Source organism: Halomonas terrestris (assembly GCF_049166755.1).
GTDB lineage: Bacteria > Pseudomonadota > Gammaproteobacteria > Pseudomonadales > Halomonadaceae > Halomonas.
This window is the reverse complement of the sequence record NZ_JBMHFZ010000008.1, coordinates 109,774-166,955: the sequence shown is the minus strand read 5'-3', so window position 1 is coordinate 166,955 and position 57,182 is coordinate 109,774. Positions and strand designations below refer to the sequence as shown.

At 68.1% G+C, this 57,182-nt stretch carries 46 protein-coding genes and 5 tRNA genes (2 of these 51 only partly in view); 18 read left to right on the top strand and 33 right to left on the bottom strand.

Annotated features, from left to right (window positions below; genetic code table 11):
• Together ACOMD9_RS10345 and ACOMD9_RS10340 are read right to left on the bottom strand one after the other, a co-directional pair.
• Positions 1 to 330, bottom strand: the 5' end (the start) of a protein-coding gene (locus ACOMD9_RS10345; RefSeq protein WP_421414442.1) for an aspartate aminotransferase family protein. It extends 1,074 nt beyond the left edge of the window; 330 of the gene's 1,404 nt are visible here — the first part of the coding sequence; it begins with the start codon at positions 328 to 330; its stop codon lies off the left edge, out of view.
• A 28-nt stretch (positions 331 to 358) separates the two neighbouring features.
• Positions 359 to 1,126, bottom strand: coding sequence for a gamma-glutamyl-gamma-aminobutyrate hydrolase family protein (locus ACOMD9_RS10340; RefSeq protein ID WP_421414440.1), 768 nt, complete (start codon positions 1,124 to 1,126; stop codon positions 359 to 361).
• Between the two features lie 261 nt (positions 1,127 to 1,387).
• On the opposite strand from ACOMD9_RS10340, the gene ACOMD9_RS10335 reads away from it, so the two are divergent.
• A complete protein-coding gene (locus ACOMD9_RS10335; RefSeq protein ID WP_421414437.1) occupies positions 1,388 to 2,764 on the top strand; it encodes a glutamine synthetase family protein in 1,377 nt (458 codons plus the stop codon).
• A 70-nt stretch (positions 2,765 to 2,834) separates the two neighbouring features.
• Here the strand turns inward: ACOMD9_RS10335 and ACOMD9_RS10330 are convergent, their stop codons facing one another.
• From ACOMD9_RS10330 to ACOMD9_RS10320, 3 genes are all read right to left on the bottom strand, one after another.
• Positions 2,835 to 3,410 (bottom strand): glycine zipper 2TM domain-containing protein, encoded by a 576-nt coding sequence (locus ACOMD9_RS10330; protein ID WP_421414435.1) that lies wholly within the window; start codon positions 3,408 to 3,410, stop codon positions 2,835 to 2,837.
• A gap of 264 nt (positions 3,411 to 3,674) precedes the next feature.
• On the bottom strand, positions 3,675 to 4,592 hold the full coding sequence (locus tag ACOMD9_RS10325; protein ID WP_421414432.1) for a methylenetetrahydrofolate reductase: 918 nt from the start codon (positions 4,590 to 4,592) through the stop codon (positions 3,675 to 3,677).
• 3 nt (positions 4,593 to 4,595) lie between these two features.
• Positions 4,596 to 5,792: a glycine cleavage T C-terminal barrel domain-containing protein gene (locus ACOMD9_RS10320; RefSeq protein ID WP_421414429.1), complete on the bottom strand. Its 1,197-nt coding sequence runs from the start codon at positions 5,790 to 5,792 to the stop codon at positions 4,596 to 4,598.
• Positions 5,793 to 6,084: 292 nt separating this feature from the next.
• Here ACOMD9_RS10320 and ACOMD9_RS10315 point away from each other — a divergent pair, with 292 nt between their 5' ends.
• The gene (locus tag ACOMD9_RS10315; RefSeq protein WP_421414427.1) at positions 6,085 to 8,652 is read left to right on the top strand and encodes a GcvT family protein; all 2,568 of its coding nucleotides are present in this window, start codon (positions 6,085 to 6,087) and stop codon (positions 8,650 to 8,652) included.
• A gap of 136 nt (positions 8,653 to 8,788) precedes the next feature.
• On the opposite strand, the gene ACOMD9_RS10310 is transcribed toward ACOMD9_RS10315, so the two are convergent.
• On the bottom strand, positions 8,789 to 9,835 hold the full coding sequence (locus ACOMD9_RS10310) for a GlxA family transcriptional regulator (RefSeq protein WP_421414425.1): 1,047 nt from the start codon (positions 9,833 to 9,835) through the stop codon (positions 8,789 to 8,791).
• A 193-nt stretch (positions 9,836 to 10,028) separates the two neighbouring features.
• Between ACOMD9_RS10310 and ACOMD9_RS10305 the strand changes: the two genes are divergently transcribed.
• Positions 10,029 to 11,762, top strand: a complete 1,734-nt coding sequence (locus ACOMD9_RS10305) for a formate--tetrahydrofolate ligase (RefSeq protein WP_421414423.1) — start codon at positions 10,029 to 10,031, stop codon at positions 11,760 to 11,762.
• A gap of 2 nt (positions 11,763 to 11,764) precedes the next feature.
• Here ACOMD9_RS10305 and ACOMD9_RS10300 read toward each other — a convergent pair whose 3' ends face one another.
• The 13 genes from ACOMD9_RS10300 to hemA form a co-directional block, all read right to left on the bottom strand.
• The gene (locus ACOMD9_RS10300) at positions 11,765 to 13,057 is read right to left on the bottom strand and encodes an NAD(P)/FAD-dependent oxidoreductase (protein ID WP_421414421.1); all 1,293 of its coding nucleotides are present in this window, start codon (positions 13,055 to 13,057) and stop codon (positions 11,765 to 11,767) included.
• A gap of 37 nt (positions 13,058 to 13,094) precedes the next feature.
• Positions 13,095 to 13,925, bottom strand: a complete 831-nt coding sequence (locus ACOMD9_RS10295; protein ID WP_421414419.1) for an ABC transporter permease subunit — start codon at positions 13,923 to 13,925, stop codon at positions 13,095 to 13,097.
• Position 13,926: 1 nt separating this feature from the next.
• Positions 13,927 to 14,838, bottom strand: a complete 912-nt coding sequence (locus tag ACOMD9_RS10290; protein WP_421414417.1) for an ABC transporter permease subunit — start codon at positions 14,836 to 14,838, stop codon at positions 13,927 to 13,929.
• A gap of 33 nt (positions 14,839 to 14,871) precedes the next feature.
• On the bottom strand, positions 14,872 to 16,047 hold the full coding sequence (locus ACOMD9_RS10285) for an ABC transporter ATP-binding protein (protein WP_421414416.1): 1,176 nt from the start codon (positions 16,045 to 16,047) through the stop codon (positions 14,872 to 14,874).
• 62 nt (positions 16,048 to 16,109) lie between these two features.
• Positions 16,110 to 17,213 carry a polyamine ABC transporter substrate-binding protein gene (locus ACOMD9_RS10280; protein WP_421414413.1) on the bottom strand — a complete coding sequence of 368 codons (1,104 nt, stop codon included), beginning with the start codon at positions 17,211 to 17,213 and terminating at the stop codon, positions 16,110 to 16,112.
• 154 nt (positions 17,214 to 17,367) lie between these two features.
• Entirely contained in the window at positions 17,368 to 18,714 is a 1,347-nt protein-coding gene (locus tag ACOMD9_RS10275) for a glutamine synthetase family protein (protein ID WP_421414411.1), read from the bottom strand.
• A 50-nt stretch (positions 18,715 to 18,764) separates the two neighbouring features.
• Positions 18,765 to 20,057, bottom strand: a complete 1,293-nt coding sequence (locus ACOMD9_RS10270; RefSeq protein WP_465249809.1) for an NAD(P)/FAD-dependent oxidoreductase — start codon at positions 20,055 to 20,057, stop codon at positions 18,765 to 18,767.
• Positions 20,058 to 20,239: 182 nt separating this feature from the next.
• The gene (locus tag ACOMD9_RS10265) at positions 20,240 to 21,157 is read right to left on the bottom strand and encodes a LysR family transcriptional regulator (protein ID WP_421414407.1); all 918 of its coding nucleotides are present in this window, start codon (positions 21,155 to 21,157) and stop codon (positions 20,240 to 20,242) included.
• Between the two features lie 4 nt (positions 21,158 to 21,161).
• A complete protein-coding gene (locus ACOMD9_RS10260; RefSeq protein WP_421414406.1) occupies positions 21,162 to 21,914 on the bottom strand; it encodes a HesA/MoeB/ThiF family protein in 753 nt (250 codons plus the stop codon).
• Positions 21,915 to 21,945: 31 nt separating this feature from the next.
• Positions 21,946 to 22,446: an Lrp/AsnC ligand binding domain-containing protein gene (locus ACOMD9_RS10255; protein WP_421414403.1), complete on the bottom strand. Its 501-nt coding sequence runs from the start codon at positions 22,444 to 22,446 to the stop codon at positions 21,946 to 21,948.
• A 180-nt stretch (positions 22,447 to 22,626) separates the two neighbouring features.
• Positions 22,627 to 23,475: a peptide chain release factor N(5)-glutamine methyltransferase gene (gene prmC, locus ACOMD9_RS10250; protein ID WP_421414401.1), complete on the bottom strand. Its 849-nt coding sequence runs from the start codon at positions 23,473 to 23,475 to the stop codon at positions 22,627 to 22,629.
• Between the two features lie 16 nt (positions 23,476 to 23,491).
• A complete protein-coding gene (prfA, locus tag ACOMD9_RS10245; RefSeq protein WP_421414398.1) occupies positions 23,492 to 24,583 on the bottom strand; it encodes a peptide chain release factor 1 in 1,092 nt (363 codons plus the stop codon).
• Positions 24,584 to 24,591: 8 nt separating this feature from the next.
• Positions 24,592 to 25,860 (bottom strand): glutamyl-tRNA reductase, encoded by a 1,269-nt coding sequence (hemA, locus tag ACOMD9_RS10240; protein ID WP_421414395.1) that lies wholly within the window; start codon positions 25,858 to 25,860, stop codon positions 24,592 to 24,594.
• 170 nt (positions 25,861 to 26,030) lie between these two features.
• Between hemA and ACOMD9_RS10235 the strand changes: the two genes are divergently transcribed.
• The 8 genes from ACOMD9_RS10235 to ACOMD9_RS10200 all read left to right on the top strand — a co-directional run bounded on the left by ACOMD9_RS10235 (position 26,031) and on the right by ACOMD9_RS10200 (position 33,272).
• The gene (locus ACOMD9_RS10235; RefSeq protein ID WP_421414394.1) at positions 26,031 to 27,815 is read left to right on the top strand and encodes a tetratricopeptide repeat protein; all 1,785 of its coding nucleotides are present in this window, start codon (positions 26,031 to 26,033) and stop codon (positions 27,813 to 27,815) included.
• 17 nt (positions 27,816 to 27,832) lie between these two features.
• Complete coding sequence (lolB, locus tag ACOMD9_RS10230; protein ID WP_421414391.1) at positions 27,833 to 28,453, top strand: lipoprotein insertase outer membrane protein LolB; 621 nt, start codon at positions 27,833 to 27,835, stop codon at positions 28,451 to 28,453.
• A complete protein-coding gene (gene ispE, locus ACOMD9_RS10225) occupies positions 28,446 to 29,306 on the top strand; it encodes a 4-(cytidine 5'-diphospho)-2-C-methyl-D-erythritol kinase (protein WP_421414388.1) in 861 nt (286 codons plus the stop codon). The genes lolB and ispE overlap by 8 nt, the downstream gene beginning before the upstream one ends.
• A gap of 153 nt (positions 29,307 to 29,459) precedes the next feature.
• Positions 29,460 to 30,401 carry a ribose-phosphate pyrophosphokinase gene (locus ACOMD9_RS10220; protein ID WP_421414386.1) on the top strand — a complete coding sequence of 314 codons (942 nt, stop codon included), beginning with the start codon at positions 29,460 to 29,462 and terminating at the stop codon, positions 30,399 to 30,401.
• Positions 30,402 to 30,502: 101 nt separating this feature from the next.
• The gene (locus tag ACOMD9_RS10215) at positions 30,503 to 31,144 is read left to right on the top strand and encodes a 50S ribosomal protein L25/general stress protein Ctc (protein WP_421414383.1); all 642 of its coding nucleotides are present in this window, start codon (positions 30,503 to 30,505) and stop codon (positions 31,142 to 31,144) included.
• 163 nt (positions 31,145 to 31,307) lie between these two features.
• Complete coding sequence (gene pth, locus ACOMD9_RS10210; RefSeq protein WP_421414381.1) at positions 31,308 to 31,892, top strand: aminoacyl-tRNA hydrolase; 585 nt, start codon at positions 31,308 to 31,310, stop codon at positions 31,890 to 31,892.
• 157 nt (positions 31,893 to 32,049) lie between these two features.
• Positions 32,050 to 33,141, top strand: coding sequence for a redox-regulated ATPase YchF (gene ychF / locus ACOMD9_RS10205; RefSeq protein WP_421414378.1), 1,092 nt, complete (start codon positions 32,050 to 32,052; stop codon positions 33,139 to 33,141).
• A gap of 54 nt (positions 33,142 to 33,195) precedes the next feature.
• Positions 33,196 to 33,272 (top strand) — tRNA-Met (locus ACOMD9_RS10200).
• Positions 33,273 to 33,333: 61 nt separating this feature from the next.
• Here the strand turns inward: ACOMD9_RS10200 and ACOMD9_RS10195 are convergent.
• The gene (locus ACOMD9_RS10195) at positions 33,334 to 34,632 is read right to left on the bottom strand and encodes a M18 family aminopeptidase (protein WP_421414376.1); all 1,299 of its coding nucleotides are present in this window, start codon (positions 34,630 to 34,632) and stop codon (positions 33,334 to 33,336) included.
• 145 nt (positions 34,633 to 34,777) lie between these two features.
• Between ACOMD9_RS10195 and ACOMD9_RS10190 the strand changes: the two genes are divergently transcribed.
• Entirely contained in the window at positions 34,778 to 36,838 is a 2,061-nt protein-coding gene (locus ACOMD9_RS10190; RefSeq protein ID WP_421414374.1) for a carboxy terminal-processing peptidase, read from the top strand.
• A 102-nt stretch (positions 36,839 to 36,940) separates the two neighbouring features.
• Here ACOMD9_RS10190 and ACOMD9_RS10185 read toward each other — a convergent pair whose 3' ends face one another.
• The 5 genes from ACOMD9_RS10185 to ACOMD9_RS10165 all read right to left on the bottom strand — a co-directional run bounded on the left by ACOMD9_RS10185 (position 36,941) and on the right by ACOMD9_RS10165 (position 38,031).
• A complete protein-coding gene (locus ACOMD9_RS10185) occupies positions 36,941 to 37,285 on the bottom strand; it encodes a hexameric tyrosine-coordinated heme protein (RefSeq protein WP_421414372.1) in 345 nt (114 codons plus the stop codon).
• Between the two features lie 209 nt (positions 37,286 to 37,494).
• A tRNA-Asn gene (locus ACOMD9_RS10180) sits at positions 37,495 to 37,570 on the bottom strand.
• A 33-nt stretch (positions 37,571 to 37,603) separates the two neighbouring features.
• Positions 37,604 to 37,679 (bottom strand) — tRNA-Asn (locus tag ACOMD9_RS10175).
• Between the two features lie 43 nt (positions 37,680 to 37,722).
• A tRNA-Asn gene (locus ACOMD9_RS10170) sits at positions 37,723 to 37,798 on the bottom strand.
• 156 nt (positions 37,799 to 37,954) lie between these two features.
• A tRNA-Met gene (locus ACOMD9_RS10165) sits at positions 37,955 to 38,031 on the bottom strand.
• 220 nt (positions 38,032 to 38,251) lie between these two features.
• Here ACOMD9_RS10165 and betI point away from each other — a divergent pair.
• The 4 genes from betI (at position 38,252) to ACOMD9_RS10145 (ending at position 44,966) form a co-directional block, all read left to right on the top strand.
• On the top strand, positions 38,252 to 38,857 hold the full coding sequence (betI, locus tag ACOMD9_RS10160) for a transcriptional regulator BetI (RefSeq protein WP_421414371.1): 606 nt from the start codon (positions 38,252 to 38,254) through the stop codon (positions 38,855 to 38,857).
• An 11-nt stretch (positions 38,858 to 38,868) separates the two neighbouring features.
• Positions 38,869 to 40,356, top strand: coding sequence for a betaine-aldehyde dehydrogenase (betB, locus tag ACOMD9_RS10155; RefSeq protein WP_421414369.1), 1,488 nt, complete (start codon positions 38,869 to 38,871; stop codon positions 40,354 to 40,356).
• Positions 40,357 to 40,591: 235 nt separating this feature from the next.
• Positions 40,592 to 42,283, top strand: coding sequence for a choline dehydrogenase (gene betA / locus ACOMD9_RS10150; protein WP_421414367.1), 1,692 nt, complete (start codon positions 40,592 to 40,594; stop codon positions 42,281 to 42,283).
• Positions 42,284 to 42,518: 235 nt separating this feature from the next.
• Positions 42,519 to 44,966: an acyl-CoA dehydrogenase gene (locus ACOMD9_RS10145; protein WP_421414364.1), complete on the top strand. Its 2,448-nt coding sequence runs from the start codon at positions 42,519 to 42,521 to the stop codon at positions 44,964 to 44,966.
• Between the two features lie 217 nt (positions 44,967 to 45,183).
• Here ACOMD9_RS10145 and ACOMD9_RS10140 read toward each other — a convergent pair whose 3' ends face one another.
• The 5 genes from ACOMD9_RS10140 to ACOMD9_RS10120 all read right to left on the bottom strand — a co-directional run bounded on the left by ACOMD9_RS10140 (position 45,184) and on the right by ACOMD9_RS10120 (position 52,024).
• Entirely contained in the window at positions 45,184 to 45,960 is a 777-nt protein-coding gene (locus ACOMD9_RS10140; protein WP_421414362.1) for a DUF6647 family protein, read from the bottom strand.
• 245 nt (positions 45,961 to 46,205) lie between these two features.
• Positions 46,206 to 48,017, bottom strand: a complete 1,812-nt coding sequence (locus ACOMD9_RS10135; RefSeq protein WP_421414361.1) for an SLC13 family permease — start codon at positions 48,015 to 48,017, stop codon at positions 46,206 to 46,208.
• A gap of 127 nt (positions 48,018 to 48,144) precedes the next feature.
• Entirely contained in the window at positions 48,145 to 48,963 is an 819-nt protein-coding gene (locus tag ACOMD9_RS10130; protein ID WP_421414359.1) for an enoyl-CoA hydratase-related protein, read from the bottom strand.
• Positions 48,960 to 51,158, bottom strand: a complete 2,199-nt coding sequence (locus ACOMD9_RS10125) for an acetate--CoA ligase family protein (RefSeq protein WP_421414357.1) — start codon at positions 51,156 to 51,158, stop codon at positions 48,960 to 48,962. Before ACOMD9_RS10125 ends, ACOMD9_RS10130 begins: the two co-directional genes overlap by 4 nt.
• A gap of 59 nt (positions 51,159 to 51,217) precedes the next feature.
• Positions 51,218 to 52,024, bottom strand: coding sequence for an enoyl-CoA hydratase/isomerase family protein (locus tag ACOMD9_RS10120; RefSeq protein ID WP_421414356.1), 807 nt, complete (start codon positions 52,022 to 52,024; stop codon positions 51,218 to 51,220).
• Between the two features lie 245 nt (positions 52,025 to 52,269).
• Here ACOMD9_RS10120 and ACOMD9_RS10115 point away from each other — a divergent pair, with 245 nt between their 5' ends.
• Positions 52,270 to 53,187: a MurR/RpiR family transcriptional regulator gene (locus ACOMD9_RS10115; protein ID WP_421414354.1), complete on the top strand. Its 918-nt coding sequence runs from the start codon at positions 52,270 to 52,272 to the stop codon at positions 53,185 to 53,187.
• Positions 53,188 to 53,276: 89 nt separating this feature from the next.
• Here ACOMD9_RS10115 and ACOMD9_RS10110 read toward each other — a convergent pair whose 3' ends face one another.
• Entirely contained in the window at positions 53,277 to 54,254 is a 978-nt protein-coding gene (locus ACOMD9_RS10110; protein ID WP_421414353.1) for an NADPH:quinone reductase, read from the bottom strand.
• A 103-nt stretch (positions 54,255 to 54,357) separates the two neighbouring features.
• Positions 54,358 to 54,924: a hypothetical protein gene (locus tag ACOMD9_RS10105; protein WP_421414351.1), complete on the bottom strand. Its 567-nt coding sequence runs from the start codon at positions 54,922 to 54,924 to the stop codon at positions 54,358 to 54,360.
• Positions 54,925 to 55,055: 131 nt separating this feature from the next.
• On the opposite strand from ACOMD9_RS10105, the gene ACOMD9_RS10100 reads away from it, so the two are divergent.
• Complete coding sequence (locus ACOMD9_RS10100) at positions 55,056 to 55,811, top strand: glycerophosphodiester phosphodiesterase family protein (protein WP_421414348.1); 756 nt, start codon at positions 55,056 to 55,058, stop codon at positions 55,809 to 55,811.
• A gap of 64 nt (positions 55,812 to 55,875) precedes the next feature.
• Here ACOMD9_RS10100 and ACOMD9_RS10095 read toward each other — a convergent pair whose 3' ends face one another.
• On the bottom strand, positions 55,876 to 57,182 hold the 3' portion of the coding sequence (locus ACOMD9_RS10095; RefSeq protein ID WP_421414346.1) for a xanthine/uracil/vitamin C permease. The gene runs 106 nt beyond the window's last position; 1,307 of the gene's 1,413 nt are visible here — the last part of the coding sequence; the start codon falls outside the window, past its right edge; the stop codon is at positions 55,876 to 55,878.

Genomic DNA, 57,182 nt, shown 5'->3' with positions numbered 1-57,182 from the left:
GAAGACGTGATTGAGGTGCGCCGGCGCCAGCGCACAGAGCGTCTCGGCGAGCTTCACCGCCGGCGGGTGGGTGGTCTTGAAGAAGGTGTTGTAGTAGGGCAGCCGGCGCAGCTGCTCGGTGGCGGCCGTCACCAGCTCCTCGCGCCCGTAGCCCAGGTTGACGCACCACAGGCCGGCCATGCCGTCGAGGATTCGATGGCCCTCGGCGTCGTGGATGTAGACCCCCTCGGCGCGTTCGATGATGCGGCTGCCCTCCTCGCCCAATGCCTTGAAGTCGGTGAAGGGGTGCAGGTGGTGGGCACGATCCAGTGCCTGAAGCGAATGCGACATGATGACTCTCCGGGTCGGGACGACGGCCTCAGGCGTCGACGGCGGGTGACGGGATGCGGGCACCGCGATGGACCTGGCAGGCCGCGGCGAAGGCCCGGAACAGGGCGTCATGGAGCGGATGCTCGCGGGGCTTCCATTCGGGGTGCCACTGCACCGCCAGGGCGAAGCCAGGGGCATCGGCGACCGAGATCGCCTCGACAAGCCCGTCCGGCGCCAGGGCCTCGGCGACGAGCCCCGGCCCCAGCTCGGCGATACCCTGCTGGTGCAGGGAGTTGACCCGGGCGCTCGGCCGGGGATAGAGCGTCGAGAGGACGCCGCCGGGCAGGATCGACAGGTCATGGGCCGGGGCATAGCGGGCCTCTCGATCGCCCTCCGGCTCGCGATGGTCGAGCAGGCCGGGCACCCGCTGCACCGCCTGGTGAAGGGTGCCGCCGAAGGCCACGTTGAGCTCCTGGAAGCCGCGGCAGATGCCCAGCAGCGGCAGCCCCAGGTCGAGGGCGGCGGGAATCCAGTCCAGCGCCGCGGCATCGCGATGGGGGTCATCCCGGGTGTTCTCCGGGGCACGCTCGGCACCGTATCGCTGCGGCTCGACGTTGGTGTAGCTGCCGGTGAGCAGCAGGCCGTCGAGCGACGCCAGCAGCTCGCTCTCCACGGCGTCCTTCCACACCGGCAGGATCACCGGCGCCAGGCCATAGTCGCGCAGGGCACTCGGGTACTTGTCGGTGACCGTGTGGGCGGGATGCCCCTCCACCTCGCGGCGACAGGCGATCACCCCCACCAGGGGCCGGCTCGGCATGGCACTCTCCTCCTCGTTCATTGCGCGCCCAGATGTTATGCTTTGCTCAACATAACCCGGACAACATCACCTGCCAACCCGACCGGATCGACAACTTCATCCTCCATGATCAATTGAAATATCGGGATTGGGCGCCAGGCACCCGGCACTCACGGGGAAGCTCACCGCCTGCCGGCCGGGACACCGTTCGTAAAGTATTTGACAACACCGAGGGAGAAATCAAAGATATCGCATAGCCAATGAACAACATGAAGGTGCACCATGCCGTCTCACTCTGCCGATGAAGCCCGGCACTTTCTCGACCGGCACCCGGAGATCGACAGCATCGACCTGCTGATCAGCGACCTCAACGGGGTGATGCGCGGCAAGCGCATTCCCCGCGACAGGCTGGAGAAGGCGTGCCGCGATGGTGTCAACCTGCCGGCCTCGGTGTTCGCCCTGGATATCAACGGCAACACCATCGAGGAGACCGGCCTGGGACTCGCCAGTGGCGATGGTGACCGGGTCTGCCGGACGATACCCGGCACCCTGGCGCCCAGCCCCTGGCTACGTGCGGGTCGCCAGGCACAGGTGCTGATGACCATGGTCGAGGTGGATGAATCCCCCTTCTTCGCCGACCCACGCCAGGTGCTGCGCCGAGTGCTGCAGCGCCTGAAGAGGGCCGGCCTGACCCCGGTGGTCGCGGTGGAATTGGAGTTCTACCTGGTCGATCGACTACGCACCGCCGAGGGCCTGATCCAGCCACCCTGCTCGCCGGGCAGCGGAGAACGGGCGACCCAGAGCCAGCTCTACTCGATACTCGAGCTCGACGAGTACGCCGACTTCCTCGAGGACATCCGCACCGCGGCCCTCGCCCAGGGGCTGCCACTGGACACGGCCCTCAAGGAGTGTGCCCCGGGGCAGTTCGAGGTCAACCTGGTCCACTGTGACGACGCCCTGGCAGCCTGTGACAGCGCCGTGCTGCTCAAGCGGCTGATCAAGGGCGTGGCCCTGACCCACGGTTTCGAGGCCACCTTCATGGCCAAGCCCTACGGCCAGGAGGCCGGCAACGGCACCCATGTACACATCAGCCTGCTCGACGAGAGCGGTACCAACGTCTTCGCCGCCGAGGATGGCGCTCCCCTGGGCACCCCCCGGCTGCAACAGGCGATCGCCGGCCTGCTGGCCCTGATGCCCGCCTCCATGGCGATCTGCGCGCCCAACCTCAACGCCTTTCGCCGCTTCCAGCCCGGGCTCTATGTGCCCATGGCACCGACGTGGGGCTACGACAACCGCTCGGTGGCCCTGCGCATACCCTCGGGCCCCAACGTGGCACGCCGCATCGAGCATCGCGTCGCCGGCGCCGACGCCAATCCCTACCTGCTGCTGGCCGCGCTGCTGGCGGGGATCACCCACGGCCTGGAGCAGCGCCTGTCGCCGCCGCCGGCCGTGACCGGCAACGCCTACGAGCAGTTCGAGCCCAGCCTGACCAACAGCTGGCACCAGGCCCTCGAGCTGCTCGAGGCCGACGCCGTGCTGGGGGAGGCGCTGGGTGGTGACTTCCTGCGGGTCTTCGTGGCCAATCGCCGCGCCGAGCGCGCCCAGGCCATGCAGGCGGTCAGCCGACTGGAGTACGACTGGTACCTGCGCCACGTCTGACAGGTCGCTGCCCCCATGTGACGACGCCCCGGCGACTGGCCAGGGCGTCATTCTCTTCCGGCGGGACGGTTCAGCCCTCGCTGGCGACCACCGCCTGCCACTGCGGTCGCCCCTCCTCGAGCAACACCCGGTCGCCCTCGGGCGGGCTGTCCAGGCGGCTGGTCCGGGTCACCTCGCCATGCTGCCAGGTGACCTCGTAGCCCTCGGTCTCCTGATGGGTATCCACCACGGTATGGCACTGCCGCTGGGTGGTCTGGGACGGGGCCGCCTGGGCCCGCTGGTTGGCTTCGATGCGCCCCTGGACCTCGCGGCCGGCCAGGCCACCGCCCACGGCACCGGCCACGGTGGCCAGCTTCTTGCCGCTGCCACCGCCCACCTGGTTGCCGAGCAGGCCACCGACGATGGCCCCGGCCGCGGTGCCGACGATGCGGTTGGGGTCCCGACTGGGCGCCTGGCTGGGTGCCTGGCTAACCACCACGTCCTCGCACACCTCGCGGGGCGTCTCCACGGTGCGGGTCAGCGCCTCGACCCCGACGATCTCGGCATACTGCGGGCCGCTCTCCTGCTGGACCTGCCAGGCCCCGAAGGCGAGGCCCCCCAGGCCCAGTACGGCCAGCGTGGTACCGACCATGATCGACTTGCTCATCTGTCACCTCCTTGGGACGCTCGGGCGTCTCTTGCGATGATGGGGCATCGGCTCCGGGAGATGCATGACACGGGAAGGATTGCGATATCGAAGTGGCGCCTCCTGCGCCCCCTCGAAGCGATGCACCGAGTATATGCCGCCCGGAGGGCAAAGACAGCGGCGGAAGGTGACTTCCATATTCTCTGACCAGCCGTCGGTGAATGGAGACAGCCCCGCCCTGCCCTGACACCGCATCCTCGCGGCCACGCCAGGCGGGCGGGGAGGTCAGCCGGGCTGGTCGGCGATGGTCGCCGGCGCCGCCGGCGACCCGAGTCCGCTCCAGGCGCAACGCGACGCATGGAGTTCGTCGAGCCAGGCGCGGGTGGGGCCCACCTGGTTGAAGGTGTAGACATGCAGGCCGGCGATCCCCCTGTCGCCGTCCCCCAGTGCCGCCAGGAGCCCCTGGAGGAGATCGTCGGGACGGTAGACGGCGGGTTGCAGCAGCCGTCCGACCAGCCCCTTGCGGCGGCCGAGCATCCGGGTCGAGGCCCCGAGGCCGATGCGCCTGGCCACCGACAGGAGCCGGGTGCGGTCCATCACGCCCGGGATACCCACATGGACCGGCAGCGACATGCCGGACTGGCGCTGCCGTTCGAGCCAGGCCAGTACCGTCGAGGGCTCGAAGCACATCTGCGTGACGGCGTAGTCGGCCAGCGCCGCCTTGGCGTCGAGGACCCGCTGCAGGGCGAGGTCGTCGAAGTGGTGGTGGCCCTCGGGGTAGGCGGGCACCCCGAGGCGCGCGGGCCTTGCCGACATGGCCGCCATGGCCTCGAGGAGCTCCACGCCTCCGGCGTACTCCCCGGCCGGGCGGCCGGCATCCCCGCCCACCACGAAGCAGTCATCGATGCCGGCGGCCAGCATGCGCTCCACCAGGCGTCGCAGGTGGGCCGGGTCGCGAACCAGGCGAGCGGCGATATGGGGCACCGCCCGGAAGCCCGCTCCCATCAGCCACTCGGCGGCCTCCAGGGTCCGCTCGAGGCCGTGTCGCGGCGAGCAGGTGACGGTGACCACCGCACCGGGAGGCAGCTCCCGGGCCGCCTCCGGCATGCCCTTGATCGGCAGCAGCTCGTAGCGGGGGGCGGCCAGGGCCGCACAGCAACTGCCTGTCTCCTCGACGGTGGTTAACCGCAGCAGGTCATTCATGGCTCAGCCCTTGGGGATTTCCTTGCGTGGATCATGGAACGGCTTCGGCACCACCACGGCATCCTGCATCCCGGTATTGGCCTCGATACGCAGCGCCGTGCCGAGCTCGGCATGGGCCGTCGGCACCATGGCGTAGCCGATGTTGCGATCCTGGCGCGGCGAGTGGGTGGCCGAGGTCACCTTGCCGATGCGTTCGCCGGCGGCGTCGTACACGGGGAAGACGTCGATCATCGAACCGTCGGTGAAGTGGCCGACGCTGGGGCCATCGATCTCCACGCCCACCAGCTTGCGCGACACCCCCTCGGCCTTGATGCGCTCCAGCGCCGCGCGGCCGATGAAGTCGTCATCGCCTCGCAGGTCGACCATCCAGTCGTACCCCATGCCCACCTCGAAGGGATTGGTGTCGTACCAGATGTCGCAACCGAAGGCGAGGATCCCCCCCTCGATGCGGCGGATGTGGCAGGGGCCGATGACCTGCATCTGATGGGGACGACCGGCCTCGAAGACCCGTTGCCACAGCCGCTCGCCGTGGAGGCTGGCGTCGCGGAGATAGATCTCGTAGCCGATCTCGCCGGAATAGCCCGTGCGCGAGACGACCACCGACATGCCCTCCAGCTCCGCCTCCATGAGGTGGTAGTAGGGAATCTCCAGTACCCGTTCGCCGAACAGGTCCACCATCACCTGCTTGGCCTTCGGGCCCTGGACCTGCACGGGTGCCACGTCCACCTCCCGGATGGTGACGTCCATGCCCGAGTTATGGGCCAGCCCCTGGCACCACAGCAGCACGTCGCTGTCGGCCAGGGACAGCCAGAAGCGGTCCTCCTCGGTGCGCAGCAGCACCGGGTCGTTGATGATGCCGCCGTCGGCCGCTGTGACGAAGACGTACTTGCACTGCCCGACTCGGCACTGGCGCATGTCGCGGGGTACCAGCATCTGGGTGAAGGCGAAGGCGTCCGGGCCCGAGATCTCGATCTGCCGCTCCACGCCGACGTCCCAGAGGGTGACGCCCTGCACCAGGGCCCAGTACTCATCCACGGGATCGGTATACAGCCGCGGGTGGTAGTGGTGGTTGTAGACACTGTACTTGCGCACCCCGTGGCGACGGGACGCATGGAAGAACGGCGACTTGCGGATGCGCGGATAGAGCAGTATTTCCGGCGCCGCAGCGGTGTGCTCGATGCTCTCGATGACCTGGGACATGATCGTTGCTCCTCTCGACATTCCAGACCTGTACCGGTTGGCCTCGGACGGACAGCGGAGGGTCGTCCTTGCATCGAAGCTAGCGCCGGCGGCACCGCCTCGTGACACCAGCGGCGACGGCCACTTAGGTGGCTGCGACACGCCCCCTGTCGACGCCGGGTCCGCGAGCGCCGGCCTGTCGCTGCAACGCAAGTCGGGGTCGTCGCGGGATAGCAGACGGTCCGGGCCTGCATTATGTTGAAGCCAGGGAGCAGGACCGGGTCGGCGGGCGGGTCACCACAGGAGAGCACTCATGGCGACACTACCCAAGCGCGCGAATGCGGTGATCATCGGCCAGGGGGGCATCGTCGGCGCCTCGGTGGCCCACCACCTGATCGAACTGGGGTGGGAGGACCTGGTGGGACTCGACAAGTCCGCCATTCCCTCGGACATCGGCTCCACCTCCCACGCCTCCGACTTCTGCTACATGACGTCCCACGACAAGATGTCGTGCTACACCACCACCTACAGCCGGCGCTTCTACGAGCGCCTGGGGCACTACCAGCGCGTGGGCGGCCTCGAGGTGGCACGCGTGGGCGACGACGAGCGCATGGCGGAGCTGAAGCGCAAGGTCGCCTCGGGCAAGGCGTTCGGCACCAATGTCCGACTGATCGGACCCGACGAGGTCGTCGAACGCTTTCCCCTGGCCCGCCGGGAGCTGATCCAGGGCGCCCTGTGGGATCCGGACGCGGGGCTGGTGGTGCCCCGCTCGCAGCAGGTGGCGGGCGAGCTGATCGAGCAGGCGGTCGCCTCGGGCCGGCTCAGCACCTTCGCCGACACCCCCGCGCTGGACATCGACATCCAGGATGGCCGCGTGCGTGGCGTGCAGACCGCCAGGGGCTTCATCGAGACACCGGTGGTGATCGTCACCTCGGGGATCTGGGGACCGATCCCGGCCGCCATGGGCGGCGCCGCGCTGCCGCTGATGCCGGTGGAGCACCCGCTGATGTTCTTCGGCCCCTTCGAGGCCTTCACGGGTACCGGCAAGGAAATCGGCTATCCCCTGTTCCGCGACCAGGGCAACTCGGCCTACATGCGCGACACCGGCGACCCGGCCACCACCGAGGGCGGGCAACTCGAGTGGGGCTACTACGAAGCCAGCTCGCCACGCCTGGTACGCCCCACCGACATCCTCGAGCGCGACCAGGCCCGGCTGTCGCCCTCCATGCGCGACCTGGACCTCGACCAGGTCATGCACGCCTTCACCCGTGCCGTGGAGCTCACCCCCGTGCTCGGTGAACTGGGCTGGGACGAGAAGCACTCCTTCAACGGCCTGCTGTCGGTCACCACCGATGGCGGTTCCCTGGTCGGCGAGTCGCCGGAGACACGCGGCCTCTGGTTCTGCGAGGCGGTATGGGTCAAGGATGGTCCGGGCATGGGCAAGGTGCTGGCCGACTGGATCACCAGGGGCAAGCCCGAACTCGACCCCTTCGGCATCGATATCGCGCGCTTCTACCCGGTGCAGAAGACGCCGGCCCATGTCGAGGGGCGCTGCCTCGAGATCGCCAGGAAGATCTACGACCCGCCGGTTCACCCCCGCGAGCCCTTCGAATCCGGCCGCGACCTGCGACGCGGCCCCTTCTGGCCAAGGGAGAAGGAACTCGGCGGCTACTTCATGGAGGCGGCGGGCTGGGAGCGCGCCCACGGCTATGCCGCCAACGAGGAGCTGCTCGAGCGCTACGGCGACCGGGTGCCCGAACGCCCCGCCGAGTGGGACGGCCGCCATTTCTGGCGGGTCTCCAATGCCGAGCACCTCGCCCTGAGCGAGGACGTGGGCATGATCAACCTCTCTCACTTCGCCATCTTCGACGTCTCCGGGCCCGACGCCGAGACGCTGCTGGAGACCCTCTCGGTGGCCCGGGTGGGCGGCGAGACACCGCTCGGCAAGGGGGTCTACACCCACTTCCTCGACGCGGCCGGCGGCGTGCATTCCGACCTCACCGTGATCCGACTGGCCGCCGACACCTTCCGGGTGGTCTGTGGCGGCGACACCGGCCATCGCGACTACGTGTGGATGACACGCCTGGCCGAGGCCAGGGGGCTGGAACGGATCCACATCGAGGACCGCACCGACACCCTGGCCACCCTGGGGCTGTGGGGACCCAATGCCCGCCGCACGCTGCAGGCACTCGCCGACGACCCGCAGGCACTCGACAACGAGCGCTTCCCCTTCGCCACGGCCCGGGAGATCCGGGTACGCGGGCTGCCGATCTGGGCCTTCCGCATCTCCTACGTGGGCGAACAGGGCTGGGAACTCTACACGCCGTTCAGCTACGGGCTGACCCTGTGGGACCTGCTCTTCGAGCAGGACGTGACACCCGTGGGCATCGAGACCTACGCCAACAGCCGCCGGCTCGAGAAGAGCCTGCGGCTGCAGAACGTCGACCTGCTCACCGAGTACAACCTGTACGAGGCGGGGCTGGCACGCCCCAGGGTCAAGCCGGTGGACTTCCACGGCAAGGCCGCCTACCTGGCACAGCGCGAACGGGAGCACCAGCCGGCCTACCTGTGCACCCTGACCCTGCGGCAGAACCACGATGCCCAGGGCATGCCCCGCTATCCGGTGGGGCACTCGCCGATCCTCGATCCGGCCAGCGGCGAGGTGCTGGTGGACAGCCTGGGTCGCCGTTCCTACGTGACGAGCATCGCCTATGGCCCCTCGGTGGGCGAGATCATCGCCCTGGGCTACCTGCCGGTGGAGCATGCCCGGGTGGGCCATACGCTCCTGATGGAGTACTTCGGCGAGCACTATCCGCTGCGCGTCGAGGCGGTCGGCCACCGCGCCCTGTACGACCCGGAGAATCACCGCCCGAAGGGCTAGGCGCTGTCCGAATATTGGCTGCGCTCGACCATCCGGTGTCAAGCATCGGCGCCTGGCGTCTCGCCGATCGTCGCCTGGCTCGCCGCCTTCCCGGACGGTGCCTGGTCGCCTCCGCTGGCGACCGCGCCCCCGGGGGTCACCCCTCCCCGGGAGGAGCAAGCGGCGCCGACGACTCGGCGTGCTGGGTCGCGACATCCGTCGCCCGGTCACTGCGCCGCTTGCGCTCGCGGCTGGGCGAATGACCGTAACGGTCGTGGTAGCACTTGGTGAAATGCGGCGGGGAGATGAAGCCGCACGCCAGGGCGACGTCGGTGATCGGCATGTGGGTCTGTCGCAGCAGCAGGCGCGCCCGCATCAACCGCAGCTCCATGTAGTACTTCAGCGGCGGGCAGTCGACATAGCGCTGGAACAGCCGCTCCAGCTGCCGCCGCGACAGGTCGGCATAGCTCGCCAGTTCGTCCAGGGACAGCGGCTCCTGCAGGTTCGACTCCATCAGGGTCGCCACCTCCTCCAGCTTGGGGTGGCTGTGGCCGAGGCGCACCCGCAGCGGGTTACGCTGGTGGTCTCCCACGCCCCGGATCCGCTCGTGGATGAACTCCTCGGCGATGGCCTCGGCCAGCTCCAGGCCCTGCTGGCGGGCGATCAGGGTCAGCATCATGTCCAGCGGGGCAATGCCCCCGGAGCAGGTATAGCGGTCGCGGTCCATGACGAACAGCTGCGAGGTGAAGGTCACCTCGGGAAACATCAACGCCTCGTGGATGCTCGAGAAGTGCTCCCAGTGCAGGGTGCAGCGATAGCCCTTGAGCAGGCCCGCCTGGGCGAGCACGTAACCACCGGTGCAGACCGCCCCCAGGGGAACGTGGCGGGCGGCCAGGCGCCGCAGCCAGTTGAGGGTGGGGCGGTCACAATGGTGCTGCACGTCCATGCCGGCACACACCACCACGAGGTCCAGCGGCGGCGCCTCCTCCATGACATGGTCAACCCCGGTGGCCAGGTCGCTGCTGGCCCGCACCGGAGCGCCGTCCCGGCTGACCAGGTGCCAGGTGTAGAGCCGACGGTCGGTGAGATGATTGGCCATGCGCAGGGGTTCCAGCGCCGAGGAGAAGGCGAGCTGGGAGAACCCCGGCACCAGCAGGAAGCCGATCTCGTAGTGACCCTTCCCCGGTGTGGCAATCGACGACATCGCGCCTTCCTCCCGGAACCGTGTCCTCTACTTTAACGACAGTCGATCCACGCGGATAGTTGCGCGGTCCCGGTGTCGCTGTAGCCAAGTCCGTTGACGTCGGTGGGCAAATCCAGCCACCCGACGCCACGGATACTGAGCGTAGCAGACCCCCACCCCACCCGACCCGGTCGATACCCCAGGAGGCTCGGCGATGACCACCACTCCGCAAGCCGTCGTAGACGAACAGCCATCGATACCGGACAACCTGACCATCGCCCGCACGGCCCGGCTCTGGCCCATCGAGGAGATCGCCCACCGCATGGGCTTGCCCGGCGAGGCCGTGGAGCCCTACGGGCGGGGCGTGGCCAAGCTGGACCTGGGTGCCGAGCAAGCCCTCGCCGGGCGCCCGCGAGCTCGCTACGTGGTGGTCTCGGCGATCACCCCCACCCCGCTCGGCGAAGGCAAGACCACCACCTCCATCGGCCTCGTCCAGGGGCTGCAACTGCTCGGCCACGCGGCCACCGTCGCCATCCGCCAGTCCTCCATGGGGCCGACCCTGGGCATCAAGGGCGGCGCCGCCGGCGGCGGCTATAGCCAGGTGGTCCCCATGGAGCGCATCAACCTGCACCTGACCGGTGACATCCATGCGGTCACCGCGGCCCACAACCTGCTCGCCGCGATGGTGGACAACCACCTCCACCACCGCCACGGTGCCGACCTGGACCCGCAGAACATCCGCTGGCAACGGGCCGTCGACATCAACGACCGGGCGCTGCGCAGCATCGTCCTGGGCCTCGGCCCTCGCACCGACGGCATACCCCGCCAGGGCGGCTTCGAGATCACCGCCGCCTCCGAAGTCATGGCGGTGCTCGCCCTGGCCGACTCCCTGCCGGACCTGCGCCGGCGCCTGGGCCGGATGGTGGTGGGCTACACCCGGTCCGGCGAGCCGGTCACCGCCGAGGAGATCGGCGCCGCCGGTGCCATGACCGCCCTGCTCAAGGAGGCGATCAAGCCCAACCTGCTGCAGACCCTGGAGCACGCCCCGGCGCTCATCCATGCCGGGCCTTTCGGCAACATCGCCCACGGCAACTCCTCCATCGTCGCCGACCGGATCGGCATCCACGGCGGGGACTACCTGGTCACCGAGGCGGGCTTCGGCGCCGACATGGGCGCGGAACGCTTCTTCAACATCAAGTGCCGCGCCTCGGGATTGACGCCGGACGCCGCGGTGCTGGTGGTCACGGTGCGGGCGCTGAAGTATCACTCCGGGCGCTACCGGGTGGTGCCCGGCAAGCCGCTCCCCGCCGCCATGCAGGCGGAGAACCCGGAGGACGTGCGCGCGGGTGCCGCCAACCTGATCAAGCAGATCGACAATATCCGTGTCCACGGGGTGACGCCCGTGGTGGCCATCAATGCCTTCCCGAGCGACTTTTCCAGCGAGCATGCCGTCATCCGTGACGTCGCCGAGGCCGCCGGGGTCCGCGCCGCGGTATCGACCCATGTCCGCGATGGCGGCAACGGCGCCCTCGAGCTGGCCCAGGCCGTCGCCGAGGCCGCCGAGAGCGGAGGAGACTTCCACTTCCTCTATCCGGAATCGATGACGCTGGCGGCCAAGATCGAACGCATCGCCACCCGGCTCTACGGTGCCGACGACGTCGCCTTCTCGCCCGAGGCCCGCCGCCAGCTCGAGGCCTACCAGGAGCAGGGCCATGGCGGCCTACCGGTGTGCATCGCCAAGACCCACCTGTCGCTCTCCTCGGATCCGGCGCTGCTCGGCGCCCCCGTCGGCTGGACCCTGCCGATCCGCGAGGTGCGACTCTCCGCCGGGGCCGGCTTCCTCTATGCCCTGGCCGGCGACATCCGCACCATGCCCGGGCTGGGCGCCGATCCGGCTGCCGCCCATATCGACATCGACGACCACGGCGAGATCACCGGGCTGTTCTGAACTCAGACGCCGAGCCGGTCGCGGGTCGCGTAGTACCAGGCGCCCAGGGCCGAGAGCGGCACCCGCAGCAGGCGCCCGCCGGGAAACGGCAGGTGGGGAATGCCGGCGAAGGCGTCGAAGCGCTCGCCCTGGCCGTGCATCACCTCGGCGATCAGCCGCCCGGCCAGGTGGGTGCAGGTGACACCGTGTCCGGAGTAGCCCTGGGCGTAGTAGACGTTGCCGTTGACCACCCCGAACTGGGGCAGGCGGCTCAGGGTCATCAGGAAGGTCCCGCTCCAGGCGTGGTCGATCCGGACGTCGGCAAGCGACGGAAAGGTCCTGAGCATCTTGGGCCGGATGACGCCCTCGATGTCGGCAGGGTCGTCGCCGCCGTAGTTGACCCCGCCGCCGTAGAGCAGGCGGTTGTCGAGGGTCAGCCGGTAGTAGTCGAGCAGGTAGTTGCAGTCCTCGACCGCCATGTCGTTCGGGATCAACTCCCGGGCGAGTGCTTCCCCCAGGGGCTGGGTCGTGATGATCTGGGTGCCACAGGGCATCGACTTGCCCTCAATCTCGGGCAGCACGCCCTGCAGGTAGGCATTGCCGGCCATCACCACCCGTTCGGCGCGCACCCGGCCGCCTGGCGTCGTCAGCACCACCGGTTCGCCGTGGACCACCTCGCTGACCGGGGACTGCTCGAAGATGCGCCCGCCCAGGGACTCCAGCGCCGCGGCCTCGCCCAGCACCAGGTTGAGGGGATGCAGGTGACCGCCACCATGGTCCACCAGGGCCCCCACGTAGCGCTCGGAGGCGACCTCGCGCTTCACCGCCTCGCCCTCCAGCAGCTCCAGCTCGCGGTAGCCGTAACGCTTCCACAGCGCCTGGTGCTCGCGAAGCCCCTCGAGCTGCTTGCGGTTGCAGGCGGCGAAGAGGTTGCCGTCGCGGAGGTCGCAGTCGATGGCGTACTGCTCGACCCGCTCGCGGATGATGCGGTTGCCCTCGAAGGCCATGTCGCCCAGGGCACGGGCGGTATCCAGGCCGTACTTCGCCTCGATCACGTCCATGTCGCGGCTGTAGCTGTTGACGATCTGGCCGCCGTTGCGGCCGGAGGCACCGAAGCCGACGCGGGAGGCCTCGAGCACCACCACGGAGAGGCCCTTCTCGGCCAGGTGCAGGGCGGACGAGATGCCGGTGAAACCGGCTCCCACCACGCAGACATCGCACTCGAGCTCGCCCGCCAGTGCCGGGCGCGCCGGGGCGGGGTTGGCAGAGGCGGCATACCAGGAAGCGACGTGCTCCCGGGGCAAGGTGTCGCTCATCGATTCACTCCTCGAGACACAATCGGGCCGAGTCACGTCAGGCCTCCTGCCGGGCCACGGCCAGGCGGCGGCGAGCCTCGCTGCGCCGCATCAGGTACCAGGCGATGAAGGTCGCCAGCGACACGGCCAGGATGATCAGGGTGGCCAGGGCATTGATCTTGGGCGATACCCCCATGCGCACCGAGGAGAACACCACCATGGGCAGGGTGGTGGCCCCGGGGCCGGAGACGAAGCTGGCGATCACCAGGTCGTCCAGCGACAGGGTGAAGGCCAGCAGCCAGCCGGCGGCCAGCGCCGGTGCGATCACCGGCAGGGTGATCTGGAAGAAGGTCCTGACCGGCGGGGCGCCCAGGTCCATGGCCGCCTCCTCGATGGAGCGATCCACCTCGCGCAGTCGCGACGACACCACCACCGCCACATAGGCGCTGCAGAAGGTGGTATGGGCGATCCAGATGGTGGCCATGCCGCGGTCCGCCGGCCAGCCGATGACCTGGGCCATCTGCACGAACAGCAGCAGCAGCGACAGGCCGGTGATCACCTCGGGCATCACCAGCGGCGCGGTGACCATGCTGGCGAGCGCCGTCTTGCCGCGGAACCGCGCAAACCGCACCATCACGAAGGCCGCCAGGGTCCCCAGGCAGACCGCCATGGTCGCCGCGAAGAAGGCGATGCGCAGGCTGGTCCAGACCGCCGCCAGGATCTGGCGGTCGCGCAGCAGCTCCAGGTACCAGTGGGCGGAGAAGCCGGCCCAGACCGTCACCAGCCGCGACGAATTGAAGGAGTAGATCACCAGGATGACCATCGGCAGGTAGAGGAACAGCAGGCCGAGGATCAGCATCAGGGTGGGAAACGACGGACGCCTTGTCATGTCACTCCTCCAGTTCGCGTGACTGGTAGCGATGGAACAGCGCGATGGGAATGACCAGCAGCGCCAGCATCACCATGGCCAGCGCCGAGGCCACCGGCCAGTCACGGTTGTGGAAGAACTCCTCCCACAGCACCTTGCCGATCATCAGGGTGTTGGGGCCGCCGAGCAGCTCGGGGATCACGTACTCCCCCACCGCAGGAATGAACACCAGCATGGAGCCGGCGATGATCCCGCCCTTCGACAGCGGCAGGGTCACCTTGAGGAAGGTGTTGATCCTGCGCGAGCCGAGGTCCGAGGCGGCCTCGAGCAGGGAGAGGTCGAGGCGGGTCAGGTTGGCGTAGAGCGGCAGGATCATGAACGGCAGGTAGGCGTAGACGATGCCCAGGATCACCGCGAAGTTGGTGTTCATCATGCGGATCGGCGCATCGATCAACCCGGCCCACAGCAGCAGGTTGTTGACCAGGCCGGTGTTGCTCAGGATGCCCATCCAGGCGTAGACGCGGATCAGGAACGACGTCCAGGAGGGCAGCATCACCAGCAGCAGCAACACCAGCTGCCAGTGGGCCGGGGCCCGCGCCATGGCATAGGCCATGGGGTAGCCGATCAGCAGGCAGAGCACCGTGGAGAGCAGCGCGATCTTCACCGAGCTCCAGTAGGCCGCCACATAGAGCGAGTCGGACATCAGGAAGAGGTAGTTCCCCAGGTTCAGGGCAATGTTGAGGGTCTCGGCGCTGAAGTCGATCAGCGCGCTGTAGGGCGGCACCGAGATCGCCGCCTCGGAGAGGCTGATCTTCAGCACGATGGCGAACGGCAGCAGGAAGAACAGCGTCAGCCACAGCAGCGGCACGGCGATGACCCAGCCACGGCGTGGCCGTAAGAGCCGCTGCAGGCGCTGGACGAAGGAGGGCGTCATGGGCGGTCTCCCGGGAGGATCCTCTGGCGGGGCTCAGTCATGCAATACCACGGCACTGCGGTCGTCCCAGTGGATGAACACCGGCTCGTCCCAGCTCGGCCGGTCGCCGCGCCGCTCGACATTGGTCATGCTGACCTTGACCAGGTGACCCTGCTCGGTACGCACGAAGTAGACCGAGAGCCCGCCCAGGTAGGCGATGTCCTCCACCGTGCCGGCTGCCCAGTTGGTCTCGCCCTCGGGCCGCTCGCGGGTCAGCCAGGTCTTCTCCGGGCGCACCGCCACCCACACCCGACGCTCGTCGGCCTGGGTGCTGACCCCGTGGCTGATGTAGATCTGCCGCCCCAGCTGGGGGCTCTCGATGATGCAGTGGTCGGCCTCGTCGGCGACGATCTCCCCCTCGAAGAGGTTCACGGTACCGACGAACTCGGCCACCATGCGGCTCGCCGGGCTCTCGTAGACGTCCATGGGCGTCCCCACCTGGGCGATCCAGCCGTCGGACATGATGGCCACCCGGTCGGCCATGGTCATCGCCTCCTCCTGGTCGTGGGTCACCATGATGCAGGTCACCCCGACGCGCTCGAGGATCTGCACCACCTCGAGCTGCATCTCGGTACGCAGCTTCTTGTCCAGGGCCCCCATGGGCTCGTCGAGGAGCAGCAGCTTGGGCCGCTTGGCCAGCGAGCGCCCCAGGGCCACGCGCTGGCGCTGGCCGCCGGAGAGCTGGTGGGGCCGGCGCCTGGCGAAGGCCTCCATGTGCACCAGCCGGAGCATCTCGGCCACCCGGTCACGGATCTCCTGCCTGCCCAGGCGGTCCTGCTTGAGGCCGAAGGCGATGTTCTGTTCCACCGTCATGTGGGGGAAGAGCGCGTAGGACTGGAACATCATGTTGATCGGCCGCTCATGGGGCGGCATGGCGGTGATGTCCTCGCCGTCGAGGAGGATCTGCCCCTCGCTGGGCTTCTCGAAGCCGGCCAGCATGCGCAGCAGCGTCGACTTGCCGGAGCCGGAGCCGCCCAGCAGGGCGAAGATCTCGCCGCGCCGGATCGACAGGTTGACGTCGTCCACCGCCAGCTCGCCGTCGAAGCGCTTGCTGGTGCGGCGAATCTCGACCAGCGGCTGGTCGCTGACCTGCCGACCGGGGAGCTTCACGGGGCGGTCCTCGGGCACGCCCTGGACCTGCGCCGGGGCCGAAATCGGGAATGGTGCCATCGCAGCGTCTCCAGACAATCTCTCGAAGGGCGGCCGGCCCCCACGGAGCCGGCCGAAGCGGCTCAGCGACCGGACTTCACGCGATTCCAGGTGCGGGTACGGACGCGCTGCACGGCCAGTGGCTTCTCTTCCGCCACGTAGAGGTTGTCCATCACCGCCTGGTCGGGATAGATGGCGGGATCCTCGAGGATCTCCGGATCCAGGTATTCGTTGGCTGCCGCGTTGGGGTTGGCGTAGATCACGTATTCGGTGATGGCGGCGGCGATCTCGGGCTCGAGGATGAAGTTGATGAAGGCGTGGGCGTTGTCGGGATTCGGCGCGTCGGCGGGAATCGCCATCATGTCGAACCACAGCGCCGCGCCCTCCCTGGGAATCGAGTAGGCGATGGTGAAGTCGCGCCCGGCCTCCTCGGCCCGGTCGGCGGCCTGGAAGATGTCGCCGGAGTAGCCCGCCGCCACGCAGATGTCGCCGTTGGCGAGATCGGAGATGTAGCGCGAGGAGTGGAAGTAGGTGATGTTGTCGCGCACCGCGGCGATCAGGTCGCCGGCCGCCTCGAGGTCCGCGGTCTCCTCGGAGAGCGGCGAGAGCCCCAGGTAGGCCATGGCCGGCGAGAGCATCTCGTCGCCGGAGTCGAGCATCGAGATGCCGCACCCCCCCTCGTTGAGGGCCGTGGTGATCTCGGGGTCGAAGATCAGCGCCCAGGAGTCGGTGGGGGCATCCTCGCCGAGGATCTCGGTGACCCGCTCGACGTTGTAGCCGATCCCGTTGGTGCCCCACATGTAGGGGACCGAGTAGCGGCTGCCCGGGTCGACGTACTCCAGGTCGTCCATCAGGTCCGGGTTGAGGTTGGCCATGTTGGGCAGCTTGTCGTGGTCCAGCTCCAGGTAAACCCCCGCGCTGATCTGGCGGGTCAGGTAGTGGTTGGAGGGCACCACCACGTCATACCCGGAACGCCCCGAGAGCAGCGCCGCCTCGAGCACCTCGTTGCTGTCGTAGACGTCGTAGACCACCTCGATGCCGGTCTGCTCGGTGAACCGCTCGAGGGTGTCCTCGGCGATGTAGTCGGACCAGTTGTAGATCCGGACCTCGTTGGCCTGGGTGGCACCGGCGGCCATCGTCAGGGTGGCGGCCGCCACGGCCAGGGAGAGTCGTTGCATGCGCATCATCACTGTCACCTCGTTCGCCATTTCTTGTTCTCGGCCGACCACCAGCGGGACGACCGACACCTCCCCAGCGTCATCACCGCGTCAGCCGCCGGCTTCGACGCTGGGGACGGGCGGCACCCACCGTGCCGCCGACCTGCTCTTTCGACTCGATGCCTCAGACACTCAGCAGCAGGAACTCCCGCTCCCAGGAGCTGATCACCCGCTTGAAGTTCTCGTTCTCCACCCGTTTCACCGCCACGTAGCCGGTGACGAACTTGCTGCCCAGGTAGCTGGCCAGTTCCTCGCAATGCTCCATGCGCTCGAGCGCCATCTCCAGGGTGAAGGGCAGGCGCAGGTTGCGTCGCTCGAAGGCCCGCCCCTGAACCGGCGCCGAGGGATTGATCCCCTCCATCATGCCGATATAGCCGCACAGCAGGCTCGCCGCGATGGCCAGGTAGGCATTGGCGTCGGCCCCCGGCAGGCGGTTCTCCACCCGGCGGTTCTGGGGGCTGGAGTCGGGCACCCGCAGTCCGCAGGTGCGATTCTCCTCGCCCCACTCCACGTTCACCGGCGCCGAGGTGTCGGGCAGGAAGCGGCGGAAGGAGTTGACGTTGGGCGCCATCAGCGGCAGCGCCTCGGGGATGTACTTCTGCAGCCCGCCGATGTGGTGCAGGAACAGCTGGCTCATGGTGCCGTCGTCGTTGGAGAAGACGCTGCGGCCGGTCTTCGCGTCCAGCACGCTCTGGTGGATATGCATGGCGCTGCCCGGCTCGTTGGTCACCGGCTTGGCCATGAAGGTGGCGGCCACGTCGTGCTTGAGCGCCGCCTCGCGCATGGTGCGCTTGAACAGGAACACCTGGTCGGCCAGTGCCAGGGGAGCGCCATGACGGAAGTTGATCTCCATCTGGGCGGTGCCCTCCTCGTGGATCAGGGTGTCGATGTCGAGCCCCTGGGCCTCGCACCAGTCGTACATGTCCTCGAACAGCGGATCGAACTCGTTGGCCGCGTCGATGGAGAACGACTGGCGGCCGGTCTCCTGGCGCCCGCTGCGACCGATGGGGGGCTGCAGCGGCAGGTCCGGGTCCTCGCAGCGCTTGGTCAGGTAGAACTCCATCTCCGGCGCCACCACCGGCCTCCAGCCCTGCTCGGCGTAGAGCGCCAGCACCTTCTTGAGCTGGTTGCGCGCCGACAGCTCGATGGGGTTGCCCATCTTGTCGTAGCAGTCGTGGATCACCTGGGCGGTGGGCTCCAGTGCCCAGGGCACCGGGTAGGCGGCGGACGAGTCCGGCTTGCAGATCATGTCGATGTCGGCCGGGTCGAGCAGCGAGTAGTAGATGTCGTCCTCGACGTAGTCACCGGTCACCGACTGCAGCAGCACGCTCTCCGGCAGTCGCATGCCCTTCTCGGCGACGAACTTGGAGACCGGGGTGATCTTGCCGCGAGCGATGCCGGTGATGTCGCTGACCAGGCACTCCACCTCGGTGATGCGTCGCTCCTTGAGCCAGCTTTCCAGGTCTTTCATGCGAACCTCGTGTCATGCCCTCGTCGGGCGGATGCATTCCCGGCGACCGCTCAGAGTCGATCGCGCAGCTTGTAGAAGGTGGTGGCCAGCAGCAGCAGCGGCGTGCGCAGACGCTCTCCGCCGGGGAAACGACGGTGCGGCATGGCGGCGAACACATCGAAGCGTTCGCTCTGCCCGGACACCGAGTCGGCCATCAGCTTGCCGGCCAGGCCCGCCAGCGCCATGCCGTGGCCCGAGTAGCCCTGGGCATAGTAGAGATTATCGTCCAGCCGCCCGAAATCGGGTGCCCGGTTGAGGGTGATGGCCACCTCTCCCCCCCAGCGGTAGTCGATGCGCACGCCGCGCAGGATCGGGAAGAGCCGCGCGATCTTGGCATCCATGCGCGCCTGAAGCCCGCGCGGCTCGCGGCCGGTATAGCTCACCTCGCCGCCGTAGATCAGTCGCCGGTCGGCCGACAGGCGGTAGTAGTCGAGCACGAAGTTGGCATCGGACAGGGCGTCGTTGCGCGGCAGCACCTGACTCGCCCGCTCGACCGACAGCGGCTCGGTGGCGATGATGTAGTTGGCGGCACGCATGACCCGCCCCGCGAGCTCGGGCACCAGGCCGCTCTGGAAGGCGTTGGTGCCCATCACCACGAAGTCGGCCCTGACGCAGCCCCGGTCGGTGGCCACCACGGCGGGCTTGCCGCGACGTATCTCGATCACCGGGCTGCCCTCGTGAATGGCGGCACCGGCCTCGCGGGCGGCCCGGGCCAGGCCCAGGGTGTAGTTGAGCGGATGCAGGTGGCCACCCTCGCGGTCGAACAGGGCACCCGGGTAGGCCTCGGTGACCACATGTTCGCGCAGGGCGTCGCCCTCGAGCCAGGATAGCGCCGGGTAGCCGTAGTCCCGTGCCAGGCGGTCGCGAAAGGCCAGCAACTCCCGGACATGCCGCGGCTTGACGGCGGCGTGCAGGTACCCCCAGGCCAGCTCGCAGGGAATGGCATGGCGCTCGACTCTCTCCGCGGTGAGGCGCACCGCCTCGCGGCTCATTTCCCAGATCTCCCGGGCGCGCTCGAGCCCCAGTGCCTGCTCCACGGTGGCGATGTCGGTACCGAGCCCCGGCAGGATCTGTCCACCGCTGCGCCCGGAGGCGCCATGGCCGATCCCCGACGCCTCCAGCAGCACCACCGTATAGCCGCGCTCGGCCAGGTGCAGGGCCGCCGAGCAGCCGGTGACGCCGCCCCCGATCACGCAGACATCGGCACGCACCTCGCCCTCCAGGGGCGGGCAGGGACCGAGGTCGACGGACACGGAGGCGCGGTACCAGGAGGCGGGGTGTTCCGACGGCGCCTTGGCGGTCATGCGGAAAGCCTGTGTGTTCATGCGCGCTGCGCTCGTTGTTGTTGGAAGCCTGGACAGCCCGAAGGGCCGATGAGGTGCCCTCAGTTTGACACCAGGGCAGCGTCGAATGTCAAGTATTTAATAACGCCCGATGGCCTGGCTCCGGCAACCCCCCTCCCCTGCCGTCCCCGGAAATCCCGCGATCACGGCTGCTCCAGGGCCTCGATAAAGGCTTCCAGCACCCGATTCGGGCGGCGATCACGGCGCACGATGGCCACGAAGGGCGTCAAGTAATGACAGTCACTCGACCACAAGGCACGCAGGCGACCCGCGGCCACCCAGGGGGCCGCCTGGTGGTCGGGAAGGAAGCCCAGGTAGGCGCCGGTGAGGATCAGGAAGGCCGCCCCCTCGCGATCGGAGGCCGTGGCCGTGCCGCGCAGTCGGGCATGCTGGACACGCCCGGCCTCGGGCAGCGGATAGGAGGGCACCACGGCATCCCAGCGCAGCAGGTCGGGCGGCGAGGTTGCCGAGTCGTCGGTGGCGAACAGCGGGTGCTCGTCGCTGCAGTAGAGCCGCGAAGTCTCGCCGTAGAGCGGGCGAACCTCGAGGCTGGCGGCCAGGCCGACCTCGGGCACCACACCGAGGTGCAGGCGGCCGTCGAGTACCGCCCGGGCGATCTCGCCGGGCGGTTCCATGTGCATCTGGATGCGCACCTCGGGACCACGGGCCTTCAGGGCTGCCAGGGCATGGGTGATGCGCATCTCCGGCAGGCTCACCAGGGTGTCCGTGATGCCGATGTTGAGCTCGCCGCGCAGGCTGTGGTGAAGCGCATTGACCTCGGTGCGGAAGGTCTCGAGGCAGGCCAGCAGGGTCTGGGCGGCCTCGAGCACCTCCCGCCCCTCCTCGGTCAGGGCGAAGCCCCCCCGGCCACGCCGGCAGAGCCTCAACCCCAGCCGTCGCTCCAGGTCGCCCATGTGCAGGCTGATCGCCGAGCGACTGATGCCGAGTTCGCCCTCGGCGGCGGAGAAACCACCGCACTCGACCACCGCCCTGAAGACCCTCAACAGGCGAAGGTCGAAGTCGGTGACACTGCCTGGCAGGGCCTGTCGACGACCGGCCATGGTCTCAGCCGGGTCCGCAGACCGGGCAGCCGGGATCCTTCGGCACCCGGAAGTGGCGCCATTGCCCGGCCAGCCCGTCGAAGGTGGAGAGCCCCTGGTGGGGCGTGCCGGCCCCGCTCAGCAGCTTGATCGCCTCGAGCGCCTGGAAGCTGCCGATCAGCCCCACCAGGGGCGCCACCACGCCGTTCTCGGCGCAGCGCAGCTCCTCGTCGTCGCCCCCTTCCCCGGGGGGATAGAGACAGGCGTAGCAGGGCGCTTCGGGGTCGCGGGGATCGAACACCGCCAGCTGGCCGGAGAAGCGGATCGCCGCCCCCGAGACCAGCGGCACGCCGGCGGCCCGGCAGGCCGCGTTGATGGCATAACGGCTGGAGAAGCGATCCGTGCAGTCGAGCACCACGTCGGCCTGGTCGACGACACGCGCCAGGGCCGCCCCCTCGAGATGCTCGGCCACCACCTCGATGGTGCACGCCGGGTTGAGCGCCTGCGCCGCCTCCCGGGCCGACTCGGCCTTGTTGCAGCCGATGTCCCCCTGGCCATGGGCGATCTGGCGCTGCAGGTTGGAGAGTTCCACCTCGTCGGCATCGGCCAGGGTCAGCCGCCCCACGCCGGCGGCAGCGAGGTAGAGCACCACCGGCGAGCCCAGGCCCCCGGCGCCGATCACCAGGGCGTGCCCGGCGAGCAACCGCTCCTGCCCGGCGATGTCGATCTGGTCGAGCATGATCTGGCGACTGTAGCGCAGCAGGTCATCGTCATTCATGGAAGGGTGGGCCTCCGGAAAGCATGGCGGATCACTTGCCCTCGAACTCCTCGATCTCGGGCACGTGGAGCGAGAAGTCCTCCTTGACCTCCTCCATCACCACGTAGCTCTTGGACTCCTTGACCCCGGGCAGGGTCAGCACCACGTCGCCGAGCAGCTGGCGGTAGGCAGACATCTCGGGGATGCGGCACTTGAGGATATAGTCGAACTGGCCCGAGACCAGGTGGCACTCCTGGATCTGCGGCAGCTTGGCCACCGCCCGACGGAACTCGTCGAACACCGCCGGCGACTGGGTCTCGAGGCTGATCTCCACGAACACCAGCAGGTTGGCCTTGAGGGCCCGGGGATCGAGTACCGCCTTGTAGCCGCGGATGATACCGGCCCGCTCCAGGCGCTTGACGCGTTCCAGGCAGGGCGTGGTGGAGAGCCCCACCTGGGAGGCCAGGTCGACGTAGGAGATGCGGGCATTCTCCTGCAGGCAGCGCAGGATCTTCAGGTCGATGCGGTCGAGCGAGCGGGTCTTGGCTTTCATTGTCGTATGAGCATGCCGGTCGAGGGTGGCTGGACACGCCGCCATGACAGACGAATCGACTGAAAAGCACCAGGCAGGTGATGACTTTCTGGTTTTCGGTCACGAAATCACGGCAGCATCTGGAAATTCTTGCTGTACCAGATGTACCACAGGGAACCGGGCGGCTCCAGCATCGTGCCGTCAACGCGGGCCCCGGGGATGCCGGCCCAGGCTGACTCGCTCATGGCCGGCCAGGTCGCGCAGACTCGTCACCTCCTCATAGCCCCGGGCCACCAGGGCGCGGCGCACCGCCGCGGCCTGGTCGAAGCCGTGCTCGAGCAGCAGCCACCCCCCCGGCAGGAGATGGTCACGGGCCTCCCCCACCAGGTGCCGGAGGTCGGCCATGCCCTGCTCTGCCGCCACCAGCGCGCTGTGCGGCTCGTGGCGCAGGTCCCCCTGCGCCAGGTGGGGGTCATCCTCGGCCACGTAGGGGGGGTTGGATACGATGATCTCGAAGGTCTCGCCGGCGAGCGCCGCGAACCAGTCGCTGTGGCGGAACTCGGCATTGGCGATGCCCAACCGTGCGGCGTTGCGCCGGGCCAGGGCCACCGCCTCCGGTCGCAGGTCGACCCCCAGCACCCGCCATCCGGGCCGCTCGCTGGCCACGGCCAGGGCGATGGCCCCGCTGCCGGTGCCGAGGTCGAGCAGCCGGCCGGTCGCCGCCGCGGCCTTCTCCAGGGCAGCCTCCACCAGGGTCTCGGTATCGGGGCGGGGGATCAGGGTGCTGGGATCGGTGGCAAGCCGAAGCCCCCAGAACTCCCGCTCCCCCGTGAGGTAGGCCACCGGCCGGCCGGCGGCACGGGCCGCCACCAGCGCCTCGAAGCGGGCGCGCGCCCAGGACGCCGCCTCACGGTCACCCCAGGTATAGAGCCAGGTGCGGTCGACCCCCAGGACATGACACAGCAGCACCTCGGCATCCAGGCGTGGCGAGGTGGATCCGGCGGCCTGCAGCCGGCCGGCGGCCCGGGCCAGCAGGACGTCGAGGCGCACTATCCCTCCCTGCACATCAGGCCTCCTGCTGCAGGGCGGCGAGCTGCTCGGCCTGGTACTCGTGGATCAGCGGCTCGATCACCTCGTCGAGCTGCTCGCCGCTGATCACATCGGCGAGCTTGTAGAGGGTGAGGTTGATGCGATGGTCGGTGACCCGCCCCTGGGGGAAGTTGTAGGTGCGGATGCGCTCGCTGCGATCGCCGGAGCCGACCAGGCTCTTGCGTTCGTCGGCCTGGGCCTGGCGGTGGCTCTCCACCGCCGACTGCCTGAGCCGTGCGGCCAGCAGCGACATCGCCTTGGCGCGGTTCTTGTGCTGGCTGCGCTCCTCCTGGCACTCCACCACCACCCCGCTGGGGAGGTGGGTGATGCGGATCGCCGAGTCGGTGGTGTTGACGTGCTGGCCGCCGGCACCGCTGGAGCGGAAGGTATCCACCCTCAGGTCCGCGGGGTTGATGTCGATATCGCCCACCTCGTCGGCCTCGGGCATCACCGCCACGGTGCAGGCCGAGGTATGGATGCGCCCCTGTGACTCGGTGGCCGGCACGCGCTGCACCCGGTGGGCACCGGACTCGAACTTGAGCCGTGCATAGACGCCGTCGCCCTTCACCCGCGAGATGATCTCCTTGTAGCCGCCCTGCTCGCCGTGACTGGCGCTGACCACCTCGACCTTCCAGCCCCGCTTCTCGGCATAGCGGGAGTACATGCGGAAAAGGTCGCCGGCGAACAGCGCCGCCTCGTCGCCGCCGGTGCCGGCACGCACCTCGAGAAAGACATTGCGCCGGTCGTCGGGATCCCTGGGCACCAGCAGCTGCTTGAGCCGGGCCTCCAGGGCCTCGAGGCGCTCTCGCCCCTCTGCCAGTTCCAGCTCGGCCAGCTCGCGCATCTCGGCATCGCTGTCGGCGGTGAGCTGCCGGGCGGATTCGATGTCCGCCTCGATGTCACGGTAGGCACGCCAGGCATCCACCAGCGACTCGAGCTCGGCATACTCGCGGGAGTAATCGCGGAAACGGGCCTGGTCGGCGATCACCTCGGGATCCGCCAGCAGGGCGGAGAGCTCCTCGAAGCGCTCGGCGAAGGCGTCGAGACGCTGACACAGGGAAGCTTTCATTGGCAGTCCTATCGGGTCTTGTCGGATGGGGCATCGAGCAGCAGTGCCGTGGCGGCATCGAGCAGGTCGCGGCGCTCGCTGGAGGCCGCCTCGCGCAGCGCCACCGTGGGACGATGCAGCAGGCGATTGGTCAACTGGTGGGCGAGGCGGCGAACCACCGCCTCGGGATCCTCGCCGCGGGCCAGGCGCGCCAGCGCCTGCTGCTCGGAGAGCTCGCGCAGCGCCTCGGCCCGGGCACGGTAGTCTCGGATCAGCTCGCCGCCGCTGCGGATACGCCGTTCGTGCTGCCAGGCGCCGACACCGTGCTCGATCAGCGACTCGGCCTGGTCGGCGGCCACCTGGCGATGCCGGCGGTTCTCCTCGATCACCTCCTGGAGGTCATCGACGGTATAGAGGAAGACATCGCCCAGTTCGCCCACCTCGGGTTCGATGTCCCGGGGCACGGCGATGTCGACCATGAAGATCGGCCGGTGACGGCGCTTCTTCAGTGCCCGCTCGACCATGCCCTTGCCGAGGATCGGCAGGGGGGCGGCCGTGGAGGAGATGACGATGTCGGAATGTTCCAGGGCCACGGGGATCTCGTCCAGGGTGATCGCCTGTCCGCCCAGGGCACCGGCCACGCGATCGGCACGCTCGCGGGTGCGGTTGGCCACGGTGAGCTGGCGCACCCCGGCCTCGAAGAGGTGGCGCGCCACCAGCTCGATGGTCTCGCCGGCACCGATCAGCAGCGCGCGGGAGCGGGAGAAGTCATCGAAGATGCGGCTCGCCAGGCTGACCGCGGCATAGGCCACCGACACCGGGTTGCGGCCGATGCCGGTCTCGGTACGCACCTGCTTGGCCACGGCGAAGGTGTGCTGGAAGAGCCGCTCGAGCTCACCGCCCAGGCCCTTGGCCTGGCGGGCACTCTGGTAGGCGTCCTTGAGCTGGCCCAGTATCTGCGGTTCGCCGAGCACCATGGAGTCGAGCCCCACCGCCACCCGCATCAGGTGACGGGCGGCGTCGTTGTCCAGGTAATGGTAGGCGCAGCGCGACAGCTCCTCCACGCGCAGGCCGTGGAAGCGGCCCAGCCAGTCGAGGATCGCCTGCTCGCCACTGGACTCGGTAATGCAGTAGAGCTCGGTGCGGTTGCAGGTGGAAAGCACCGCCGCCTCGCGTACCTCGGGCAGGCCGCGCAGCTCTTCAAGCGCCGACTCCAGCTGGATGGGCGTGAAGGCGACCTGTTCGCGCACCTCCACGGTCGCGGTCCGGTGATTGATTCCAAGGGCAAGCAGCGTCATGCGTTCGGCGTCTTCGCTAGTTCATCCGGCGGTGCGGGTCCATCCACCATGTCGAGGCGCCCGATTCTAACACAGCCGGGGCCGCCCGAGCGCCATGCGCGTGGCGGCGAACTTTGCCCGGGACGGCCAAGCCGTTATGCTGGCGGCTCGCCATCCTGAACGAGGCTCGCATGCCCTCCGGACTCGACACCCTCTCCCGCTCCTGGCGTACCGCCCTGCCCCCGCTGGCACTGGCGCTGCTGGTCACCGGCTGCCAGGCGCTGCCGTCCGGCCCTGATGCCGGGCTGGACGACGATCCGCTGGCGGGCGCCCCCCCCATCGAGCGCGGACTGGATGCCCGGGGCCTGGCCGGCCTGCTGACCGCCGAGCTCGCCGGCCAGCGCGGCGACTACCGACGTGCCACCCAGGGCTACCTGGAGGGCGCCGAACGCTATGGCTCGGTGGCCCTGGTGGAACGCGCCGCCCTGGCGGCCCGCTTCAGCAACGATCCCCAGTTGCTCACCCATACCGCCGAGCTGTGGCGGACCCTCGCCCCGGATTCCGAGGCCCCGACCCGCCTGCTCGCCAGCCTGGCGCTGCAGCGCGGCGACTGGCCGGAGGCCCTGGCACAGCGGCTGCAGGTCGTCGAACGTGGCGGCCAGGGTGAGCTGAGCGCCTTCGTCGAACTGGCCCTGGGGGAGAATGCCGACCCGGCCCCGTTGCTGGAGCTGATGCGCGACCACCTGGCCCGCCCCAGCGCCCTGGAACACCCCCAGCATGATGATGCCGAGCTGGCCACCGCCCTGCTGGAGGTCGCCATCGGCGACACGGCCTCCGCCCAGCGCCGTCTCGACCGGCTGGCGGAGCGCTCCCCGGAACTGCCGGCGCTGTGGCTGACCCGGGCGCGCCTGGCCCAGGAGGCCGGCGACTACACCCGGGCCCGGACGGCGGCCCGGCGCGGCCTGACCATCACCCCCGGCGATCCGCGCCTTGTCCTGATGCTCGCCCAGAGCGAACTGCGCCTGGGCAACATCGACGCCGCCGAGGCACAGACCGACAACCTGCTCGAATCCCAGGCCGGCAACCAGGAGCTGCGCCTGGCCCTGGCCCAGCTCTACCTCGAGGAGGGCCATCCCGAACCGGCCCGCCGCCTGCTGCTGCCGCTGATCGGCGAGGCGGATACCCCCGCGCTGGCCTTCTACCTGCTCGGTGCCATCGCCGAGGCGGAAGACGAGATCGACAACGCCCTCCTCTATTACCGCCAGGTGCCACCGGGCGACGAATTCCTGCCGGCCCGCCTGAGCGCCGCCCGCATGCTGATCGACGACGATCGTCTGCTCGACGCCCGCGCCTTCCTGCGCATCGAGCGCCTGCGCCACGAGGCCTACTTCACCGACCTGGTGTCGCTGGAAGTCGAGCTGCTCGAGCGCGAGGGGCGAGCCGACGAGGCCACGGTCCTGCTCGACCGGGAACTGGAGCGCACCCCCAACGACGAGCAGCTGCTCTACATGCGCGCCATGCGAGCCTGGGAGGGCGGTGACCTCGAGGCCATGGAGCGCGACCTGGGTCGCATCATCGAGCGCGACCCCGACAACGCCACCGCCCTCAACGCCCTGGGCTACACCCTGGCGGACCTCGGCATCGAGGGGCGCCTGGAGGAGGCCAGGGCGATGATCGAACGGGCCCTGGAACTCGAGCCGGGCAGCCCGGCCATCATGGACAGCATGGGATGGGTGCTCTTCCGCCTCGGCGAGCCGGAGCGCGCCCTGCCGTGGCTCGAAAGGGCCTACGCCACCCTGCCCGACCAGGAGATCGCCGCACACCTCATCGAGGTGCTCTGGACCCTGGAGCGCCACGACGAGGCCCGCGCCCTGACCCGCGAGGCCATGGAGCGCTTCGATGAACACCCGGTGCTCGACGAGCTGCTCGAACGCATCCCCGAACTGATCCCCGAGCGCACCGGTGCGCCCTTGTGACACGACGAGACATCTTCATGCCGGATACCCCCCCGTTGCGACTGCTGACGTCGATCCTGATCCTGGCCCTGCTGGCCGGCTGTGCCGGTCGCGCCCCGCTTCCCGACGGCGAACGCGCCGCCGGCCAGTGGCAGGCCCAGGCCGAGCGCCTCGAGCGCCTCGACACCTGGGTCCTGGCCGGCAAGGCGGGACTGCGCACTCCCGAGGACTCGACCAGCGCCAACCTCGACTGGAGCCAGCACCCCCACTACTACCGCCTGCTGATCAGCGGACCCTTCGGCAGTGGCCGCAGCACCCTGGAGGGTCGCGAGGGGCGCTTCTCGCTGACCACCCCGGAGGGCCGCTTCGAGGCCGAGACGCCGGAAGCACTGATGGACGAACAGCTGGGCTGGTCGCTGCCGGTGAGCGCTCTCTCCGACTGGATCCGCGGCCTGCCGTCGGAGGCCAGCGAGCACCGGCTCGAGCGCGACGAACTCGGCTTCCCGCTGCGCCTGCACCAGGACGGCTGGCAGATCGACTATCGCGACTGGGTCCTCGTCCGGGAGCTGTGGCTGCCGCGCCGCATGGTCATGGAGATCGACACCCTGCGGGTGACCCTGGTGGTCACCGACTGGCGCCCGGTCATCGACGATGCCTGAGTCTCCCCACCTCACGCTGCCGGCGCCGGCAAAGCTCAACCGGCTGCTGCTGATCACCGGCCGGCGGCCCGACGGCTACCACGAACTGCAGACCCTGTTCCAGTTCCTCGACCATGGCGATACCCTGACACTCGCCCCCCGTGCCGACGGCCAGGTTCGCCTGACGCCGACACTCCACGGCGTGGCTCCCGAACACAACCTGATCGTGCGCGCCGCCCGCCTGCTCCAGGCCGAGGCCGGCTGCCGACTCGGCGCCGAGATCCACCTGGAGAAGCGCCTGCCCATGGGCGGCGGCCTGGGTGGCGGCAGCTCCAACGCGGCCACCACCCTGCTCGGCCTCGACCGACTCTGGGGCCTCGGCTTCGACCTCGACCGACTGGCGGCACTGGGCCTCAGCCTGGGCGCCGACGTACCGGTCTTCGTGCGGGGCCATGCCGCCTGGGCCGAGGGGATCGGCGAGCGACTCACCCCGGTCGATCTCGACACCCCCTGGTTCGTGGTGATACACCCCGGCGTGACGGTCTCCACGCAGGCGGTGTTCGGAGCGGCACAATTGACACGCGACACCCTCCCGATTACCATGGCGCGCGCACTGCAGGGGGGTGCGTCGAGCTGGCGCAACGACTGCGAGGCCACGGTGAGGGAGCTCTATCCGGAAGTGGCGCGGGCACTCGACTGGCTGTCGAGCCGGGCTCCGACCATGCTCACCGGTACCGGTGCCTGCGTCTTCGCCCGACTCCAGAGCAAGGGAGAGGCCGATCGGCTACTGGCCGAGGCGACCCGGCACCACTGGCAGGCCTTCATGGCGCGGGGCCTCAACTGCTCTCCTCTCCATGCTGTGCTCGGTCGCTGAGCACCTCGCCCTCATGACGGGAGACGACTGGTGGCGAGTCCGACTCCGGGCCTGTGCCGAGCGCCCCCATTGTCGAGCGACGAGACAGTTTCCCCGGATCCGGCTCGACGGCATGACCCCCTGAGATCCCCAACACTGCAAAGGTGGCTGCGCGTGTCAAAATTGATGGTTTTCGCCGGGAACGCCAATCCCGAACTCGCCCAGAAGATTGCCGAGAGTCTGGATACCCGCATGGGCAACGCCACGGTGGGCCAGTTCAGCGACGGCGAGATCGCGGTCGAGATCAACGAGAACGTGCGCGGCAAGGATGTCTTCGTCCTGCAGTCCACCTGTGCACCGACCAATGACAACCTGCTCGAGCTGATCCTGATGGTCGATGCCCTGCGCCGGGCCTCCGCCTCGCGGATCACCGCGGTGGTTCCCTATTTCGGCTATGCCCGTCAGGACCGCCGCGTGCGTTCGGCCCGGGTGCCGATCTCCGCCAAGATCGTCGCCGACATGATGGTCAAGGCCGGGGTCGACCGGGTGATGACCATGGACCTGCATGCCGACCAGATCCAGGGCTTCTTCGACGTGCCGGTGGACAACGTCTACGGTTCGCCGATCCTGCTCGACGACATCGAGCGCCAGAACTACGAGGACCTGGTGGTGGTCTCCCCCGATGTCGGCGGCGTGGTCCGGGCCCGAGCCATCGCCAAGCAGCTCAATGCCGACCTCGCCATCATCGACAAGCGCCGCCCCCAGGCCAACCAGGCCCAGGTGATGCACATCATCGGCGAGATCGACAACCGCACCTGCGTGGTGGTCGACGACATGATCGATACTGCCGGCACCCTGTGCAAGGCCGGCGAGGCGCTCAAGGCGCACGGTGCGCGCCGCGTGGTGGCCTATGCCACCCACCCGATCCTCTCCGGCCCCGCGGTCGACAACATCACCGGCTCGGTGCTCGACGAGGTCGTGGTCACCGATACCATCCCGCTGTCCGACGTGGCCCGTCGCAGCGGCAAGATCCGCCAGCTCAGCGTCGCCGGCCTGATCGCCGAGGCGATCCGCCGGGTCAGCAACGAGGAATCCGTCAGCGCGATGTTCCACTGAACCGGAACCGCGCCGGAAAGCGCCCTCCGGGGCACCCGGAAACGCCATGGCCAGGTCGCGGGCCATGGCGATTTCCCTACTCTCAAGCAAGAGGCAATATCATGTCCGATTTCACCCTCAATGCCAGCGTTCGTAACGACCTGGGGAAAGGTGCGAGCCGCCGCCTGCGTCGTGCGAACCTCCAGGTGCCGGCCATCATCTATGGTGGCGAGCAGGCCCCCCAGCCCATCTCCGTCGAGAAGGCCCCCTTCTACAAGGCGATCGAGGACGAATCCTTCTTCTCCTCGGTGATCAACCTGGTAGTGGACGGCAAGAGCGAGCAGGTCGTCGTCCGTGACCTGCAGCGTCACCCCTTCAAGCCGCTGATCACCCACGCCGACTTCCTGCGCGTGGATGCCACCCACGAGATCACCATCAACGTGCCGCTGCACGTCGTGGGCGAGGAGAAGTGCGTCGGCATCAAGGACCAGGGCGGCGAACTGCATGTGCTCTCCAACGAGGTCCAGATCAACTGCCTGCCCAAGGACCTGCCCGACTTCCTGGAAGTCGACATCGCCGAGGTCGAGCTGGGCACCACCCTGCACCTCTCCGACCTCAAGGTACCGGCCGGCGTCACCCTGGTCGACCTGACCCACGGTGAGGACCACGACAATGCCGTGCTGAACATCACCAAGGCCAAGGTCCGCGGCGGTGATGCCGAGGAAGAAGGCGAAGGCGAGGAAGAGGAAGGCAGCGCCGAGTAATCGTGCCTGCCCGGGGCCATGTCCGCATGGCCCCTCCCCTTCCCGATCAAGCGCTCGTGCGCTTGATTTTTTTTGTGGCCGCCTCTCCCTGGCGGCCATCCCGCGGAGCGCCGCTAACGCGACGTCAAAAATCATTCCAGATGATTTTTTGGAGGCAGCGACGATGAGCCAGGTCAAAGCGATCATCGGGCTGGGCAATCCCGGCGCCGACTACGAGGCCACCCGCCACAATGCCGGCGCCTGGCTGGTGGAGGCCGTGGCCCGCCAGGCCGGAGGGGAACTGCGCCCCGAGAAGAAGTTCCTCGGCCTGCATGCGCGGGTGCAGTTCGAGGGCCATGACCTGCATCTGCTCAATCCCACCACCTTCATGAATCGCAGCGGCGCCGCCGTGGCGGCACTCTGCCAGTTCTTCCGCATCACCCCGGACGAGTTGCTGGTGGCCCACGACGAACTGGACCTGCCACCCGGCACGGCACGCTACAAGCAGGGCGGCGGCCACGGCGGCCACAACGGCCTGCGCGACACCATCAGCGCACTGGGCAACGAGCGCGGCTTCCATCGCCTGCGCGTCGGCATCGGGCACCCCGGCGATTCCCGCCAGGTGACCCACTATGTGCTGGGACGCCCCGGCAAGGCCGAGCACGGCGCCATCGAGGCGGCCATCGACGAGTGCCTGGCCACCCTGCCCCTGGCGCTGGCCGGCGACTGGGCGCGTGCCATGAACCGGCTGCACAGTTTTTCCGCCTGAGACGGAGACGCCAGCTGCAAGCTTGAAGCCATGAGCTGTCAGTCACCACTGCTCGACGGCAAGGGTTTTCTTGCGGCTTACAGCTTATGGCTTACGACTCTGTCGCGTAGAATACTCGCCACTTTCCAATCGCGAACACGCTTTCCAGGACACTCCCATGGGTTTCAACTGCGGTATCGTCGGCCTGCCCAACGTCGGCAAGTCCACCCTCTTCAATGCACTGACCAAGTCCGGCATCGACGCCGAGAACTTCCCGTTCTGCACCATCGAGCCCAATGTCGGCATCGTGCCGATGCCCGACCCGCGCCTCGACAGGCTGGCCGAGATCGTGAAGCCCCAGAAGGTGATCCCCACCACCATGGAGTTCGTCGACATCGCCGGCCTGGTGGCGGGTGCCTCCCGGGGCGAGGGGCTCGGCAACCAGTTCCTGGCCAATATCCGCGAGACCCAGGCCATCGCCCATGTGGTGCGCTGCTTCGACAACGACAACGTCATCCATGTGGCCAACCAGGTCGACCCCCGGTCGGACATCGAGATCATCAACATGGAGCTGGCGCTGGCCGACCTCGACACCGTCGAGCGCGCCATCCAGCGCCTGGTGCGCGTGGCCAAGGGTGGCGACAAGGAGGCCATCGCCACCAAGGCGATCCTCGAGCGCATCCAGCCGCACCTGGCCGAGGGCCAGCCCCTGCGCAGCTTCGGCCTCGACGACGACGAGACGCGCCAGCTCAAGAGCTTCGGCTTCCTGACCCTCAAGCCGACCATGTACATCGCCAACGTCAACGAGGACGGCTTCGAGGCCAACCCCTACCTCGACGTGGTGAACGAGATCGCCGCCGAGGAGGGCGCCGTGGTGGTGCCGGTGTGCAACCAGCTCGAGGCCGAGATCGCCGAGCTGGATGACGACGAGCGTGCCATGTTCCTCGACGAGATGGGCATGGCGGAACCCGGCCTCGACCGGGTGATCCGTGCCGGCTACCAGCTGCTCGGCCTGCAGACCTACTTCACCGCCGGGGTCAAGGAAGTGCGCGCCTGGACGGTGAAGGTGGGCGCCACCGCCCCCGAGGCCGCCGGGGTGATCCACACCGATTTCCAGAAGGGCTTCATCCGCGCGGAGGTCATCTCCTACGACGACTTCGTCACCCTGGGCGGCGAACAGGCCGCCAAGGACGCCGGAAAGTGGCGCCTGGAAGGCAAGGAGTACATCGTCCAGGACGGCGACGTGATCCACTTCCGCTTCAACGTCTGACCCGGACGGCTTGACATCGCGAGGGGTGATCCGTAGACTTTGCCCCCGCTGTACGGCTACGTAGCTCAGCTGGTTAGAGCACATCACTCATAATGATGGGGTCCCCTGTTCAAATCAGGGCGTAGCCACCAGGGATTCGAGAACCCGACGCCCCCGGCGTCGGGTTCTTTCGTGTGGACGCGGCGCCTCTCGTCAGGCCAGCTCCGTCCGGTTGCAGAAGGCGGTGAGCACCCGGGTCAGCGAGGCCACGTCGCGGACGCCGGCGGTCTCGCGGATCGAGTGCATCGCCCACTGGGCCACGCCGACGTCCAGGGTCGGCACCCCCAGTTCGGTGGCGGTGATCGGCCCGATGGTGCTGCCACAGGCCATGTCGGCGCGGGTGACGAAGGTCTGCACCGGCTCGCCCGCCTCGCGGCAGAGATCACGGAACAGGGCGGCGGTGGCGCTGTTGGTGGCATAGCGCTGGTTGGCGTTGACCTTGATCACCGGCCCGCCATTGAGGGAGGGGCCGTGGGCGGCATCATGCTTGTCCGGGAAGTTGGGATGCAGGGCATGGGCATTGTCGCAGGAGATCATCCTCGAGGACTGGACCAGCCGGACCACATCCTCTCCTCCCCCGCCACCCAGCTGATCGCTCACCCGTCGCAGCACATCGCCGAGGAAGGGGCCCTGGGCGCCACAGGCACTGGCACTCCCGACCTCCTCGTGGTCGTTGGCCACCAGCAGGGCACCCTGACTGCCGTCGCTCGCCAGCAGCGCCTCCAGGCCGATGAAGCAGGAAAGCAGGTTGTCGAGCCGGGCACTGGCGATCAGCTCGCCCTCCACGCCCACCCGTGACGGTGGCTGCATGTCGTGCAGGACGAGCTCGAAATCGAGGATCTCGATGCCCGTGAGGTCATGCTGTTCCTCGAGCCAGGTCAGCAGCAGCCGCTCCAGGTCGGCATGCTCGCCGCCCTGGAGCAGCACCGGCGCCATCTCGGTCTGGGCATTGATCGCACGGCCATTGTTGGCCTCGCGGTCGAGGTGGATCGCCAGGCTGGGGATGATCGCCACCGGCCGGTCGACACCGATCAGCACACCCTCCAGGCGCCCGTCGGGATGGCGGACGTGCACCCGCCCGGCCAGCCCCAGGTCGCGGTCGAACCAGGGGGCCAGCAGGGCTCCGCCGTAGACCTCCACGCCCAGCTGCAGCCAGCCGGCGGAGGTCTGGGCGGCGTTGGGCTTGAGCCGCAGCCCCGGGCTGTCGGTATGGGCGCCGATCATGCGCAGCGCCTCCAGCGGCTGCCGCGGCAGCTGCAGGGCAATGACCGAGGAGTCGTTGCGGGTGACGTAGACCCGCTCGCCGGGATCGAGCCGCCAGGCTTCGGTCTCGTCGAGTCGCCGGAAACCGGCCCCCTCGAGTCGCGAGACCATGTTGGCCACGGCGTGCCAGGGCGTGGGAGAGCGGCGCAGGAAGTCGAGCAGACGCTCGAGCAGGTCGTCCTGTGGCATGGGCTTCCTCAATACTGGGGTCTGGGGTTATATGGGGTCATGCGACCGGGTCGAGCTGCTACAATGGCGGCTCGGTCCACGCAACTCGACAGCCGAGCGCGGGTCTAGGGAAGAAAGTGTACATGAAACCGGGAGTGCTTCATTGATGAGCCTGTTTGCCACCCTTGGCCGTTCGGTTGCCCTGGCTGGGTTGCTGATGGTCGCCACTACCGCCCTCGCGGCACTGCAACCCACGGATGCCCAGCGCCAGGCCGCCGTGGAAGTCGCCGAGTCGCTGCGTTACGGCCACTACGACGATATCAGCCTCGACGATGCCTGGTCGCGCCGGGCCTTCCAGCGCTACCTCGACATCCTCGACGGACAGCGTGCCTACCTGCTGCACGAGGACGTGGAAGCCTTCCGGGACCTGGAAGAGAGCATGGACGACGCCCTCTTCGACGGCGACCTGGACCGGGTCTACGCCCTCTATCGTCGCCAGCACGAGCGGACCGAAGCGCGCCTCGAATGGCTGCTGGCCAAGCTCGACGAGGGCGCGGGCTTCGACTACGACACGGATCTGCGCCTCGAGCTCGAGCGCGACGACGCCCCCTGGGCGAAGAGCGAGGCCGAGCTGGATGAACTGTGGCTCAAGCGGCTCAAGAACGCCGCCCTCAGCCAGGTGATCGGCGGACAGGACGACGAACAGGTGGTCGCCAACCTGCGACAGCGCTATGAGGGCCAGCTCTCCCGCGTGCAGCAGACGGAGCCCGAGGACGTCTTCGGGCTGTTCATGGCGGCGGTGACCAGCAGCATCGACCCCCACAGCGAATACCTCTCGCCACGCCAAGGGGAATCCTTCGACATCCAGATGCGCCTGTCGCTGGAAGGTATCGGCGCCCTGCTCCAGTCCGACGGCGAGTATGTCAAGGTGTCGAGCCTGGTCCCCGGCGGCCCCGCCGAGCGCGCCGGGGTACTGGAGCCCGCCGATCGCATCATCGCCGTGGGCCAGGAAGACGATGACGAGATGGTCAACGTGGTGGGCATGCGGCTCGACAACGTGGTGGACCTGATTCGCGGCCCCAAGGGCTCGGTGGTGCGCCTCGACGTGGTGCCCGCCCAGGCCGTCGACATGACGCGCTCACGGGTCGTCGAGATCACCCGGGACACCGTCAGCCTGGAGGACCAGGCCGCCAAGGGCGAGGTGATCGAGATCGAGCGCGACGACGGCATGCATCGCATCGGCGCCATCAAGATCCCCACCTTCTATGTCGACTTCGACGCCTGGCAGGCCGGCGAGGAGGACTTCCGCAGCACGACCCGCGACGTGGCCCGCGAGATCGAGCGGCTCAAGGAGGAAGGGATCGAGGGCATCGTCCTCGACCTGCGCAACAATGGCGGCGGCGCCCTCCAGGAGGCCAACTCGCTGATCGGCCTGTTCATCGACCGCGGCCCTACCGTGCAGGTGCGTGATGCCCGGGGACGCATCAGCCTCTACGGCGACACCGAGACCGGGACCCACTATGACGGCCCCCTGGGCGTGCTGGTGAACCGCCTCTCGGCCTCTGCCTCGGAGATCTTCGCCGGCGCCATCCAGGACTATGGCCGCGGCCTGGTGGTCGGCGAGCAGACCTTCGGCAAGGGCACGGTACAGACCCTCAACGAGCTCAGCCACGGCCAGATCAAGCTGACACGCGCCAAGTTCTACCGCATCTCCGGCGACAGCACCCAGCACCGCGGGGTCGAGCCCGACATCGTCTTCCCCAGCCTGGTGGACCCGGAGATCATAGGCGAGAGCAGCCTCGACAACGCCCTGGAGTGGGATACCGTGCGCGCGGTGCAGTACCGCACCTACGGCGAGCCCTGGAAGCACCTCGAGACCCTTCAGGATCGCCACCGTAGCCGCGCCGAGACGCTGCCCAACTTCCGTTACCTGGAGCGACAGGCCGAACTGGTGAAACGCATGCGCGAGCAGAACACCAGCGTCAGCCTCAATCGCGAGCAGCGCCAGCGCGAGGTCGAGGACCAGGAGGCCGAGCAGCTGGCCCTCGAGAACCAGCGCCGCCTGGCCCTGGGGCTCGAGCCACTGGAGGAGTGGATCGACGCCCGTGGCGAGGACGCCGACGAAGAGGAGGAACCGGTGGACCGCGCCCAGGTGCTGGAAGCCGCACAGATCCTGCTCGACTATGCCCAGCTCAACGGCAGCTACCGGCTGGCCACCAGCCACTGAGACGCCCTCGGGTGACGTGCCGGCCAGGCCGGCACGCCCCTTACGGCACGGCGCTTCCCGCCGCCACCCCCGAGCCGCCGGACGGTGCCGGCTCCCAGCGGGCTACTCCCGCCAGTAGTCGTTGGCAGCGGCGATGGTCTGGAAGTGGGTCGCGATGACGTGGGAGACCGCAATCAGGCTGTCCGGGTCTTCGGCATACTCGGGCCGAAGCGCCTTGCGCGTCTCGGCATCCGTCTGGGTGGTCGCCACTGCCTTCTGGGACAGGGTCACCGCCAGGGCAAACCCCTCCTGGGGCGTCTCCGTGACGAGGGTCGGCAGCCAGGTGTCCTGGCTGGCCTCATGGTCATCCGCCTGCGCCGCCATGGTGCCCAGCAGCAGGCATCCCCCGACCAGCAACGCGCCGACGATACGCTTGAGCAGACGTTGCTCGATATGGGTGTGATCCACGGGATCTCCCTCCTCCAGGCCTTCGCGCCCGCCACCAGCAACCGACGCCCTTCGGCGGGGCCGAGGCCAATTGATGCATGTATTATACATCTTACAGCGTAGCCAACCGGGTTCACCGGTCAAGCCTCTCCCCGGCGACGTCCCGACTCGGGGCACGGCGAGGATCGTTGCCGATGGCATCACGTCAGGGGATCGACGGCGGTCCGTCGTGGCTCCCGGAGCAGGACTCGAACCTGCGACCCAGTGATTAACAGTCACTTGCTCTACCGACTGAGCTATCCGGGAATGGCCGGTGTACGGCGGGAGGGATGCGGCCTCTGGCTCCTCGAGCAGGACTCGAACCTGCGACCCAGTGATTAACAGTCACTTGCTCTACCAACTGAGCTATCGAGGAACGACCGATTACCGCATGGTGCTCGCTGCGGCGGAGGCAAGGCTGGCTCCCCGAGCAGGACTCGAACCTGCGACCCAATGATTAACAGTCATTTGCTCTACCAACTGAGCTATCGGGGAATGGCCTCGAGCACGGGGCGTAGTATACGGACTGGACGCGCAAGGTCAAGGGCGGATTGCCCGAGGCCACGCCCCCCGGGCTGGCCGCGAGATGCGGCGGACGCAAGAGGAAACGCCCGCCCGGCCAGTGGCCGGACGGGCGTTCCCGAACTGTTCTGGTGGCTACGCCCTGATTTGAACAGGGGACCCCATCATTATGAGTGATGTGCTCTAACCAGCTGAGCTACGTAGCCATTTTCCAGTCACCGGCCTGCTTGCGCCGATCAACAGGGGGAGAATTATGCACAGGCAACGGCGGCTTGGCAAGCCCGGGACGCAAGCGGCCGGCCGGACATCGATCGCCCACCCCTTTTATTGATTGAACGTTCAATAAAAAAATGCCATACTGAATGTCTCAGCCATCAGGCCTCCCCCGAAGCCCCATGGCGAACCCACTGGAGAGGAGTCAGCAAGGTGCCCAAGGTCGGAATGGAACCCATCCGCCGCCAACAGCTGATCAAGGCCACCATGGCGGCCATCGACGAGGTCGGCCTGGCCGATGCCACCGTGATGCGCATCGCCCGTCATGCCGGCGTCTCCGCCGGCATCATCAGCCACTACTTCGGCGGCAAGGACGGCCTGCTCGAGGCCACCATGCGCCAGATCCTGAGCGACCTCGGTGAGGCCGTGGCCGCGCGCCGCCAGGTTCTGGTCGACGACACCCCCAGGGCCCACCTGGGCGCCATCATCGACGGCAACTTCGACCGCAGCCAGGTCACCGGCCCGGTGGCCAAGACCTGGCTGGCATTCTGGGCGAGCAGCATGCATCAGCCGCTGCTTCAGCGCCTGCAGCAGGTCAATGACCGGCGTCTCTACTCGAACCTCTGCTGTCAGTTCCGGCGCCTGCTGCCCCGGGACGAGGCCCGCCGTGCTGCCCGCGGGCTTGCGGCCATGATCGACGGCCTGTGGCTGCGTGGCGCCCTGACACCGGAAGGGCTGGATGCCGACCACGCCCGCCGTCTGGCCCATGACTACCTGGATCAGTTGCTGACCAGCCACTCATCGTCACCCGTTTCCTGAGAGGAGATCCCATGGCAATCCTCGCCACCCAGACACTCTATATCGACGGCCGCCGGGTGGACGCCACCTCCGGTGAGACCTTCACGGTCGTGAACCCCTTCGACGGCAGCCTGCTCGCCGAGGTGCAGCAGGCGTCACGCGCCGACCTGGATACCGCCGTGGAGGCCGCCCGTGCCGGGCAACGCCGGTGGGCGGCGATGACCGGCATGGAGCGTGGCCGTATCCTGAACCGCGCCGTCGCGCTCCTCAGGGCCCGCAATGACGAGCTGGCCGAGCTCGAGTCCCGCAACACCGGCAAGCCGATCAGCGAGACCGCCGCGGTCGACATCGTCACCGGCGCCGACGTGCTGGAATACTACGCCGGCCTCGCTCCGGCCATCGAGGGCACCCAGATCCCGCTGCGGGAAAGCGCCTTCGTCTATACCCGCCGCGAGCCGCTCGGGGTCGTCGGTGCCATCGGTGCCTGGAACTACCCGATCCAGATCGCCTGCTGGAAGGCAGCCCCGGCGCTGGCCGCCGGCAACGCCGTGGTGTTCAAGCCCAGCGAGGTCACCCCGCTCACCGCCATGAAGCTGGCCGAGATATTCACCGAGGCCGGCCTGCCCGACGGCGTCTTCAACGTCGTCCATGGCGACGGCCAGGTCGGCGCCATGCTGACCGAGCACGCCGGCATCGACAAGGTGTCGTTCACCGGCGAGGTGGGCACCGGCAGGAAGGTGATGGCCGCCGCCGGGGGCTCCACCCTCAAGGACGTGACCATGGAGCTCGGCGGCAAGTCGCCGCTGATCGTCTTCGCCGACGCCGACCTGGAGCGTGCCGCCGACGCCGCCATGATGGCCAACTTCTACTCCAGCGGGCAGATCTGCACCAACGGCACCCGGGTCTTCGTGGAGCGCTCGGTCAAGGACGCCTTCGAGGCGAGGATCCTCGAGCGGGTGGCGCGTATCCGCAGCGGCGACCCGCTGGACCCGAGCGTCAACTTCGGCCCCCTGGTCAGCTTCGCGCATCAGCAGAAGGTGCTCGCCTATATCGCCCTCGGCAAGGAGGAGGGGGCCCGCCTGCTGGCCGGCGGCGACGCCTGGGACAGCGGCGACGACGATTCAGGCGTCGATTGGGCCAGAGGCGCCTGGGCGGCCCCCACGGTGTTCACCGACTGCTCCGACGAGATGCGCATCGTGCGCGAGGAGATCTTCGGCCCGGTGATGGCGATCCTCGCCTTCGACGACCAGGAGGAGGTGATCCGCCGCGCCAACGACACCCACTACGGCCTGGCCGCCGGGGTCTTCACCGAGAGCCTCAACCGCGCCCATGGCGCCATCCATCGCCTGGAGGCCGGCATCTGCTGGATCAACACCTGGGGAGAATCCCCCGCCGAGATGCCGGTGGGCGGCTACAAGCAGTCCGGCGTGGGTCGCGAGAACGGCCTCGAGACACTCACCCACTACACCCGTACCAAGTCGGTCCAGGTGGAGATGGGGCCCTTCGAGTCAGTGTTCTAGGAGGCAGCGAAAACAGCACAGCCAACTGGATCGCTCGGGGCTGATCCGTCGACAAGCCTGCGAGGAGGCGCTGTGAACCCCTCCCTGGGCGCTACCTACGCCATCCCTGGCGTAGGACCTCCTCTTCGTCTTGTCCCCGGCGCCCCTCGCTACAGCCAGCTGCGTCTGCCTTGGGCCGACTCTTCTTGCACATGCAAGCAGACCCGCTTCCGTGGTGTTATCAGTGAGAGATGTTATGTCCCAGCTTCGTGAATTCGACTACGTCATCATCGGCGCCGGCTCCGCCGGCAACGTGCTCGCCGCCCGGCTCACCGAGGACGCCGACGTCAGCGTGCTGCTGCTCGAGGCCGGCGGTCCCGACCACCGCTTCGACTTCCGCACCCAGATGCCGGCGGCACTCGCCTACCCGCTGCAGGGCAGGCGCTACAACTGGGCCTTCGAGACCGACCCGGAACCGCACATGGACGGCCGGCGCATGGAGTGCGGACGTGGCAAGGGGCTCGGCGGCTCGTCACTGATCAACGGCATGTGCTACATCCGCGGCAACGCCCTGGACTACGACAACTGGGCCAGGGGGCCGGGCCTCGAGGACTGGGACTACCGCAGCTGCCTGCCCTACTTCCGCAAGTCCGAGTGCCGCGACATCGGCCCCGACGACTACCACGGCGGCGATGGCCCGGTCAGCATCACCACCCCCAGGGCGGGCAACAATCCCCTCTATCGCACCTTCATCGAGGCCGCCAGGGAGGCCGGCTACCCGGAGACCGAGGATGTCAACGGCTACCGCCAGGAGGGCTTCGGCCCCATGGATCGCTTCGTCACCTCGAAGGGACGTCGCGCCTCCACCGCCCGTGGCTACCTGGACCCGGCGAAGGGCCGCCCGAACCTGACCATCGAGACCCGCTCGCTCACCGACGTCATCGAGTTCGAGGCCAAGCGGGCGGTGGGCGTGCGCTACCGGCGCCGCGGCGAGGCGCAGCGGGTGCGTGCCCGCCGCGAGGTGCTGCTGTGTGCCGGCGCCATCGCCTCGCCGCAGATCCTGCAGCGCTCCGGTGTCGGCAACCCGGACCACCTCGGCGACCTGGACATCCCCCTGGTGCATGCCCTGCCGGGCGTCGGCGAGAACCTCCAGGACCACCTGGAGATGTACATCCAGTACGAGTGCAGGGAGCCGATCTCGCTCTACCCGGCGCTGAAGTGGTTCAACCAGCCGAAGATCGGGGCCGAGTGGCTCTTCCTGGGCCGCGGCGTCGGTGCCAGCAACCAGTTCGAGTCCTGCGGCTTCATTCGCTCCAGCGACGAGGAGGCGTGGCCCAACCTTCAGTACCACTTCCTGCCCATCGCCATCAGCTACAACGGCAAGAGCGCGGTCCAGGCACACGGCTTCCAGGCCCATGTCGGCTCCATGCGCTCGGAGAGCCGTGGGCGCATCCGCCTGACCTCCCGCGACCCCGAGGCGGCGCCGAGCATCCTGTTCAACTACATGTCCACCGACAAGGACTGGCAGGAGTTCCGCGACGCCATCCGCCTGACCCGCGAGATCATCAATCAGCCCGCCTTCGACGCCTATCGCGGTCGCGAGATCTCCCCGGGGCCGGACATCCAGTCCGATGCCGAGCTGGACGCCTTCGTGCGTGCCCATGCCGAGACCGCCTACCACCCCTGCGGCAGCTGCCGCATGGGCGAAGGCGACGATGCCGTGGTCGATGGCCAAGGCCGGGTGCACGGCATGGAGGGGCTGCGGGTGGTGGACGCCTCGCTCTTCCCGCTGATTCCCACCGGCAACCTCAACGCCCCCACCATCATGCTGGCGGAGAAGATCGCCGACCGCATCCGCGGTCGCGAGCCGCTGCCTCGCAGCGATGCCCCCTACTACGTGGCGAACGGCGCCCCGGCCAGGGCCGAGCCTCGCCGCCGCCTCGCCTGACCCCGGCTCGACCGGCCGCGCATGACGCCCCGCCCTGCCCTGCAGCGCGGGGCGTTTCGGATATACCGGACCATCACAGATGACTATCGCGCTCGAGGCGGCCCCGGCGCCTCTCGCTCCTGCCGACGCTCAATGCACGGGACACTGGCTGGCCGGTTGCACCGATGTGGGCTAGTCTGCAAGAATTCAAACATCTGTTCGAATCCCTGCTTCTCACAACAACCGGAGTGATTCCATGCTCACCCTGATCCTGCTGATCGTGGCCGTCGTCGGCCTGCTGGCGGTGATGCGCCGTGAGGCGGGTGCCCTGCCCGCCGTCGGCGTACTGGCCGCGACGGGACTCGCCGGCCTGCTGCTGGGGTCGCCACTGCTCGGCGTGCTGCTGCTCCTCGGCGCCGCCGGCGTGGCCGCGGCCGGCCTGCCGGCCTTGCGGATCAAGTGGCTCAGCCCGCGGCTGTTCACCACCTTCAAACGGGTCGCCCCCAGGGTCTCCGATACCGAGCGCACCGCACTGGAGGCCGGCACGGTGGCCTGGGACGGCGAGCTGTTCACCGGCAGGCCCGATTGGCAGACGCTGCTCGACTTCCACGACGAGGGCCTCAGCGACGAGGAGCGCGCCTTCCTGGAGCACCAGTGCGGCGTGGCCGCCGGCATGTGCAACGCCTGGGAGGTCGCCCGCGAGCGGGCCGATCTCCCCCAGGCGCTGTGGGACTACCTGAAGAAGGAGCGCTTCTTCGGCATGATCATCCCCCGGGCGTATGGCGGGCTGGGCTTCTCCGCCAAGGCACAGTCGATGGTGCTGCAGAAGCTGTCTCTCTGCGAGACGCTGATGGTCACCGTGGGTGTGCCCAACTCGCTCGGGCCGGGCGAACTGCTGCTCAAGTACGGCACCCAGGCACAGAAGGATCACTACCTGCCGCGGCTGGCCGATGGTCGCGAGATTCCCTGCTTCGGCCTCACCGGCCCGCGCGCCGGCAGCGATGCCACCGCCATCCCCGACACCGGCGTGGTGTGCAAGCGGGTGATCGATGGCAAGGAGACCCTGGGCCTCAGGCTCGACTTCGAGAAGCGCTGGATCACCCTGGCCCCCATCGCCACCGTGGTCGGCCTGGCCTTCCGCATGTTCGACCCCGACCACCTGATCGGCGACGAGGAGGACCTGGGCATCACCTGCGCACTGATCCCCCGTGATACCGACGGCATGGAGATCGGCCGTCGCCACCACCCCATCGGCAGTCCCTTCATGAATGGCCCGATCAGGGGCCGCGACGTCTTCGTGCCACTGGACACCATCATCGGCGGCCCCGAGATGGCCGGCCAGGGCTGGCGCATGCTGGTGGAGTGCCTGTCGGTGGGCCGCTGCATCACCCTGCCCTCCGGCGCGGCCGGCACCTCCCGCTATGGGCTGGGCTGGACCGGCGGCTTCGCCCGCATCCGTCGGCAGTTCAACGTGCCGGTGGCCGAGATGGAGGGCGTTCAGGAACCCCTGGCGCGCATGGCGGGCCTGAGCTACATCTCGCGGGCGGCGGTGTACCAGACCGCCAACACCATCGATCATGGCGTCAAGCCCGCCGTGCCCTCGGCGATCCTCAAGAGCCAGCTGACCGAGTTCCAGCGCCAGTCCCTGGGCGACGCCATGGACATCCACGGCGGCAAGGCGGTGACCCTGGGACCGCGCAACTACCTCGGCATCGGTTACAGCGCCAACCCGGTGGCGATCACCGTGGAAGGCGCCAACATCATGACCCGCAACCTGATGATCTTCGGCCAGGGCGCCATCCGCTGCCACCCCTATGTGCTCGCCGAACTGGCCGCCAAGGACGCGGATGACCTGCAGGCCTTCGACCGCGCCTTCTTCGGCCACGCCGGCCTGGTACTCGGCAACGCCGCCCGTGCCTTCACCCAGGGCCTGGGGCTCGGCAAGCCGGCGGTGCCCTTCGATGCCACCGCCGCCCCCTACGCCAAGGACATGGCGCGGCTCTCCGCCGGCTTCGGCCTGTGTGCCGATGCCGCCATGGCCAGCCTGGGGTCGAGCATGAAGCAGCGGGAGATGCTCTCGGCGCGCCTCGGCGACGTCCTCTCCAACCTCTACCTCGCCTCCATGGTGCTCAAGCAGTGGCACGACGGCGACAGGGTGGAGGGCGAGGCCGCCCTGCTGCACTACAGCTGCCGCTTCCTGCTGCAGCGTACCGAGCAGGCCCTGGACGAGCTGTTCGACAACCTGCCCAGCCGCGCCCTGGGCCGGCTGCTGCGCGTGATCGTGATGCCCACCGGCCGTCGCTGGAAACGCCCCCACGACGACCTCGCCCGCGAGATCGCCCAGGCCGTCTCCCGCGACACCGATCTGCGTCGCTACCTGCTCGAGGCCACCTGGCAGGGTAGCGACGGCGCCCGGGACAACCCCCTGGCCCACTACAACGGCCTGCTGGCCACCCAGGATCGCGCCGAGTCCCTCTACCGCACGGTCAACAAGGCCTATGCCAGGGGCGAGCTGCCCACCGCGGCCCTGCACCCCGAACAGCGGGTGGAGGAAGCGGCCAAGGCCGGCCTCATCAGCGAGGAGGACGCCGCCTTCATGCGCGAACGCGAAGCCGAGGTGCTGGAGCTGCTGACCGTCGACGACTTCGACTATGACGAGTTCGCCAGCGACAAGGCCGACATCCCGCGCCACAACGTGGCATGACTCACGCCGCCCAAGCGGCGGCCCGCCCCCTGAACGACGACGCCCTGACATTGAACTACACCCCGAAAGCTGGATGCCCTATCCAACCTTCGGGGTGTTTCTATGCGAAACCGATACAATCCAATGTCGGGAGAGGCGATGCCACTCGACCTGTACGGGACCCAGCTCGGGGACCGCAGGGCCTCGTGTATCATCTCTCATCGCGTACGTGGAGCCCTTACCGGGGGCACATTTCGATAATGCGAAGTGTCTTCTGGTCGATTCCCAGGGTCTCATAGGGGTCGGCGACACCGTGCTCCCTCAACCACTCCAGTTGCAGGCGAGTCGCCTCCCCCTCGAGCACCTCCCTGCAGGATGCCCGTAGGTGAGCGCCGCTTTGCACCTGCATGTGATGGACTACTTCATGCAGCAGATAGCTGACGTCCAGGACGCTGCCGGAATCGAATGCGAAATCGAGATAGATTGTGCCATTCCCAGGATCATAGACCCCCATCACGTCCGGCAGGTGTTGCATGTTAAAGCCGGGAAAGCACCTGGCTTTCAGCGACAACTGACTTTCCAATGCGATGGTTGGCGGAGGAGATGCCGTGTAGTCGGTACGCGCCACGACCCAGGCAATCATTACCTTTACCCGCTCATGTACAGTGGGCCAGGACTCCTGGGAAATTGGCAAAGTCGAAGGAGCGACCAGCAGGCCTTGGGGAAGACACGACTCAGCCATACTCACCGAATCGCCGAACGCCGACGCCGAGTTGGGCTGGGCCAAGACCGATACGCCGGCAGACGTGATACTCACAAGTGTGATCTGGACAATCCAATCCAGCACGCTTTTCAGGTATGCAGGCCTGCTGTCCTTGCTCACCTGCGTGGGACGCCGACGGCGAGAAAGCACAGTGCAGACCCGGCATGAAAGGCCGATTTCTTGATACCAGATCCCTTTCATTCTTGGCGCATATTCAAAATCCAGTCGACCAGAAAGAATTGAATTCTTCATGATCAACTCCTTACAACTCTCATTGAGTCAGGAGCAATATTGAAAAAATGAATACCCCTGTTTTGTATTTACAGCTTTCGGGTTACATCGACTTTTACTATAGACCAACAAAACACCAGCCCATAACGCAAAGGCGTCAATCATTACATTATTGACCATAATCAATTAGTTTGTATTCCTGATTTAAAACTGGACAGGCGTCATGAGGGGCGGAGATCGACTCGATACGTGCTCGACATCCTTGCCTACAGGGGCCAGACCAGCAGGATCATGGGTATCGCCACTGCCACCACGACCACCTCCAGCGGCACCCCCATCCGCCAGTAGTCACCGAAGCGGTAGCCGCCGGGCCCCATCACCAGGGTGTTGGACTGATGGCCGATGGGAGTGAGGAAGGCGCAGGAGGCGCTCACCGCCACGGCCATCAGGAAGGGGTCCAGGGAGACCCCGAAGCCATTGGCCAGGCTCGCCGCGATGGGCGCCATCAGCACTGCCGCCGCGGCGTTGTTGACCACATCGGAGAGCATCATGGTCAGCACGAAGAGCCCCGTCAGGGTGACCACCACCGGCCATTGCACGCCCCACACCAGCATCGTATCGGCGATCAGCGCGGCCCCGCCGCTGGTCTCCAGCGCCTGCCCCACGGGGATCATGGCGCCGAGCAGCACGATCACCGGCCCGTCGAGGGCCTGGTAGCCCTCGCGCAGCGGCAGCACGCCCAACAGCAGCGAGACCAGGGCCGCACTGGAGAGCGCCACGGCAGCGGGAAGCAGGTTCAGCAGAATGGTCAGGATCGCCGCGGCGAAGATGCCCAGGGAGACCAGCAGCATGCGTGGCTGCCCCAGGGTCAGGTTGCGGCTGGCCAGCGGCAGGCAACCCAGGGTCGCCAGGCTCTCGCTCAGCTCGCTCTCGCCACCCTGCAGCAGCAGCACGTCGCCCGGGCGGAAGCGGATATCGCGCAGGCGCTGCTTGAGTCGGCCACCGTCCCGGGCCACCGCCACCAGGTGCAGGCCGAACTGGTTGTGCAGGCGCAGCTGGCCGACGGTGCGATTGACCATCATGGAGTCGTTGCGCACCACCGCCTCCACCAGCTGGAGACCTTCGGTATCGACGCCCTTCTTCTCCTTCTTCTCTTCCTTCCCCGGCTTTTCCTCCTTTTCCTCTTCCTCCTCTTCGGCACCGACTCGCAGACCCGCCTTGTCCTCCAGCAGCTTCATCTCCTCGGGCCCCGCCTCCACCAGCAGGATATCGCCTTCCCTGAGCTCGCCATGGAAGGCGTGGCCGGCCCGGCGCCGCTCGTCGCGCACCACGGCGAGCACCGGGATGGTCTCCTCCAGTTCGCGCTGCAGGTCGGAGAGCGTCCATCCCAGTGACCGGGAGTCCTCCCGCACCTCCAGTTCCACCAGGTAGTTGGCGGTATCGAACATCGCCTCAGTGGAGGCCTTGCCGGCACGCTGGGGCACCAACCGCCAGCCGATCAGCAGGATGAAGGCCAATCCGGCCAGGGCCACTGTCACACCGACCGGGGAAAAGGAGAACAGGCCGAAGGACTCGCCGGTGACCGAGCCGCGATAGCTGGCGATGATGATGTTGGGCGGGGTACCGATCAGGGTGGTCAATCCGCCCAGCAGGGAACCGAAGGCCAGGGGCATCAGCAACAGCGACGGCGAGGTGTCGTGCTCCCGGGCCAGGCGCATGGCCACCGGCAGCAGCAGGGCGAGCGCCCCGACGTTGTTCATGAAACCGGAGAGCACCACCACGGTGCCGGTCAGGGCGGCCAGTTGCAGGAAGAGCCGCTCGCCGACCCTGAGCACCTGCTCGGCGATCACGTCCACCACGCCGGAGTGCTCGAAGGCGCGGCTGAGCACCAGTACCGCCGCCACGGTGATCACCGCCGGATGGCCGAAGCCCATGAAGGCCTCCTGGCCCGGTACCAGGCCCAGCATCACCGAGCCGAGCAGCGCCGACAGCGCCACCAGGTCGTAGCGGAAGCGCCCCCAGACGAACGCCGCAAGTGTCAATCCGAGCACGATAAAGACCAGGGTGCTGTCGGCCATGCGTTCACCTCCCTGTGAATGTCGATGCCGACAGCATTGCCAGGCCGCCCGGTCGCGGACAAGCACTTTCTTGCGCCGGGAAGGAAAAACCCGGCCGAAGCCGGGTCCGTGGAGCCTGGGCAGGCGGCTACTTGGCCATCTTCTCCAGCATGGCGTTGACGGCCTCGAGATGCTCGGGCTCGTTGTGGCACATGCCCTGGAAGACCGCGCAGAGGTCGAGGAAGTCCTTGAGCTCGGTGCGCTGTGCCATCTTCATCAACCGCTTGGTCAGCCGGGTGGCCTTCGGCGGCTGGACGGCGATTCGCGAGGCCAGCTCGCCGACACGCTCCATCAGCGCCTCGGGCTCCGCCACCTCCAGCACGATGCCGTACGCCTTCGCCTCCTCGGCATCGATCACCCGTCCCGAGAGGGTCAGCTCGAAGGCACGCTGGTAACCGATCAGGCGCTGCATGAACCAGGCCCCGCCGTCGCCGGGGATGATCCCCAGGTTGAGGAAGGTCTCGCCGAATCGGGCCTTGCTCGAGGCGATACGGATATCGGCCATGTTGGCCAGATCGAAGCCGGCACCGATGGCCGGGCCATTGACCGCGGCGATGATCGGCACCTCCACCTCCTGCAGAGCCAGCGGGATGCGCTGGATGCCCTGGCGATAGCGTGTGGCCACCTCGGCCACGTCGCCGGCGAAGTCGCCGCCGCGCTTGGCCATGTCCTTGACGTTGCCGCCGGCGGAGAAGGCGCTGCCTTCCCCGGTGATCACCAGCACCGAGACGTCGTCGCAGGCGTTGGCCCACTCCGCCGTGGCGACGATGTCACTGGCCAGGGCCGTGCCGGTCAGGGCGTTGCGCACGTCGTGGCGGTCCAGGGTCAGGGTGGCCACCCGCCCCTCCAGGCCAAGGCGGGCGTCGGTCAGCTGGGGGAGGTTCCCCTGGGGCGAAGTCTGGGTCATGCGTCGGCTTCCTGATCAGTGGGGGTGGCAGAGGCGTCGCGGTCGACGATAACCCGGGCATCCACCACCGCATAGCCGTCGGCGTTGACGATCACCGGGTTGAGGTCCAGTTCGGAGAGCGCCGGATAGGCCTCGACGATGCGCGACACGGTGAGCAGCAGGTCCACCAGCGATTGCTTGTCCACCGCCTGCTCGCCACGCACGCCGCCGAGGATCTTCCTGGCCTTGATCTGCTCCACCATGGATTCGGCGTCGTGGCGGGAGAGCGGGATCGAGCGGAAGGCGACGTCCTCGAGGATCTCGACGAAGATGCCGCCGAGGCCGAACATCAGCACCGGGCCGAAGATGGGATCGCGGATCACCCCGACGATCACCTCCACGCCCTTCTTCGCCATGGGGGTGACCAGCACGCCCTCGATCTCGGCGCTGGCGTCATAGGCCTGACAGGAGGCCAGGATCGCCTCGCGGGCCTGACGCATGCCGGCCTCGCCCACCACGTTGAGCTTCACGCCGCCGGCGTCGGACTTGTGCAGGATGTCCTTGGAGACCACCTTCATGGCCAGCGGCGTCTCACCGAACTGCCTGGCCGCCTCCGCCAGTTCCGCCTCGTCGCGCACCACCCGCTCCAGGGGCACCTCGACGCCGTGATCGCGCAGCAGCTGCTTGGCCTCGTACTCGAGGAGGTCGCGGCCTTCGGCACGCGCCCGCTGGAACATCGCCGACAGCTCGGGACGCGCCTCGACCGCCGTCTCGCGGGCATGGCCATGGTACTGGGCCAGGTACTGGCCGCGCTCGCCCAGCGCCGAGAGCACCCGCACCGACTGCTCGATGGAGGCATAGACCGGCAGTCCGGCCTCGTGCAGGCGGCGCAGGGCGGGTGGCTTGATCGGCGTATAGAGGCTGTAGATGACCAGCGGCTTGGTGGTGGCCTTGGACAGGTCGACCATGGTTTCCGCGCCGCGCATCTCGTCGCCCAGCAGCGACTCGGCGAAGCGGATGCTGTAGCCGCCGAACATGCCGACCAGGAAGACGCTGTCGACGTTGTCGTCGGCGGCGACGATCTCCATGCAGGTGGCCAGCAGCGACGGGTTGGCGTCGGTGGACCCGGCCACGTCCACCGGGTTGACGGTGGAGGCCTGGGGAAAGAGCACCTCCCGCAGCTTCCGACGGGTGTCCTCGGAGAGCTCGGCCAGCTCCAGTCCCGCCTCGGCCAGGCGGTCGGAGGCGATGGTCGCCTGGCCGCCGCCGTCGGAGATCACCGCCACGCGCTTGCCGCGCGCCTTCTGCAGCAGGCCGAGCCCCTCGGCCACCGGCAGGATCTCGTCGGAGTACTGCACCACGCTGACCCCGGCCTGCTTGAGCAGGTCCACGGTCATGGCATAGCTGCCGGCCAGCGCCCCGGTGTGGGAGCTGGCCGCCTTCTGGCCCTGCTCGGTGGAGCCGGACTTGTAGACCACCACCGGCTTCATGGCGGTGACTTCACGGGCCACGTCGAGGAACTTGCGCCCGTCGCGGAAGCCCTCGACGTAGAGGGTGGCAACGCGGGTGTGCTCGTCCTCGCCGAGGTAGCGCAGGTAGTCGTTGAAGCCGATATCGCTCTGGTTGCCCGGCCCCACATAGGTGGAAAAGCCCACGTGACCATTGTGCTGGGCCTCCAGCGCCAGGGACAGCAGCATGTTGCCGGACTGGGAGATGATGCCGACATCGCCGGGCTTGACGTTGTCCAGCGCCAGCAGGTTGACCTTGTGGTGCAGGTTGAACATGCCCGAGGTGTTGGGGCCGATGATGCGAACCCCGTGTGCCGCGGCCTTGGCCACCATCTCCCGCTCGAGGTCAGCCCCCTCGCCACCGACCTCGGCAAAGCCGCTGGCGAGTATCACCGCCCCCTTGATGCCACGACGACCGCACTCGGCGATCAGCCCGGGCACCGTGGCGGCGGGGGTGCAGATCAGCGCCAGCTCCGGGTTGCCGGGAATCGCCGTGACCGAGGGCCACGCCTTGACGCCGAGGATCATGTCGGCCTTGGGATTGACGGGATAGATGTCGCCGCCATAGCCATCCTTGATCAGGCCGACCATGGCCTTGTAGCCGCGCTTGGTGGGATCTGCCGAGGCACCGATCACGGCGATGCCGGTGGGCGCCAGGATGTCGTGCAGGGGACTGCGGCTGTCGAGGTGTCCTTCGATGGGATTCATGTAGTGCTGACCTTGGCCCGTGAGGGCACTTGAAGGGTGATTGACGGGTGACCCGGGATTTACTTGCCCTGGAACCGGGGCGAACGCTTCTCGGCGAAGGCGTCGACGCCTTCCTGCCAGTCCTCGGTGGTGGAGCAGGTGAAGACGGCATCCAGCTCCTGCTGCAACTGGCTTTCCAGGCCGGTATCGCTGCCCTGGTTGACCAGGCGCTTGAGCATGGCGATGGAGACCGGGGCCTGTTTCGCCAGCTGGCTGGCCAGCTGCTGGGCCTCCTGATGCAGCGAGTCGGCGGTCCAGCTGGAGGTCGCCAGGCCGATCCGTGCGGCCTCCTCGCCGTCGATGCGCCTGCCGGTGTAGAGCAGCTGGCGCGCCATGGCCAGGCCCACCAGCTGGGGCAGGATCCTCGAGACTCCGCCGCCCACGCAGGTGCCGATGCTGGTCTCGGGGAAGCCGATCTGGGCGTCGTCGGCCATCAGGATGAAATCGCAGGCGACCGCCATCTCGGCGCCGGCTCCCAGGGCATAGCCATTGACGGCGGCGATCACCGGCTTGCCGAGCCTGAAAATCGCCTCGCAGACGTCATTACCGAGTTGCAGGTACTGGCGACGCTGGAACAAGGAGCGCTTGGCACTGCCGTGCTCCTTCATGTCGGCGCCGACACAGAAGGCCCGACCCTCGCCGGTGAGGATCACGGCACGGATATCGACGTCGGACTCGGCATGGGCGAGGGCATCGAGCAGCTCGGTATACAGCGTCTCGACCACGGCATTGAGGCGGTGCGGACGGTTGAAGCGGATCTCCAGCACCTGATCGTGACGGCGGGTGATCAGGGTTTCGTAGTCGGGCTTGGGGGTAGCGTGGGTCATGCGGGTCTCGGGGGCAGCGGACGAATGGACAGTCGATAAAACAAACGTGTCAATTCGGGTGCTGTCGAGACACGTCTGTTGTGGCCGCATGCTAGACGAAGGTCACATGCCCGGTCAATACATCCGTGCCATGATTTTTTGACATGAGATACGTTTGTTTCATCAATGCCTGATCCTCTTGGGTTACAATGCCCCGGGCGCTCGTGCGCTCAATGCCCAAGACAGGACCAGGTGAGGAGAACAGCGTGCTGGAACAGGAGACCCGGAGTGCCGCGGCCCCGCTGGAAGGCGCCACCCGGCTGGATACGGTGAATCAGCAACTCGCCGAGGCCTACCCGGAACTGAGCCGCCAGCTCAAGCTGGCCGCCGGTTACGTGCTGGAGCATCCGGTGGAGATCGCCTTCCAGTCGATCCGCAAGTCGGCCGCCGCCGCCGAGGTCACCCCGTCGACCCTGATGCGCCTGGCCAAGCGGCTCGGCTTCGAGAGCTACGAGCAGTTTCGCGAGGTCTTCCAGTCGGCGGTACAGGCCGGCCCGGTGGAGCTCTCCGGGCGGGCCAGCAACCTGCGCAGCCTGGCCAGCCAGACAGACGACCAGGTGTTCCTCGACGTGGGTGATGCCGCCTTCGACAACATCGGCCGGCTGTTCACCGCCGACAACCAGTCCCGGGTCCGCGATGCCGCCCGTCTCCTGCTGGGCGCCGGCAAGGTCGCGGTGGTGGGCTTTCGCGACACCTTCGCCTGTGCCTACCACTTCGCCTACGTGGGGCGTATCGCCATGCCCAACATCCACCTCGTGCGCGGACTCGAGGGGGGCCTGCTCACCGAGCTGGCCCCCTTCGGCGAGGGGGACGTGGTGATCGCCTTCGGCTTCGAGCCCTACTGTGCCGAGACCATGCGCGCCCTGGAGATCACCCGGGGAGCGGGCGTCAGTGCCATCGTGGTCACCGACACCATGCGCTCGCCACTGGTCCCCGGGGCGAGCATCACCTTCAACGTGGCCAACGCCACGCCCCATTTCTTCCCCTCGATCCTCTCGGCGATCACCCTGATCGAGGTGCTGCTGGCCGAATGCGTGGCCTTCGGCCCCGACGACCTGGTCGACAACGTGGCACGCTTCGAGTCACGGATGCGGGCCATGGGAGCCTACGTCGATATCGAATAGCCGTAAGCCGTAAGAAAAGAGCGTCGCCACCGGCTAGGCCGGTGGCGACGCTCCTTGACTTACAGCTGCAGCTCCCGGCGAAGCCCGGGTCAGGGCAGCAGGATGGTGGAACCGGTGGTCCGGCGCCCCTGCAGGGCATCCTGGGCCTTGCCCGCGTCCGCCAGCGCAAAGCGCTGGGCGATATCGACCCTGACCTTGCCGCTCTCGAGCATCTCGAAGAGTTCGGCGGCCATCATCTCCAGGCGCTCGCGGGTATCGGCATAGCCGTTGAGGCTCGGTCGGGTGACGAACAGCGAGCCCTTCTGGTTGAGGATGCCGATATTCACGCCCTCCACCGGGCCGGAGGCATTGCCGAAGCTGACCATCAGCGAGCGTGGCTTGAGGCAGTCCAGGGAGGTCTCCCAGGTGTCCTTGCCCACCGAGTCGTAGACCACGTCGCACATGGCGCCATCGGTCAGCTCGCGCACCCGCTCGACCACGTCCTCCCGGGTGTAGTCGATGGTCGCCCAGGCGCCGTTCTTCTCGGCCAGTGCGGCCTTCTCCGGCGAGCTCACGGTGCCGATCAGTTTCACGCCCAGCGCCCGGGCCCACTGGCAGGCGATGGAGCCGACGCCGCCGGCGGCGGCGTGCCAGAGGATGGTCTCCCCTCCCGCGAGCGGCGAGGTCTGTCGCAGCAGGTACTGCACGGTCAACCCCTTGAGCATGCTGGCGGCGGCGGTCTCGAAGTCGATGGCGTCGGGCAGTACCACCACCTTCGCCGCAGGCAGGGTGTGCCGCTCGGCATAGGCACCCAGGGGGCCCTGGGCATAGGCGACCCGATCGCCCGGCTTGAGGTGGGTGACGCCCTCGCCCACCGCCTCGACCACGCCGGCGCCTTCGGTACCCAGGCCGGAGGGCAGCGACGGGGCCGGGTAGAGGCCGGTACGAAAGTAGATGTCGATGAAGTTGAGGCCGACGGCCCGATTCTCGACCCGGACCTCGCCGGGCCCCGGTTCGGCCGGTGCAACATCGACGAAATCGAGAACCTCGGAACCGCCGGTGCGGGCAAACTGGATGCGCTTGGCCATGGGATGCTGTCCTTGTTTGTCGGGATGAATCACGTTCGGGATACGGTCCGTTATCCAAACGCCGATGACCCCGGCGGTCAAGTCAGCAGCCGATACAGCGCGGTCAGGCGCCCGACGCGAAGGACGACACCCCCGCGATGAAGGCCGCCTTCTCCGCCTCGAAGAAACGCTTGTCGTGCTTGAATCGGCGCAGCACGTCCTGCTCGTCGAATCCCAGCGCGGGCATGAGCTCGCCGGTCAGGGCCGCGGGATGCCGGCCGGACAGCCCGGTGCGTCGGCCACGATCGTCCTCCACCCAGCGCGTGATGCCGCACTCGCGCAGAAAGGCCTCGTCGGCCTCGGCGGTGGGCAGGACCCTCAGCGGGGCGTTGAGCGCCAGCTCACGGATCAGGCGCTGCTGAGGCTCGCGACTCTCCTGCAGCGAGGCGCTCAGATGCAGCGTCATGCCCTCGCCTGCCTCGTCCAGCACCAGCAGGGCCAGCGCCAGTGGCACCGCATCGTCACCCAGCAGAGCCCACAGCCGCGCGGCCTCGCCGGGAAACAGCAGGTGCCGCGTACCGCTGAACGCCACCAGCGGCGCCAGCCCCGCGGTCGTACCGTAGACCGCCGCGCACAGGCGGGCCAGGCAGGCATCACGCCACTGGCCCGGCTCGAGACTCACCACCCTCATCGACATTGCCCCTTGCCCATCACCTGTCATTCGTCGCGAAGCCTAGCACACTCCGCCTCGCCGGGGACGACACACGGCTGTCACACCCGTGTAGGATGATCGCAGAGCGTTCGATCAAGGAAGCGACGTCCATGTCCCACCCCCCCATTGCCCTGCCCCGCCTGATGGCGCATCGCGGCCTCTCGGCCCATGCACCGGAGAACTCCCTGGCCGCCGTGCAGGCCGCCTACGATGCCGGCTGCTCCTGGGTGGAACTCGATGTGCAGCTGCTCGGCGATGCCACCCCGGTGATCTGGCACGACGCCAGCGTGAGGCGCTGCTCCGATGGCCGGGCGCGCCTCGCCGACCTCGACCTGCCCCGGGCCCGCAAGCTGGACGCGGGCGCCTGGTTCGGCGACCAGTTCCGCGGCCAACGCATGGCGACGCTGCGCGAGATGCTCAGCCTGATCGAGGAACTCGAGATGGGCCTGAACCTGGAGCTCAAGGTCAACCGCGGCCGCAACGCGGCGGCCCTGGTCGACGGCGTGCTGCCGACCCTGCTCGACGCCCTGCCCCCGGAACGGCGGATCCTTTCCTCCTTCCACGATGGCGCCCTGGCCCGCGCCCGGGAGCTGGCCGGTGCCGAACGCCTGGCGCTCGGGGTGCTCTTCGAGGGCATCTCCCGCGACTGGCACAGCCGCTGCGAGGCAGTGGAGGCCTACAGCGTGCACGCCGACTGGACACGGCTCACCCAGCGCACGGCCCGGGCGGTGTGCGACGCGGGCTACCACCTGATCTGCTACACCGCCAACGACCCCTCCGCCTTCGCCCATCAGTGGGCCTGGGGCGTGGAGAGCGTGATCAGCGACGACCCGGCCTGCTTCTTGTCCTACCTGCCGTCGAGCTGAGGCCATCATGTGGACGGGCCGGCCCACCGGGGCCGGCCCGTTGTGTCACCCCTGCGGCCAGGCGTCAGCGCGGGGCCGGTTCCGGATCCACCCCCTCGTCCTCCACCGCCATGTCGTCCTCGACGTGGATCGGCTCCTGCTCGTCCGCCTCGCGGGCGCCGCGGGCACGGTGCTCGATCAGGAAGTAGAGGATCAGGCCGATGCCCAGCCCCCAGGCCGCCCCATGGGTCGCCAGCACCACCCCCATGATCCCCGCCACGCCCATGGCGGTGGCGTTCCTGATCTGCTCCACCGCCACCGCGATGCACAGGTAGCCGGTGATCAGCAGGGTGATGGAGAGCGCGATGGGCAGTACCGGGCGGAACAGGGTCACCAGCGGCAGCAGGAACAGCGCCAGGAAGCCGACGATCCAGAACACCGAGGTGCCCGAATAGATGGTGTCCATCGCCTTGCGGCCATAGCGGTAGCGCTCGGCGATGGTCGCCATGGCGCCGGTGAACAGCGGCCCCGCCAGGCCCGGATAGGGGGCGAGCAGCGAATGCATCAGGTTGCGCAGGCCGGTGATCAGGTGCACGCGGTCGACGTTGACCTCGATCTTCTCGTCGGGACGCAGGTGATCGACGCGCTTGATCAGGGTCTGGCCGACGATGATGTCACCGAAGGCGATGATGTAGGCGATGATCGCCGTGGGAATCGCCGCCACCATCAGGTCGAGTCCGGGGGCACCGACGCTGAACGGCAGGTAGGCCCAGATCCCGGCGAAGTCCGGCACCGCCACGCCCCACTCGACCTCGGGCATGCCGTACTCGCCGACGCCCCAGCCGATGGCCATGGTGATCAGCATCCCCGGGACCATGCCGTAGGCGGCGATATTGCGCGCCCAGCGGTACTTCTCGGCCAGGTCGCGGAACGACAGCGAGAACAGCACGTAGAGGGTGATCAGGCCACCGATACCCAGCGAGATCGGGGTGTTGTAGAGCCGCCCGCCGGCGCTGATCTCGCCGCTGATCGCGGCAATGCCCGCGCCGAGCAGGATGCCGGCCTTGATCGAGGCCGGCACGTTGTCGACCAGCCTGGTACCCAGCCGGGTCACCGCCATGAACAGGAAGATCGCCGTGACCATCAGCTGCAAGGCCACCATGGCGCGGATCGCCTCGGGACCGGGCTCGAACTCGCCGATGAACAGCAGCACCACCGGGATCGCCGGCGTGATCCAGCCCGCGATGAAGGGCACCCCGAGCAGCGGCGGCAGGATGAAGCCGACGCCGCACACCACCACGAAGGCCAGGGCCACCTCGTAGGGCACGCCCAGGTACTGTTCCAGCAGCGGGATCATGCCCAGGGAGATGACGAACATCACCAGGGCCTGGA

Excerpts from the sequence above, each read along its gene's own strand:
- ACOMD9_RS10340 (WP_421414440.1), bottom strand. The coding sequence starts at position 1,126 with ATGCCGAGCCGGCCCCTGGTGGGGGTGATCGCCTGTCGCCGCGAGGTG.
- ACOMD9_RS10335 (WP_421414437.1), top strand. The coding sequence starts at position 1,388 with ATGCCGTCTCACTCTGCCGATGAAGCCCGGCACTTTCTCGACCGGCAC.
- ACOMD9_RS10330 (WP_421414435.1), bottom strand. The coding sequence starts at position 3,410 with ATGAGCAAGTCGATCATGGTCGGTACCACGCTGGCCGTACTGGGCCTG.
- ACOMD9_RS10325 (WP_421414432.1), bottom strand. The coding sequence starts at position 4,592 with ATGAATGACCTGCTGCGGTTAACCACCGTCGAGGAGACAGGCAGTTGC.
- ACOMD9_RS10320 (WP_421414429.1), bottom strand. The coding sequence starts at position 5,792 with ATGTCCCAGGTCATCGAGAGCATCGAGCACACCGCTGCGGCGCCGGAA.
- ACOMD9_RS10315 (WP_421414427.1), top strand. The coding sequence starts at position 6,085 with ATGGCGACACTACCCAAGCGCGCGAATGCGGTGATCATCGGCCAGGGG.
- ACOMD9_RS10310 (WP_421414425.1), bottom strand. The coding sequence starts at position 9,835 with ATGTCGTCGATTGCCACACCGGGGAAGGGTCACTACGAGATCGGCTTC.
- ACOMD9_RS10305 (WP_421414423.1), top strand. The coding sequence starts at position 10,029 with ATGACCACCACTCCGCAAGCCGTCGTAGACGAACAGCCATCGATACCG.
- ACOMD9_RS10300 (WP_421414421.1), bottom strand. The coding sequence starts at position 13,057 with ATGAGCGACACCTTGCCCCGGGAGCACGTCGCTTCCTGGTATGCCGCC.
- ACOMD9_RS10295 (WP_421414419.1), bottom strand. The coding sequence starts at position 13,925 with ATGACAAGGCGTCCGTCGTTTCCCACCCTGATGCTGATCCTCGGCCTG.
- ACOMD9_RS10290 (WP_421414417.1), bottom strand. The coding sequence starts at position 14,838 with ATGACGCCCTCCTTCGTCCAGCGCCTGCAGCGGCTCTTACGGCCACGC.
- ACOMD9_RS10285 (WP_421414416.1), bottom strand. The coding sequence starts at position 16,047 with ATGGCACCATTCCCGATTTCGGCCCCGGCGCAGGTCCAGGGCGTGCCC.
- ACOMD9_RS10280 (WP_421414413.1), bottom strand. The coding sequence starts at position 17,213 with ATGATGCGCATGCAACGACTCTCCCTGGCCGTGGCGGCCGCCACCCTG.
- ACOMD9_RS10275 (WP_421414411.1), bottom strand. The coding sequence starts at position 18,714 with ATGAAAGACCTGGAAAGCTGGCTCAAGGAGCGACGCATCACCGAGGTG.
- ACOMD9_RS10270 (WP_465249809.1), bottom strand. The coding sequence starts at position 20,057 with ATGACCGCCAAGGCGCCGTCGGAACACCCCGCCTCCTGGTACCGCGCC.
- ACOMD9_RS10265 (WP_421414407.1), bottom strand. The coding sequence starts at position 21,157 with ATGGCCGGTCGTCGACAGGCCCTGCCAGGCAGTGTCACCGACTTCGAC.
- ACOMD9_RS10260 (WP_421414406.1), bottom strand. The coding sequence starts at position 21,914 with ATGAATGACGATGACCTGCTGCGCTACAGTCGCCAGATCATGCTCGAC.
- ACOMD9_RS10255 (WP_421414403.1), bottom strand. The coding sequence starts at position 22,446 with ATGAAAGCCAAGACCCGCTCGCTCGACCGCATCGACCTGAAGATCCTG.
- prfA (WP_421414398.1), bottom strand. The coding sequence starts at position 24,583 with ATGAAAGCTTCCCTGTGTCAGCGTCTCGACGCCTTCGCCGAGCGCTTC.
- hemA (WP_421414395.1), bottom strand. The coding sequence starts at position 25,860 with ATGACGCTGCTTGCCCTTGGAATCAATCACCGGACCGCGACCGTGGAG.
- ACOMD9_RS10235 (WP_421414394.1), top strand. The coding sequence starts at position 26,031 with ATGCCCTCCGGACTCGACACCCTCTCCCGCTCCTGGCGTACCGCCCTG.
- lolB (WP_421414391.1), top strand. The coding sequence starts at position 27,833 with ATGCCGGATACCCCCCCGTTGCGACTGCTGACGTCGATCCTGATCCTG.
- ispE (WP_421414388.1), top strand. The coding sequence starts at position 28,446 with ATGCCTGAGTCTCCCCACCTCACGCTGCCGGCGCCGGCAAAGCTCAAC.
- ACOMD9_RS10215 (WP_421414383.1), top strand. The coding sequence starts at position 30,503 with ATGTCCGATTTCACCCTCAATGCCAGCGTTCGTAACGACCTGGGGAAA.
- pth (WP_421414381.1), top strand. The coding sequence starts at position 31,308 with ATGAGCCAGGTCAAAGCGATCATCGGGCTGGGCAATCCCGGCGCCGAC.
- ychF (WP_421414378.1), top strand. The coding sequence starts at position 32,050 with ATGGGTTTCAACTGCGGTATCGTCGGCCTGCCCAACGTCGGCAAGTCC.
- ACOMD9_RS10195 (WP_421414376.1), bottom strand. The coding sequence starts at position 34,632 with ATGCCACAGGACGACCTGCTCGAGCGTCTGCTCGACTTCCTGCGCCGC.
- ACOMD9_RS10190 (WP_421414374.1), top strand. The coding sequence starts at position 34,778 with ATGAGCCTGTTTGCCACCCTTGGCCGTTCGGTTGCCCTGGCTGGGTTG.
- betB (WP_421414369.1), top strand. The coding sequence starts at position 38,869 with ATGGCAATCCTCGCCACCCAGACACTCTATATCGACGGCCGCCGGGTG.
- betA (WP_421414367.1), top strand. The coding sequence starts at position 40,592 with ATGTCCCAGCTTCGTGAATTCGACTACGTCATCATCGGCGCCGGCTCC.
- ACOMD9_RS10145 (WP_421414364.1), top strand. The coding sequence starts at position 42,519 with ATGCTCACCCTGATCCTGCTGATCGTGGCCGTCGTCGGCCTGCTGGCG.
- ACOMD9_RS10140 (WP_421414362.1), bottom strand. The coding sequence starts at position 45,960 with ATGAAGAATTCAATTCTTTCTGGTCGACTGGATTTTGAATATGCGCCA.
- ACOMD9_RS10135 (WP_421414361.1), bottom strand. The coding sequence starts at position 48,017 with ATGGCCGACAGCACCCTGGTCTTTATCGTGCTCGGATTGACACTTGCG.
- ACOMD9_RS10130 (WP_421414359.1), bottom strand. The coding sequence starts at position 48,963 with ATGACCCAGACTTCGCCCCAGGGGAACCTCCCCCAGCTGACCGACGCC.
- ACOMD9_RS10125 (WP_421414357.1), bottom strand. The coding sequence starts at position 51,158 with ATGAATCCCATCGAAGGACACCTCGACAGCCGCAGTCCCCTGCACGAC.
- ACOMD9_RS10120 (WP_421414356.1), bottom strand. The coding sequence starts at position 52,024 with ATGACCCACGCTACCCCCAAGCCCGACTACGAAACCCTGATCACCCGC.
- ACOMD9_RS10110 (WP_421414353.1), bottom strand. The coding sequence starts at position 54,254 with ATGGCCAAGCGCATCCAGTTTGCCCGCACCGGCGGTTCCGAGGTTCTC.
- ACOMD9_RS10105 (WP_421414351.1), bottom strand. The coding sequence starts at position 54,924 with ATGAGGGTGGTGAGTCTCGAGCCGGGCCAGTGGCGTGATGCCTGCCTG.
- ACOMD9_RS10100 (WP_421414348.1), top strand. The coding sequence starts at position 55,056 with ATGTCCCACCCCCCCATTGCCCTGCCCCGCCTGATGGCGCATCGCGGC.